Origin of the sequence: Herbidospora yilanensis, from assembly GCF_001570565.1 — a bacterium.
Classification (GTDB): Bacteria; Actinomycetota; Actinomycetes; order Streptosporangiales; family Streptosporangiaceae; genus Herbidospora; species Herbidospora yilanensis.
The window spans coordinates 1-55871 of sequence record NZ_BBXE01000017.1 but is presented as its reverse complement, the minus strand read 5'-3'; the positions used below and the strand labels follow the sequence as shown (position 1 = coordinate 55871).

The window sequence follows — 55871 nt, the reverse complement described above, 5'->3', positions numbered from 1 at the left end:
GGCGGCTCGTCGGCCACCATCGGCGGGCGGCCGAGGAACTCCCACACCGGCCGGACCCTTCGCGGATCCGGGGCCAGCGGGACCGGCACGAGCCCGGCCGCGACCAGCCCCCAGAAGAGGGGCAGGAAGTCCTCGCTCCGGTCGGCGACCAGCGGGACGGGGGTGCCCGGCGCGATCCCCTCTCGCAGCAGCGCGCCGGCGGCGCGCAGCGCCTGGTCGCGTAACTCGGCGTGGGTGACGACCCGCTCGCTCCCGTCGCCGCGCACGTGCACGACGACCTGGCCGGGCGCGTCCTCGGCCGCCCCCAGCAGCACATCAAGCAGCATCGTTCGCCCCCGGCTCTCCGCATTTTCCGGACATGATGACAGAGAACCCGTGAATTGCGTGAGACGCAAATAGTGCGTGACACGCAAGTTCTTGCTAGGTTCGGCGGCATGCAGACGAGAGGCGTCAACTACGACACCGGCTTCGCCGACGTCCACGCCCGCGCCGCCGGGCACACCACCCACGAGCCCTTCGACCCCGCCGAGGTCGCCCGCGACATGCGGGTCATCCGCGACGAGCTGCACTGCACGGCCGTCCGGATCAGCGGGCAGTACCCCGACCGGCTGAAGACCGCCGCCACCGCCGCCGCCCGCGCCGGGCTGGAGGTCTGGTTGTCCCCGTTCACCTGCGACATCACGGCCGCCGAGCTGCTCGACGTCATCGCCGGCTGCGCCGACCACGCCGAGAGGCTGCGGCGGGACGGCGCCGAGGTGGTCATGGTCACCGGATCGGAGGTGAGCATGATGACCACCGGCTTCCTGCCCGGGGAGACGCTGCGCGAGCGGCTGCCCCGGCTGGGCGAGGGCGTCGCGGACGTGGCCGGAAAGGTGAACACGTTCCTCGCCGAGGCGGTGAAGCTGGTGCGCGAACGGTTCGGCGGGCGCGTGACCTACTCGTCGTTGCCGTTCGAGCGGGTCGACTGGACGATCTTCGACATCGTCGCCACCGACGCCGGATACCGGTCGGCCGCCACCGCCGCGACCTACCGCGAGTCGGTCCGCGCGCTGGTCGAGCAGGGCCGGGCGCTCGGCAAGCCCGTCTCGGTCAACGAGTTCGGCTGCGTGACCTTCCGGGGCGCGGCCGACGCGGGGGAGCGCGGCGACGCGATCGTGGAGTGGAGCGACCACGGCCCGCCCGCGCGGCTGACCCGGGAGGTCGTGCGCGACGAGGAGGAGCAGGCCCGCTACCTGCGCGAGGTGCTGGAGGTGCTCGACGGCGAGGGGGTCGACGCGGCGTTCTGGTACACCTTCGCGCGGTGGGACCTGCCGGGTGAGTTCGACGTCGCGAGCCCCGGCGTGGTGAAGGTGCCCGGCCACGGCCTGCGATGGGAGCCGAAGGCGTCCTTCCACGCCCTCGCCGACGTCTACGGACGCACATCCCCGGGCGTCGCGTGAGCTGAATATGCTGCCCTCATGAGCGACCTGCGGGCCCGCAACAGGCAGGCCACCCGCGAGGCGATCACCACCGCCGCGCTGCGCCTGGCCGTCGAACAGGGCCCCGGCGGCCTGGCGCTCGTCCGGGTCAACGACATCGCCTCGGCGGCGGGGGTGTCGCCCCGGACGTACAACAACTACTTCTCCAGCAGGGAAGAGGCCATCTGCGGCGGGCAGGCCGACCAGTCGCGGCGCGCGGGCGACGCGCTCCGCGCCCGGCCCGCCGGCGAGCCGCTCGACGTGGCGGTGACCGAGGCGATGGTCGGCCTGTTCACCGACCCCGAGCCCGACCGGGCCGGGCTGCGCATGATCATGCTGACCCCCGAGCTGGAGGGCGAGGCGCTGCGCGCCTTCGCGGTGGGGGAGGCGTCGCTGGCCGAGGCGATCGCGGAACGCGGCGGGGAGACCGGCCTCTGCCCCGAGGTCACGGCGGCGGCGGTGGTCGCCGCGATCAGGGTGGCGGGCAGACACTGGCTGACCCCGGCCGCGAACCAGCCGTTCGCCGACGTCATCCGGCGGGCGCTGGGCTGCCTCTTCTCACCTGGCCGAACCTCTCGGTGAGGTAGATCGTTTACGTCCCCGCAACGGAGGTTAATGCCGGGACAATAGTTGAAAGTTTAACTCGTGCTGTTTCGTGAGCTTTGTGTGGCTTGCGGGACATAAATGCACGAGAGGAATGCCATGAGGCTTTCTAGGGCCACCGCGATCCTGGCGGTGGTGACGGGGCTGCTCGCCCTGCCCCTCCCCGCGGCCGCGGACACCTGGTCGGTCGTCGAGGTCGACGGCGGATACAAGATCACGTTGACGCTCGACGAACCCCTTCCCGTACGGAACGCCGTCCCCGAACTCGCGGTCGACGGAGAGCCGCTCGGGTACGCCACCGAGAGCGCCGACGGCCACACCCTGACCCTGCTCACCGACGATCCGCGCGCCGCCGGGGCGCAGAGCGTCGAGGTCGCCTGGAACGGCGTCGTCGAGTCGGCGGCGCAGGTCAGGTCGCGGGCGGTCTACACCCCGCCGGCCGACCCCCAGCCGTCGACGATCGCCACCGACCCGGGTGTGCCGGGACCGTTCCCGGTCACCGAGACCGACTACGACCTGGGCTCGCAGGCCATCGCCCTGGAAGGGCTCGGCGGGCGGCTCGGCGAACTGAAGGCCAGGGTCTACGCGCCGTCGGGTGCCACCGGGCGGCGTCCGCTGGTGCTGTTCCTGCACGGCCGGCACTCCGCCTGCTACGACGCGGCGACGCGGCGGACCAGCAACACCGCCTGGCCGTGCCCCGCGCCGCAGATCCCGATCGACAGCTACACCGGCTACAAGGGCCCGGCCGACGCGCTGGCCAGCCACGGCTACATCGTGGTGTCGGTCAGCGCCAACGCGGTCAACGCCTTCGACGCCAACTTCTCCGAGGACCGGGGCGCGCTGGCGCGCGGCGAGGTCGTCATGCGGCACCTCGACCTGATCAACGAGGCCGAGAAGGGCAAGGGCGACCCCCGCCTGGTCTCCCTGTTCGCGGGCCGGGTCGACCTGGACAACGTCGGCCTGATGGGGCACTCGCGCGGCGGCGAGGGCGTGGCCAAGGCCGTGCTGATGAACGCCGGGCGGGCCAAGCCCTACGGCATCCGCGCCGTGCTGCCGCTCGCGCCGACCGACTTCGCGCGGGCCTCGCTGCCCGGCATCCCGACGCTGACGATCCTGCCGTACTGCGACGGCGACGTGTCGAACCAGCAGGGCCAGCACTTCTACGACGACTCCCTGTACGCCGTCCCCGGCGACACCGCCTTCCGCTCGGTCCAGATGGTCATGGGCACCGACCACAACTTCTTCAACACCGAGTGGACGCCCGGCGTCGCCACCGCCCCCGCCTCCGACGACTGGTCGAACAACAACGACCCCGTCTGCGGCAACCGGGCGCCCTCCCGCCTGTCGGCGAGCGAGCAGTACGCCGTCGGCACCGCCCTGATGGCCGGGTTCTTCCGGCTCGTCCAGGGCCAGGAGACGGCGCTGCTGCCGCTGTTCGACGGCAGCAACAAGACCGTCGCCTCGGCCGGCCGCGCCGTCGTCTACTCCGTCGCCCAGGCCCCGGCCTCCAGCCGGATCGACGTCGACACCTTCTCCGGCTCGACCATCTCCACGGTCTCCGGAGGCGCGACCGGCGTCGTCTGCGCCAGCATGCTCGACCGTTCCCCGCAGAGCGGGCTGCCGTCGTGCGCGACCCGGCTCACCACCTCGCAGGCGCCGTCGTGGACCCCGGCGACGTACCTGCCGAACGCCACGGCGACCTCGCTCATGCGGTTCGCCTGGACCGACACCACCGGGAAGCTGACCGTCACGCTGCCCGAGCGGAACATCTCGAAGGCCGAGTACCTGACCTTCCGGGTCGCCCGCGACGAGACGATCCCGGCCGCCCAGCCGCTCGACCTCACCCTCACGCTGGTCGACGGCCGCGACCGCAGTGTCAGCGTGCCGGTCTCCTCGCTGAGCACCGCCCTCGACGCGCTGCCCGGCCTCGCGTCGCCGCTGCCGAAGACCTGGTTGCGGGCGGTCCGCCTGCCGCTGTCCGGGCTCAGCGGCATCGACAAGAAGGACATCAAGGAGGTGTCGCTGACCGGCGCCTCGCCGGCCGGCGGCGTCTACCTGGCCGACCTGTCGTTCACCCGCTACCGCGTAGGCGAGGAGACCATCGCCGCGCTGCCGCAGGTCTCGGTGGGCGACGTGACCGTGGTCGAGGGGGACGGGGCGAGCACGGCGGTGATCCCGCTGACCCTGTCGCGGGTCTCCGACCGGCCGGTGACCGTGTCGGTGCAGGCCCTCCAGAGCGGCACCAGCCCGGTGATCACGTCGCTGGCGGCGTCGGTCACCCTCCCGGCCGGGTCGACCGGCGCGACGTTCACGGTGCCCGTCACCGGCAACGCCGTCAAGGCGACGGCCGCGCAGTCGTACCAGGTCGTGGCCGGCGTCTCGGCCGGCGCGACCATCGGCGACGGCTTCGCCCGCTTGGTCGTCACCGACGACGACTGATCTCCGCCTACGGGAGCCGGTCCGCGGTGGCGGACCGGCTCCTTCGTTCTCTCACGCGGCCCTCCTCCGCAGGCCCGGCTCGACGAGGGCCGGGGGCAGGTAGGCCGACTCGTCGCGGGCGCCGACGTCGGTGCCGGGCGGCACGATCTCGTCGACGCGGTCGAGGATCTCCCCGGAGAGGACCACGTCGAGACCGGCCAGCAGGTCGTCGAGCTGCTCCATCGTGCGCGGCCCCATGATGGCGCTGGACACGTCCGGGTGGGCGGTGGCGAAGGCCATCGCGAGGTGCGTCAGCGGCAGCCCCGCCTCCTCGGCGAGCGGGACGAGCCGCTCGACGGCGTCGAGCCGCCGCTCGTCGCCGAAGCTGCGGAACCGGCTCGCCCGCCGCAGATCGGTCGCCCGGCCCTTCCTGATCCGGCCGGTCAGCATGCCCTTCGCGAGCGGGCTCCACACCAGCGTGCCCATGCCGTGGCGGCGGGCGACCGGCAGCACCTCCGACTCGATGCCCCGGTTCAGGATCGAGTACGTCGGCTGCTCGGTGCGGAACCGCTCCAGGCCGCGCCGCTCGGCCGTCCACTGCGCCTCGACGATGTCGGAGGCGGGCATCGCCGACGACCCGACCGCCCGCACCTTCCCGCTCCTGACCAGGTCGGTCAGCGCCGACAGGGTCTCCTCGACGTCGGTGCCGGGGTCGGGCCGGTGGATCTGGTAGAGGTCGATGTGGTCGGTCCCCAGACGGCGGAGCGAGTCCTCCACGGCGGTCATGATCCAGCGGCGCGAGGCGCCCCGGTGGTTGGGGTCGTCGCTCATCGGGAGACCGAGTTTGGTCGCCAGGACGACCTCCTCCCGGCGCCCCTTGAGCGCCTTGCCGACGATCTCCTCCGACTCGCCGCGCGAGTACACGTCGGCGGTGTCGACGAGGTTGATGCCCGCGTCGAGCGCCTTGTGGATGATGCGGATCGCGTCGTCGTGGTCGGGGTTGCCGATGGCCCCGAACATCATCGTGCCGAGGGCGTAGGGGCTGACCATGATCCCGGTGCGCCCGAGCGTGCGGTAGTGCATGCGGTCTCTCCTGACAGGAGGTAGATTAAGCGGAACGCGTTTCCGGAACTATATGGAAAGCCTTTCCGCTTATGCAAACGAACGGAGCGCCGCGACGGCTGCGCGCCGACGCGCAGCGCAACGTCGACGCCCTGCTGGAGGCGGCGAAGACCGTCTTCGGCACGTCCGGGGTCGACGCCCCCGCCAAGGAGATCGCCGACCTGGCCTCCGTGGGCGTCGGCACCCTCTACCGCCACTTCCCGCAGCGATCAGACCTGGTCAAAGCGGTGTTCCAGCGCGAGGTCGACGCCTGCGCCGACGCCGGCCCGGCGCTGAGCGCCGAATACGGGCCGGGGGAGGCCCTCGAACGGTGGGTGCTGCGCTACACCGGGTTCATCGCCACCAAGAGGGGCCTGGCCGCCGCCCTCCACTCGGGCGACCCGGCCTTTGACGCCCTGCCCGGCTACTTCATGGGCCGCCTGCGCCCCACCCTCGGAGCCCTGCTCGACGCCGCCGCGGCCGACGGCGAGATCCGCGCCGACGTGAGCCCCCAGGACCTGCTCTACGCCGTCGCCACCCTGTGCGTCCCGTCGGCCGAGACCGGCGCCGACTACAGCGGGCGCATGGTCGCCCTGCTCATCGACGGGCTGCGCTACCGCGCCCGGAACCGGTGAGCCGGGCGAGCAGCTCGGTGAGGCGGGCCAGATCGTCGTCGGGCCAGTCTTCGGTGCGGGCGCGGAACTCCCGCCCGCGCTCCTCCAGCGTCGCCGCCACCCGCTCGCGTCCCGTCTGGGTGAGCCCGACGATGACGCTGCGCCGGTCGCCGGGCGCGGGCGTGCTCTCCAGCAGCCCGAGTGACCGCATCCTCCCGATAAGGGTGCTGGTGGAGCTGCGGTCCATGCCGACGGCCTCGGCGACGGCGCTGGGCGTGGCGGGACCGAACGCGTAGAGCCAGCGCGCGATGTGGAACGCGGCCGGTTGCAGCCCGGGGTGGAAGTGGGCGGCGCTGCGCTCGCTCAGGGCCCGGCCGGCGCTTAGCAGGGCGTTGAGCTGCTCACCCAGCGCGAGTTCGAGGTCGCGTCTCCCGTCAGGAGTGGTTTGCACATGCAAACTATATCCTCCTAGAGTGATGGGCATATGCAAACTACTGTCGTCATCACCGGCGCGACCCGCGGCCTGGGCCGCCTGGCCGCGCTCGACCTGGCCCGGAAGGGCGCCCGGGTCGTCGCCGTCGCCCGCGACCCCGAGAAGGCCGAACGGCTCCGCGCCGAGGCCGATGTGGAAGTCCTCTTCGCCGACCTCGGCCGCCTCGGCGACGTCCGCCGCCTCGCCCGCGAGATCACCGACCGCCACGAGCACGTCGACGTGCTCGTCAACAACGCCGGGCTGCACGCCTTCACGCCCCGCGCCACCCCCGACGGCCTCCCGGAGATGGTCGCCGTCAACTACCTCGCCCCGTGGCTGCTCACCCGCGAACTCCTCCCGGCGCTGCGCCGGGCCCCGGCCGCGCGGGTCGTCACCGTCGTCTCCGAGGCCGCCCGCCGCCACGGCACGCTCCGCCTGCCCGAGGACCTGACGGAGACGGTCCCGTTCACCGCGCGCGGATCCTCGGCGCACTACGGCCGGAGCAAGCTGCTCGGCATCATGTTCACCCTTGAACTCGCCCGCCGCCTGGCCGGCACGGGCGTCACGGCCAACTGCCTCAACCCCGGCTTCAACACCACGGGCCTGGGCCGCGAACTGCGCTTCGCGGCTCTCTTGGAGAAGCTCCTCACCCGCCTGTCGATCGGCGACCCCGCGCGGGGCGCGGCCCTCATCGTCGCGCTCGCCGCCGACCCGGACTTCGCGGGTCGTACGGGCGGCTACTACTCCGTCCCCGGAGCGCGCCCGATCCGCCCCGTGCCCCCGGCCGACGACCCCGAGCTCCGGGCGCGGCTGTGGCGGGAGACCGAACGGCTGCTCGACGGCTGAGGCCGCCGCCCGGCGGTGGGAACGCCGGGCGGAGGCTGTCACGAGCATCCGGCACCCGCGTATAGGTCCGGTATAGGGCCAGGTCTCAGAGCCAGCCGCGCGAGCGGGCCGTGGTGACCGCCTCGGCGCGGTTGCGCGCCCCGGTCTTGCCGATGGCCGACGACAGGTAGTTCCGCACCGTCCCCTCGGTCAGGAACAGCGACCGGGCGATGTCGGCGACGCTCGCCCCGCCGTCGGCGGCGCGCAGGACGTCGCACTCCCGCACGGTCAGCGGGCTCGCCCCCACCGTCAGCGCCGTCACCGCGAGCTTCGCGTCGACCACACGCTCGCCCGCCATCACCCGCCGGACGGCGGCGGCGAGTTCGGCCGCGGGCGCGTCCTTCACCACGAAACCGGCCACCCCGGCGTCGAGCGCGCGGCGCAGGTAGCCCGGACGGCCGAACGTCGTGACGATCACGACCCGCACGCCGGTGAGCCGCTCGGCCACCTCCAGCCCCGACAGGCCCGGCATCTCGATGTCGAGCAGCACCACGTCGGGCCGGTGGGCGGCCACCGCGGCGGGCACCTCGTCGCCCCGGGCCACCTCGGCGACCACCTCGAGGTCGGGTTCGAGCCCGAGCAGCGCGGCCAGGCCGCCCCGCACGAGGTCCTGGTCGTCGGCGATCAGCACGCGGATCACGGCACCTCCACACGCAACCGGTAGCCGCCCTCGGACCGGGCGCCGGCCTCCAGGGTGCCACCGGCCGCCTCGACCCGTTCGGCCAGGCCCAGCAGCCCGGTGCCGGGCGCGGCCCCCGCGCCCGCCCGGCCGTCGTCGCGGATCTCCAGGGACCGGGCGCCGAGGGTGATCCAGCAGCGGGTGGCCCCGCTGTGCCGCAACACGTTCGTCACCGCCTCGCGGACGACCCACGCGAGCAGCGACTCCGAACCGGGCGGGACCGGACCCACGCCCGAGACGGTCAGCCGGATCCCGGCCAGGTCGAGCGCCGCGCGCGCGTTGCCCAGCTCCTCCGCCAGCGACACCGCGCGGTAGCCGGCGACCGCGTCGCGCACGTCGTCGAGGGCCTGGCGGGCGGTGCGCTCCACCCCGCCCATCTCCTCGGCGGCCCGCGCCGGGTCGGTCCCGGCCAGCCGGGCGGCGAGCTGGCTGCGGATGGTGATCGAGGTCAGCGTGTGGCCGAGGATGTCGTGCAGGTCGCGGGCGAACCGCAGCCGCTCGTTCTCCACCACGAGCCGCTCGCTCTCGGCCCTGGCCCGGCTGAGCTGCATGATCAGCTCACGCATGTGCACCAGCGCCCGCACCGCCCCCGCCTCCAGCGCCATGACCAGCGGCACCCACCACACGAACCCCTCTCCGCAGGCGATCAGCACCGCGACGTTCACCACCATGGTCACGACCAGCCCGGCCGCGAAGAACAACGGGCGCAGCGTGCCCAGCACGGAGATCACGAGCACGTACGAGGTGTACGCCCACGGCGCCCCCAGCAGCGGATAGAGAGCCGCCGCCGAGCCCAGCAGCAGCACGACGCTCCGCGGGTCGGGCCCGCCGACGCCCATGACCCGCCACATGATCCGCCCCCAGGAGAGGGCGAACACGCAGGCGAGGATCACGATCAGGGCGATCTCGGCGGGCCCGCGCGTCCCGAACGCGACCCACAGCGGCCAGACCAGCACGAGCAGCCAGACCTGGGAGGCCAGCCGCGCGGTGGTCTGCGCCCTGCGGCTCACCTCCACGCGGCGCTCCGGTATCGCCACACGCCGAGCAGCACGAACAGCGCCGTCCACGCCGCGAGCACCAGCACCGACGTCCCGGTCGGGGCCAGCCCGTCGAGCGCCCGCCACCCCAGCGAGCCCGCCTGGTAGGCCGGGCTGTACTCCGCCGGCACCCGAAGCCCGCCGGGCATCCGCGACACCGGCAGCCAGAGCCCGCCGAGCACCGACAGCAGGAAGTAGACGACCATCATGGCGATGTTGGCCGACTGGCCCTTCAGCGAATAGCCGAACGCCACCCCGAGCGCCGCGAACGGCACCACCCCGGCCCAGATCAGCAACGGCAGCGCCAGCCACGTGGCGGCCGGCAGCCGGACCCCGCCCAGCAGCGCCCCGGCCGCCAGCACGATCACCACGCTCGGCAGCACCGCCAGCATCCCGCCGGCCAGCTTGCTCACGATGTATCCGTGGGCGGGCAGCGGCGTGACGGCGAGCTGCCGCAACCACCCGCTCGACCGCTCCATGGCGATGGCCCCGCCGATGAACAGCGCGCCCCCCATCGCGCCGTACGTGGCCATCGACACCATCGACACCGGCCCCGACGCCAGGTCGAGCACCTTCGTCCACAGCAGGTAGAGCAGCACCGGGAACCCGGCCAGGAAGACCAGGTTGACCGGGTTGGACAGGGCGCGCCGCACCTCGAAGCGCAGGAAGGACCGCATCACGCCCCCTTCCCGGTCAGGCTGACGAACGCGCTCTCCAGGTCGACCCCCGACGTGCGCACGTTCCGCACGTCGCCGAACCCGGCGAACAGCGCGCGGAGGGTCGCGTCGGAGTCGCCGGTCCGCAGGGTGGCCGTGGCGCCCTCGACCACGACGTCGTGCACGCCCGGCAGAGACCGCAGCCGGGGCTCGTCCATCGTATCGAGGGTGAGCCGCACCTCCGTGCCCCCGACCAGCGCCTTTATCTCCTCCACCGGCCCGTCGGCGACGACCCGGCCGCCCGCCAGCAGCACCACCCGGTCGGCGTGGTCGTCGGCCTCGGCCAGGTAGTGGGTGGCGAACACGACGGTGCGGTCCCTGACCTGCCGCCACAACGCCCGCCGGGCGTCGACGTCGAGCCCGACCGTGGGCTCGTCGAGGATCAGCAGCGCCGGGTCGCCCGCCAGCGCGAGCGCGAACCGCACGAGCTGCCGCTGCCCGCCCGACAGCCCCAGCACGCGGCGTCCGGCCAGGGCCTCCAGTTCCGGGTCGGCCAGGACCGACGGCGTCGGATACATCCCGGCCACGGCGCCGACCAGGTCGCCGACCCGGACGTCGTCCGGCAACCCGGCGTCCTGCAGCAGCACCCCCACGCGCCCGGCCGCCAGCGCCTCGCGGGGCGGCCGCCCGAGCAGCCGGGCGGCGCCCGAGTCGGGGGAGAGCAGCCCGAGCGCGATCGACAGCAGCGTGGTCTTCCCGGCCCCGTTGGGCCCGAGCAGCGCGACCTTCTCACCCTCGCGGACGCGCAGGCTCACGCCGTCGAGCGCGGTGATCTCCCCGTAGTTCTTCTTCAGTTCGGTGAGTTCCAGCATGGGGCCAGCCTCGCCGGGAGGGGGCGGCGGGTTGTAGTGCCGCCGATCAGCCCTCCTCAAATGACGAATGTCATATGCGGGGCATCGCGGTCTTACCCGCCACCACCGTGCTGGTCAGGGTGCCGACCTCGGAGATCGTGATGGTGACCTCGTCGCCCGCGCGGAGCGTGAACGGCAACTCCGGCACCAGGCAGGTGCCGGTCGCCAGGATCACCCCGTCGGGGAAGACGTCCTCGCGGAACAGGTAGCCGACCAGGTCGTCGAGCCTGCGGTGGAGCTGGGCCGTGCTGGCCCGCCCGTGCCAGGCCGTCTCGCCGTCGCGGGTGATCGTCAGTTCGATGCCCAGCGTGTACGGGTCGGGCACCTCCCACGACGGCCTGATCGCCGGGCCGGCGGCGCAGCCGCCCAGGTAGATCTTGGCCTGGGGGAGGTAGAGCGGGTTCTCGCCCTCGATCGTGCGCGAGCTCATGTCGTTGACCACGGTGTATCCGGCGATCTCGCCGTGCCGGTTGACCACCAGGCCCAGTTCCGGCTCCGGCACGTCGATCTCGGAGTCGGCCCGGACCGACACGTGCCCGCCGTGGCCGGTCGCCCGCCAGGCCGCCGACTTGAAGAACAACTCGGGGCGGTCGGCGTCGTAGACGAGGTCGTAGACGTCGGCCGCCTTCTCGCTCTCGACCATGCGGGCCGCCCTGGAGCGCTCGTAGGTCACCCCGGCCGCCCACACCTCCATGCGGTCGTCGAGCGGCGGGAGCAGGCGTACCGAGGACCGGTCGTGGCGGGGACCGGCGGCGGCGGCGCACCGGTCGCGCAGTTCCGCCACGGTCAGCCGGAGCAGTTCGCCGATCGACCCGGCGACCTCGGTGATGCCGGCGCCGTCGTCGAGACCGATGGTGGCCTGGCCGGTGACCGGACCGACAAACCGCACGATGTGCACTATCTGCTCCTTTTGGGGTGGTTCTCCGGGGCTATCCTCCCAAAGACGTCCCGTCGGCGACGTGCAGGAGCGCGTCCGCGTCCTCGAAGGTGTCGGTTTCCAGGGGGAAGTAGCCCATCTGGGGAGTCGTGTCGGTGCGGGGGACACCCGGCGGCATCGAAGTGGTCAGGCCCCATGTCGGGAACCGGCGCCCCAGGTCGCCCTCGAAGGTGCCCGTGGCGGGTTCGCCCAGACCGAGGGCGGTGCTGCGGCCCAGGCTCGCGGCGATGAAGGCGTACCGGTCTCCCCACAACGACGCCACGATCTCTCCGGCGCAGTGCCAGGTCAGCGCCTTGTCGCCCAGTCGCCAGGCGCTCGCGGTCTTCTTCAGGTGGAGGTTGTGCGAGAAGACGAGGGTCCGGCCCCGGCGGGCCTCCAGGTCGCGGATGTCGAAGAGGTTCCCGGCCATGATGGCGTCGCGGGTGGCGAGCAGCAGCCGGATCCGCGCGCCCTGGTCGAGGGGGACCGCCGCCTGCCGGTGGTAGCGGAGCAGGCCGATCCCCGCCGTCAGATGGGTCTTGGCCCGCGACCAGGCCGCGCGCGGGCTCTCCGGCGCTCTCTCGTACAGCCGGGCGAGCATCTCGTCGGCGATGACACGCGCCCTGTCGGCCTCCGGGGTCGCGCCCGGCGACCGGACCGGATCCATGATCGCGTCGGTGTGGCTCCAGCGTTCGTCGTCGCCCAGCAACCCGGCCAGGTCGAGGTCGAGGCCCAGGTGGTCGCGGGCGTGCTCCAGGTAGGCGCGCGGGCTGGGGGCCGAGGTGTTCTCGGTGGGGGCGTCGAAGCCGTGGAGGGTCAGCCGCTCCTCCGGGGGCCGCGCGGCGTTGTGGTCGCGCATCCAGGCGACCAGGGCCCGGTTGGGCTCGAACTCCCCCCAGCCGTGCGAGAAGCCGTCGCGCATGACGGCGTCCAGGGAGCCGGGGCCGCCCTGGACGTAGTCGCCGACGGCCAGCGCCGCGACGCGGTCGATCTCCAGGGCGATCGAGCGGAAGCCGAGGCCGGTCAGCCGGTCGAACAGGTCGTTGCGCAACCACCCGAAGGCGGGCTCGCCGTGGGTGGGCTCGCCGAGCCCCAGGAGTTCACATGACGGAGGGACGAAGTCTCGAATGTCCTGACTCATGTGCTGCAAGCGTAACATTGAAGCCTCCGTTGAGACTTTTGCCGCTTTTTCCGGTGACCAAGCGGCTAAAGTCTCAAAACGGTGATGACCCTTGCGACCGACCGACCTCGCCCGTGAGCACGGCATCTCGACCCAGGCCGTCCGCAACTACGAACAGGCCGGCTGCCTCCCGCCCGCCGGGCGCACCCCCAGCGGCTACCGCGTCTACACCGAGGTCCACGCGGCGGCGCTGCGGGCCTTCCTGGCGCTCGTCCCGGCGTACGGGCACGCGACCGCCGTCCAGATCATGAACGCCGTCCACGACGACCGGCTCGACGACGCGCTGGCCCTCGTCGACGCGGGCCACGCCCAGTCGCTCCGCGACCGGGAGACCCTCGACGCGGTCCGCGGCGCCGTCCACCACCTGACGACCGGGCCCGCCGCCCCGGCGGTGAAGAGCATCGGCGCGCTCGCGCGCCGGCTCCGGATCACCCCGGCCACGCTGCGGAAATGGGAGCGGGCCGGGATCCTGGACCCCGGCCGCGACCCGGCCACCGGCCACCGCCTCTTCCGCGCCGAGGACGTCCGCGACGCCGAGCTCGCCCACCTGCTGCGGCGCGGCGGCTACCCGCCGGCGCACATCGCCGCGGTGGTCCGGCAGGTCCGCACGGCGGGCGGCGCCGGCTCGCTCGCCCGTGCCCTGGACGACTGGCGGCGCCGCCTCACCACCCGGGGGCTGGCCACGCTGCGCGCGGCGGCGCTGCTCGGCGACTACCTGGCCCGCGCGGACTCAGCGGTGGGTGCGCAGGATCCGGCGTTCGACCAGCCCCAGCACCACGTCGCACGACTTGCCGAGGGCGGCGAGCAGCAGGATGGCCAGTAGCAGGATGTCGGTCCGCCCGGTGTTCTGGCTGTCGGTGAGCAGGAAGCCCAGGCCCATCGACGACGCGATCAGCTCGGCGGCGACCAGGAACAACCACCCCTGCGCCAGCCCGAGCCGCAGCCCCGAGAAGATCGCCGGCGCGACGCTGGGCAGCATGATGCGGCCCAGCAGCCCCCCGCCGCGCAGCCCGTAGGCACGCCCGACCTCCACGAGGTGCGGATCGGCGTGCGCGAGGGCGGCCGAGATGGTCGTGTAGACGGGGAAGAAACTGCCGATCGCGACCAGCGTGATCTTCGGCCCCTCGCCGATGCCGAGCCACAACACCAGCAGCGGCACCCACGCCAGCGACGGCACCGCCCGCAGCGCCGCGATGCTCGGCGCGACGACCGCCCGCACGGCGGGGGACAGGCCGACGACCGCGCCGAGGAGGAACCCGAGCCCGGCCCCGGCGGCGAATCCGATGAGCACCCGCTGCACGCTGATGGCGATGTGCGTCCAGAGAGACCCGTCCCCGGCCAGCTCGCCCAGCGCCTCCAGCACCGACAGCGGCGGCGGGAGCTGCGCGGTCGAATAGGCCCCGGACGAGGCCGCGGCCTGCCATGCCGCCAGCACCACGACCGGCAGCGACAACGCGGCGGCGGCCGACGTCCACCGCCGCCTCGACCCGGCCGCCCGCCCGTCCTTCGCGCCGGTCCCGGCGACCGTCTCCACGTCGCCGGTCACCGTCACGGCTGGGCCGCCTGTTCGGCGAACTTCGGCTCGAAGAGGCTGCCGAGGGCGGTCGTCGCGTCCTGCTCGGCCTTGACCTGCTTCTCCTCGACGAGGGTCGGCAGGATGCGCTCCAGCACCGCGCGCTGGTCGGCGCCCGGCACCGGGCTGACGGTCAGGTTCGTGCGCTCGGTCAGCACCAGCCTGGCGACCTCGGGCGACACCTTCGACTCCTTCGACAGCAGCTCGACGGCCGCGTCGGGGTTCTTCTGGATCCAGTCACGGGCCTTCTCGTAGGCGTTGACGGTCGCCTGCACGAGATCGGGGTGCTCGGTGATGAACGCCTCGCGGGCGTTGAGGAAGCCGTAGGAGTTGAAGCCCGCGTTGCGGTAGATGACCTTGGACCCCGCGTCGATCTGGCTCTGCGCCATCAGCGGGTCGAGCCCCGCCCACGCGTCGACGTCGCCGCGCTCCAGCGCGGTCTTGCCGTCGGCGTGCTGGAGGTTGACCACCTCGACGTCGGTCGCCGCCAGGCCGGCCTCGTGCAGCGACTGGAGCAGGAAGAAGTAGGGGTCGGTGCCCTTGGTGGCGGCCACGCGCTTGCCCTTGAGCCCCGCCACGTCGGTGATCGGCGAGTCCTTCGCCACCACGACGGCCGCCCACTCGGGCTGGCTGAAGATGCCGACGGCCTTGATGGGCGTCCCGTTCGACCGGGCCTGGAACGCGGCGGCCCCCGCAGTGGAGCCGAGGTCGATCACGTTGCCGCGCAGGTTCTCGTTGGCCTTGTTGGAGCCCGCCGACAACGTCCAGGTGACCTTGACGTTCTTGGCGGCCAGCTCGGTCTCCAGCCACTTCTGGTCGCGGATGACCAGGCTGGACGGGTTGTAGTAGGCGTAGTCGAGCCGCAGTTCGGTCTGCTGCCCGCCCGTGTTCTCCGCGGCGGGCCGCCCCGTCGCGTCCTCCCCGCTGACGCAGGCGGTGGCGAGCGTCGCGGCCAGGGCGAGGGTCAGCGTGATCCGGAGTCTGCTCATCGTGCGTGGGTCTCTCTTTCCAGGGGGGTACGTCGCGGCACGCCGAGGCCTGCCAGCAGTTCGGACCTCAGCGCGGCCAGTTCCGGCTGATGATGGTCCCGGGGCCGATCACCCGGCACGTCCAGGACGACGCTCACTCCGGTGGGAGCGCCGCCCAGGAGCACGACCCGGTCGGCCAGCTTCAACGCCTCGTCGACGTCGTGGGTGACGAGGACGACGGTGGTGCCCGATCGCCGCTGCACGTCCTCGACGAGGTCCTGCATCCGCAGCCGCGTCAGCGCGTCGAGCGCCGCGAAGGGCTCGTCGAGCAGCAGCACCCCGGGCCGCCGCGCGAGGGCGCGGGCCAGCGCCGTGCGCTGCGCCATGCCGCCCGACACCTGCCGGGGCCGGTGGTCGGCGAACCCGCGCAGCTCCACCTCGGCGAGCCACTGGCGGCTCTCGGCGTCACGCCGGTTCCGCGGCAGGTCGCGGGGCAGGCCGAGGGCGACGTTGCCCGCCAGGGTGCGCCAGGGAAGGAGCCGGGGCTCCTGGAACACGACGGCGCACCGCGGGTCGATCCCGGTGACGTCCCGCCCGTCGACCCGCACCGTCCCCGAGGTGGCGAGGTCGAGCCCGCCGACCATGCGGAGCAGCGTGGACTTGCCGCATCCGGACGCCCCGAGCAGGGCGACGACCTCACCGGGAGCGATGTCCAGGTCGATGTCGCGCAGCACGACATGGTCGCCGAAAGCCCGGCCGACGCCGCGCAGCGAGACACCCGCGGGTGCGGTAGTGATCGTCACGAAACGGACTATATCCTACCAAACCGATAGACATAACGGGGTACCGGCCGCAATCATGCGAACCGTGAAGGCGGACCTGACCTCGGACGACCCGCGCGTCCGCGCGAACGCCCTGCGCCGGCTCGCCCGGCGCGGCACACCCGCGACCGCCGCGGCTCTGCTCGACGACCCCGGCGAGTTCGATGATCGGGACGAATGTAGCGACCCCCCGGAATCGGCCCGCACACCGGTCCGCCTCATCGCGGTCGGGGCCCTGGCCGCCCTCGCCGCGCCCGGGGCCTACGGGGAGGTGTTCGACCGCGCCCTGGCCGACGAGGACCTCCGGGTGCGCGCCGCCGCGACACTGGGCGCGTCGGGGGAGGCGCTGCGGGCCCGGCTTTCCGTGGAGGGGGACCGGGGCGTGCGCTACCAGATCGCGGTCGCGCCGCGTCCGGCCGACGTGGCGATCGCGGTCCTGGAGGAACTCGGCACGGGCGACGACGTCGCGGCCCTGGCGGCGAGTGTCGTTCTCGACACAGGGTCGCAAGAATGATGTCGAGCGGCTCAAGCCGTGCTCGTCAGATCCTCGGCACGAGCGTGGTGCAGTGGGTGGCCCGGCTTCGCAGCGACGTCGACGAGATCGACGGCAACATCCAGGGCTCCTTCGGATACCCGTTCTTCCCCGCCAACGTGGTTCCCCGGAAGCTCCGCAAGGAACGACGGCTGGACCACTTTCGAGAACCTCGCCTGCACTCTGCCAGCCAGTACACCAGTACCGCGCTGGTGCGGCCCACCTAGGTGTAGTGACCACCAACGTTGTTGACGGTGGGGATTGATCTATAGCGAAGACTTCCGATGTGGTGGAGCTGTCTAGGAACCGCCCGCCGGAGGTCTTCGTGCCTCACCACAACGCTCGCCTGACCATCTACGGCCGCCAACTGCTCATCGACCGGGTCCAATCCGGGCGGCCCGTTGTGCACGTGGCTGCCCGGGATGGGCATCTCCCGCGCCACCGCCCACAAGTGGGTGCGCCGCTGGCGGGAAGAAGGCCCGGCCGGCCTTCACGACCGCTCCAGCCGTCCCCTCACCACGCCGCGTCGAACCCCGGCGGTGCTGGAAACACGGGTGTGCCGGCTGTGTGCCGCCCGCAAACTGGGTCCCGCCAGCCTGGGGCCGATCGTGGGTCTGCCGCCCTCAACGGCCCACCGCATCCTGACCCGCTACGGCCTGAACCGCCTTGTCGTCGGGTGGCAGTCTGAGTAGCTCCACCTAAGAGGAGTACGTCGTGAAACGCACCTGGGTGACGTCCCTTGGCGGCCCGTTGATCTTGATCCCTGAATCCGCTTGTGATCTCTGGGCCGGGGCCCCGATGAACTTCCCGGATGAAGAGGGGGACTACGGCCGGGCCTGTGCCGTTGACGACTACATCGGCCTGATCGACGTCGGGACCGCACAGGCGCTCGTCCTAGGCGATGTCCCAGCCCGCACTACCTTTCTTCCACAGCACGGTCTGCTGCTGCGCGAGGTCGCCAGCGATGACGAGGACAAAGCCATCGAAGCGGTTCCCGGCCTGCTCTCCACCGTCAACTGGGAATCCTGGCTGAACTGGAGGATCACCGAGCCCTTGATTCTCTTCGACTCCGTCTACGACTATCCGCACGTTCTGCGGAGCCGTCAGGAGCAGTTGCGCCTGGACCTCCCACCAGGCGACTACACAGCCGAAGCCGCCTACATGGAGATTCCGATGGCCTACCTCATCCTCATCAGGTTCTCTCCAACCACCCGGCTCTCCCTGGCCTAGCAAGCAGTGCCCGAGCTGCCAGGCATGTCAGGGTGTCTCACCCGGCAACAAGATCGCGTGTGGCAACATGTTGGCCGCGCGAGAACAGGCTGACGCCGACTTTGTTTCATAGGCCACCGCCTGTGAAATGACGACACCACCTGAACAGAGGCTGAGCATGACGCCTCGCAGACCTCTTTCCTCGCTCGAGTGGCTGCTGATCGGTGCGGGGTTGAGATCTGCGGTAAAGCCGTTTGGTCGGGCCGGTGCGGGATTGTGGTGATTAGGCAACTAGCCAGCCCGCCACCCCGTGGGTCGAAGTTGAGGAGTGCCATGGCGGAATGACCTCGGCCAGGCCCTTCAGCTTCAGCAGGAGAGCAGATGACGGAATCTGGTGACAGCCGCCCGCCTCTGACACCCCGGATGCGGCGGGGGCTGGAGATCGCAGCCCGGGACGATGAGATCGGCAGTCTGCTGGCCGACTTCAACCGGGAACGGTCTCGTGTATTCCGTGAAACGGGTGTGCGGCAAAGCGGCAAGGAGTCCAAGGTCAGCCCCGAAGAGCGCGCTATCATCCGTGAGCGGCGCGAGCTGGCCGCTGAACGGCAGTTCCTGCTGGATCAGATCGCCGCGGAATGGGCTGTGCTCAAGCCCAAGCAGGCGAGATTCGATCAGGCGCGAGCCGAGGCGAAGGCCGCCAGGCGCCCTAAGCCGCCCGTGAGCAAGGCCGAACAGCGCGTCCGTGACCGGATGGCCGCGCTTCAACGCGATCGCGCCTATGTGGATGGCACCGCATACCGCGACCGGCAGCAGGCCCGGCTCGATGAGGCTGTCTGGCTGACCACCCACGACCCGGAGACCTTCAACTCCGACGACTGGTAGACGGCCTCCTCAGAAAGCCGGATGGTCAGCGGCGAAGGCGCGTGGAGCTGCCGAGAGTTCGCGCGCCGGGCAGGACCACTGTGGCTTATCGGTTCAGTCGGCGGACGGTTTCGTCGCCCCGAAGTGGCTTGTCGTCCGGATGCCACTTCCGGATGCTCACCCTCAGCCTCCCAGGCCCTTCGCCAGCGTCGTGATCCGGCCAGGGCGAGCACCAGCACGATGCCGCGCGCCCGTCCTCCCCGCACCCACGGCCTGATGAAGCGCCGCGGTCGCCAGATTGACCGATGCCGCCGCCAAAGGGGGGCTGAGAGCTCCTAACAGAATGAGCTGCGGTGTGTTGTTGATCTCTCGCTGAAGCGGCGGCGGGAGGACAGGCATGGCGCGGCTGAAGCCGTGGTAGATCAGCGACGAGTCGGCCCATTTCGGGCGACGTGACGACATACCGTCATCATCGCGCTATGGCCGACGCGTGGCCCATCAGCCCAAGCGACGTGCGGAAGGCGAAACGAAGCCGGGCACGTGCGCATCCATGCGATGAGCGGGTGCGGCACGGAGTCACAGATGACCGCCCGATGCCGCGAGGTCGGCGATCGGCCCACAGCCGTCATGAGTCTCGCGCAGGCGAGATGGGTCTGTCGTCGGCCGGCGCACCGCTCACGCCGGAGGCGCGACGCGCCTTGGACGCGGCAGATCCGCACGGGTCAGAATGTGCCGATGACGATCTCCGCTGACGAGTCCGGTCCGGTCCGGATCGTGACGGCCGTTCTTCGCGACGGCGATCGGGAGTTGTTGTGTCATCGAAGCGCCGGACGCCGTTGGTATCCCGACGTGTGGGACCTGCCGGGCGGTCATGTCGAGGAGGGGGAGGATGCGAAGGAGAGCCTGGTCCGCGAGCTTCGGGAGGAGCTGGGAATCACGGTGCCGGAGCCGTGCGGCCCGCCGATGCACGAGATCCGGACCGCGACGTTCCACATGTGGATCTGGCTGGTCGACAGGTGGACCGGAACACCCGTCAACGCCGCGCCGGACGAGCACGACGCCGTGACGTGGTTCGAGACGTCCGACCTTGACAGCCTGCGTCTCGCCCACGAGTCGTATCTCTCCATGCTCACCGCCGTGCTCGTCACGTGACGTCGCTCCCGAAGCCGGGGGGTGCGCGCTCGGGCGGAGATGATGACCCGGTGGTCTCCAAGCGGTGTGCAAGCCGGCGCTGGCATGCTGATCCCGAATTCTCGGGAAGGATCATGGTTTGTTCGGGATTGTTCGGCCCTGCAAGCACAACCTGTGCGGCGGCCTGTTCGCGGAGTGGATGGCCCACCTGTGCGGCCTCTGCGTGGCCCTCCGTGACGAGCACGGCCACGCCGCGCGCCTCGTCACCAACTACGACGGCCTGCTCGTCTCGGTGCTCACCGAGGCCCAGTCGAAGGAGACCAGGCACCGCCGCGCCGCCCCCTGCGCCCTGCGCGGGTTCAAGGGCGCCGACATCAGCGAGGCGGAGGGCGTGCGCCTGGCCGCCGCGGTGTCGCTCATCCTGGCGTCGGGCAAGCTCAAGGACCACATCGAAGACGGCGACGGGCCGTTCGGGAGCCGCTTCGTGGCCGCGGGCGGCGGCAGGCTGGCCGAGCGGTGGTCGCGGGCGGGGACGGCCACGGCGGGGGCGCTGGCGTTCGACCCGGGGCCGCTGCTGACGGCCGTGCGGGAACAGGCGCGGGTGGAACGGCTCCCGGACAGGTCCCTGCTCCAGCTCACCGCCCCGACGGAGGACGCCGTCGCGGCGGCCTTCGGGCACACGGCGGTGCTCGCCGGGAAGCCGGGCAACCAGGAGACGCTGGAGGAGGCCGGTCGCTACTTCGGGCGGCTCGCCCATCTGCTCGACGCCGTCGAGGACCTCGAACGGGACCGCGCGCAGGGCGCCTACAACCCGCTCGTCGCGTCCGGCACCGACCTCGCCACCGCCCGGCGGCACTGTGACGACGCGGTCGGCGGGCTGAGGCTGGCGCTGGCCGATCTCGACCTCGAACGCCGCGGCCTGGCCAGGGCGCTGCTCGTCAGGGAGACCGGACGCGCCGTCGAGCGCACCTTCGCCGAGGCGGAGGCACCGAAGAAGGACCGCCGGCTCAAGCCCGACCCCGGCGGCCTCGTGTCGCTGGTGTGCTCGGCCGCCGCGTGCTGCACCTGCGGGTTGTACCGCCCCCCGTGGGACGAGGAGCGGTACAAGTCATGCACCGAACGCTGCGACTGCGGCGGGTGCGACGCCTGTTCCGGCTGCGGGAACTGTTGTGACTGCTGTGAGTGCTGCGACTGTTCCTGCGACTGCTAACACTTCGGGGCGACGGCGTCGATCTTCGCCCCGAAGTCGTCGTCGTAGGCCTTGCGGAAGTCGCCGCCGCGGACGGCGCGGGTCTCCTTCTTCGACGGCACCTCGATCCAGTTGATGAAGCACCCGCCGGACGTGGCCCGTAAGGAGCCCACGTTGTCGTGCAGCACCGGGGGCATGTCCACGTAGCCGTCGCCCGGGTTCCAGCACCACGACGAGCCCTTGTAGTCGCGTCCGCTGAACATGCAGATGTCGCCGGGCGTCGCCTGGGCGGCGGGCGCCGCGACGGTCAGGGAGGCGAAGGCGATCAGGCCGGCGAGGGTGGCGAAACGAATCATGGTGTCGAAGATAACCCCGTGTGATCGGGTGTATCCGGTAGGCGACGTACAGGAAAGGGAAAAGCCCGGCCGGGGTGGCACCCGGCCGGGCTTCTCACAGGGGTCAGCCGACGACCGAGCGGAGCGGGATGCCCGCCACGTTCAGCTCGTTGACCAGGTCACGCAGGAAGGGGTGCTCGTGGATGTCGAGGCCCTCCGGGTTCGGGATCGTCAGGTAGGACGACCCGGCCGCGCTGGCGACCGTCGCGGTGTCGGTGTACTTCGCGACCACGGCCTGGGTGCGGGCGAGGTCGGCGTCGGCCACCTGGATCTGGAACGGACGCCACTCGCCGCCGATCAGCGGGGTCTCCTCCGCCGAGGCGGCGGGGGCGGCGGTCCGGGCGAGCGCCCGCTTCTGCGCGGCGGGGGCGGCGGCGCCCTTCGGCATCAGCAGGGCGTTGGCGACCAGGTGGATGCCGTTCTCGTTGTACGCCCGGAACAGCGGGTTGTACGCGAACAGCACCGCGTGCCCGGCCCCGGTCGGCTCGTTGGTCAGCGCGGCCGAGCCCTTGAGGGCGTCGGCGCCGTTGGTGGTGCCGTTGACCCACCAGGTGCCGTCGGCCGGGTAGGTCAGCACGTTGGTGCCGGTGGTCGACGGGTTGAGGATCGGGTCGCCGTTGTTGAACTGGAAGTCCTCGGCCGGGCGGCCCAGGGCGACCGGGTCCGACGTCGCGGTGTCGACGCGGAAGTGCGAGCCGATGACCTGGTAGCCGGTCGGCTTGGCCTTCTCGGTGGTGCTGGTCAGGCCGGCCGCGCGGGCGACGCGGGTGCCCTGGTTGCGCAGGCCGATGTACGTGCCGCCGTTCGAGACCCACGCCTTGAGGTTGGCCTGGCCCTGGGCGGTCAGACCGCCGGTGGCGTTGCTGCCGTCGGGCATCAGCAGGACGCCGCGCTCGGTGAAGGCGGCGGTGTTGTTGTTGATGTCGGCGGTGGTGACCGGCTTGAGGGTCAGGCCCCACTTGGCGCCCAGGACGAAGCGGGCCTCGCCGTAGGAGCCGGAGGTGGTGGAGACACCCGTGCCGTTGTAGAGGCCGACGTCGGGGATGGTCAGCAGCGTGCCGGAAGGAGCGTCGCCGCCGCCGGCGACGGTCACGCCGAGGGAGGTGGCGAGCTCGTCGAGTTCGGCGCGGCCGATCTCGCCGGGCGAGAAGGAGACGACGCCGGTGGTGAGGTCGCGCCGCAGCGCGACGCCCTGGCCGAGGAGCTTGAAGGTCAGCTCCGAGGCGGCGGCGGAGTCGAGCGGGTAGGAGAACGAGCCCTTCTTGGACGCGCCCTGCGCGACGCCGCCCTCCATCTTGCGGACGAGCTGGGCCTGCGGCGACACGACGTCACCGGAGTACACCGTGTCCACGCCCGCCAGGAGCGGGTTGCTCCAGGACGAGACGTCGTAGAAGTACGGGAACGGCACGTACGGGTCCTCGCCGAGCGTCGCCTGGATCCAGTGCTTCTGCGGCTGGGCCATCGGGATGTAGTACGAGCCCTCGGGGATCACCTTGTCGCTCTCGGACCGGCCGCCGAAGATCTTGGCGTTGGGCACCGTGAGCGGCTTGGTGAGGCGGTAGACCTCGACGTCCATCTGACGCAGGCGCTCGACCAGCTTGCGCACGTCGCCGATCTGCCGGTCGGGCAGCAGGAAGTACGAGCGGATCTTGACGTCCGGCACCGGGAACCGGACGGTGTTGGTCGGCTGCACGACCTCGTTGGGCTCCAGGACGCCCTGCTGGCCCTCGGCCAGCGCGGTCTTCCAGATGTCCCAGTAGCTGCCGAGGATCTCGTGCTTGTTGGCGGCGGCCCAGCCGGTGGTGGCCCACTGGGTGTTGAACTGCTGCTGCACGCGGTCGGGGACGGCCGAGGAGGAGCCCTTCTCGAACGTCATGCCCGCGGCGCCGAACCCGGTGGCCGGGACGGTGTCGCCGTAGCCCATGTAGAACATGTCGTACGTGGCGTAGTTGAAGTAGCACTCGACGGTCACCGAGCCGCCGCAGGCGCCGTTGAAGCCGAAGCCGGCCTTGTTGGCCTCGCCGATGCGGTTGATCCAGTCGACCGGCTGGTCGGCGATCTCGTGGTGGATCGGGTCGGCGTTCGGCGGGAAGAAGTACTGCCGCCCGCCCATCTCGTGGGCGTCGATGAAGACCTGCGGCGGATACTTCCGCAGCAGCTCCAGCTTGGCGTCGGTCTCCTTCTGGGTGCGCGCGAACCAGTCACGGTTGAGGTCGAAGCCGAACTCGTTCTGCCGGCGGCTGGCGTCGCGGCCGTCCGGGTTCTGGGTCGGCACGATGATCGTGATCAGGTTGTCGTTGCGCGTCTTGACGTCGCACGACAGGCCCGAGGCGAGCTCGTAGAGGGTCTGCAGCGAGGCGTCGGCGCCGCTCTTCTCGCCGCCGTGCACGTTGCCGGCGACGTAGACGATCGCGGGGGCGTCCTGCGCGATCTTGGCGGCCTTGGCGTCGGTCAGGGTGCGCGGGTCCCGCAGCGACACGATGTCGTCCGCGATCTTCTTCAGCCGCGCGTCGGTGACGTTGGCCGCGTTCGACACGATCGCGTAGGGCATCTCGGTGCCCAGCACGCTGTTGGTCATGACGCCCAGGCGCACGCGGTCGGAGGCGGCGCCCACGGCGTGGGTGTAGTCGATGAGCTCCTGGGTGGTCAGGATCCGGGTCTGGCCCGTGCCCAGCGGGAAGCCGAAGAACTGCTGAGGGCTCGGGACCGACGCGATGTGGGCGCCGGGGTCGCTGGCGCAGTCGGCCGCCGCCGACTGCGCCGAGGCGGTCGGCGTCAGGGTGAGGCCGGCCGCCACCAGGGCCGCGGCGCCCAGTGCCGCGACGTAGGGGGTTTTTCTGCGCATTGTCGCGCGGAACCGCATGTCGCCTCCAGGGCGGAGGGGACGGGGGTGCTCGGGAGAGGAGCCCGTCCGAGGGAGTACGAAAGCCACTGCGGACGGTAATGGAACGGTAAAAAAGGGACAAGAGACAGGAAAACTCAACAAAACACTGTCAAAACCTGTGGTATCTGACATATTACCAGGTCACACGGGTCACGCCGGTCCCGGATGTCCCTTTATAACGCCTGATAACGAGTGGGCGTCGGCTTCGCAACCCGGGAACTGCTTCTTCCCGTTACGGCTCCGCCTGGCCGGCCATACGGGTGTGGAGTTCACCGAGCAGCTTCTCCAGCCGCGCCGCCCGCCCCTGCGGGCTGCGCGCCTTGAGCAGCGGCAGGACCAGCAGGTAGCGCGCGGTCCGGTCGAGTCCCTCGAAGACCGCCCGGGTCCGGGCGTCGAGCGCCGCCTCCAGGTCGGCCGGGACCGTGAACTCGCTCTGGGCCGCGTAGGCGGCCTGCCAGCGGCCGTCGGCGCGGGCCAGTTCCACCTCCGCCAGCCCCGGCGGCCGCATCCGCCCGGCCTCGATCAGGGCCTCGGCCAGGCGGACGTTGACCCGCGACCACGCGCCGCCCCGCCGCCGCCGGGAGAACCGCTGCAGGTAGCTGTGCTCGTCGTGGCCCCTGCGATGACTGTCGATCCAGCCGTAGCAGAGCGCCACGTCGAGCGCCTGGCCGATCGTGACCGAGGTCAGCGGCGCGCCCTTCTTGGCGATGCGCAGCCACACGCCCTCACCGGCGTGGTTGGCCGAGAGCCAGGCCTCCCACGCCGCGGCGTCGGGGAAGTGCATCATCGGCCGAGCACCTCCAGGTAGTGCCGGTTGTGCATGATCCCGAGCACGTTCCCGAAGGGGTCGACGACCGAGGCCGTCACGAACCCCTCCCCGTGCTTGGTCAGCGGCAGGTGGGGCGTGGCGCCCAGCTTGATCAGCCGTTCGAGCGACCCCTCCAGGTCGTCGACGTGCCAGTGCATGATCGCCCCGCCGGGCGTGGCCGGGGCGTCCTCGGGGGCGTGCCGGGAGTCGATGATGCCCAGTTCCGCCAGGTAGTCGCCGATCCGGAACTCCACATACCCCGGCACCTCGAAGTAGGGCTCGATTCCGAGCACGTCGGTGTACCACTCCTTGGCGGCCGTCAGATCCTGGGCCCAGAACGTGATGGTGGCCGGTCCTCGCAGCATGGGCTGCTCCCTTCGTCTCCCTCCGAACACTAGGTCCGATCGCGGAACGTGCGGTTCCGCGATTGACTGGGACCATGCTGGAAACCTCCGTCAGGCTGCTCCGCCTGTTGTCCCTGCTCCAGTCGCGCCCCGACTGGGGCGGCCCCGAGCTCGCCGCCCGGCTCGGCGTGACCGGCCGGACCGTCCGCAACGACGTGGAGCGCCTGCGCATCCTCGGCTACGAGATCCGGTCCACCCCCGGCGTCGCGGGCGGCTACCGGCTCGGCGCGGGCGCGGCCCTGCCGCCGCTGCTGCTCGACGACGAGGAGGCGGTGGCGGTCGCCGTCAGCCTGCACGCCGCCGCCGGAGGCACCGTCACCGGCATCGAGGAGACCTCGCTGCGGGCGCTGACGAAACTGCAGCGGATGTTGCCCTCCCGGCTGCGGCACCGCATCGACGCCGTCGGCATGGCGACCGTGTCGGTCGCCCGGCGCGGCCCGACCGTCGACGCCGCCACCCTCACCCACATCGCCGCCGCCGTCCGCGACCGCGAACGCCTGCGCTTCGACTACCGGCTCCGCGACGGCACCCCCGGCGTGCGCGACGTCGAACCGCACCGGCTCGTCTACACCGGCCGCCGCTGGTACCTGCTCGCCTGGGACGTCGACCGCGCCGACTGGCGCACCTTCCGCGTGGACCGGGTGCGGCCCCGCGTGCCGAACGGGCCGCGCTTCGTCCCCCGCGAACCTCCGGAGGACGCGGCGACCCAGGTCATGCGCGGGGTCGGCTCGGCGGCCTACCGCTACCCGGCCCGGGTGCGGCTGCACGCCCCGATGGAGCGGCTGACCGAACTGCTCACCCCGGCGGCCGGGGTGCTCGCGGACGACGGCGTGCTGGAGACGGGCGCCGACTCACTGGGCGACCTGGCGGCCTTCCTCGGCAGCCTGGGCGTCGACTTCACCGTGCTCGACCCGCCCGAGCTCAAGGAGTACCTCCACCGCCTGGCGGGGCGGTATGCCCGAGCCTGAGGACACCCGGCACCCGAATCCGCGACGTCCAGACGGGAGCCGACAGCCGTGACCGGGTCGGCCCATCCCGACGGCGTCGGGCTCGACCCGGGCCCGCGTCAGCAGGCGCAGTTGCCGGCCCTGCACGTTCATCGGCCCGTTCGTCACCGACGCCGCGCGGCGCGACCCCGCGCTCATCCCCGTGGCGCTGGCCGTCTTCGGCCTCGGCATGGCGGCCGGCAACCATCTGGGCGGCCGGGCCGCCGACCGGTGGGAGCACCGCGGCCTGACCTGGGGCTACGCCGGGGTGCTGTTGCTCCTGGCGCCGATCACCCTGGCGGGACGATGAAGGCAGCTTCGACCGCAAGGCGGCGGGGCGTGCTCGTCCCGCGTCAGGCCCGCGACAGCGGCAGCCGCACCGGCGGGGGCAGCGGCGCGGCGACCGGGTCGGCCATGAACGACTGAAGCATCAGGGCCGCGAAGCGGCGCGAGGCGGCGACCCGCGTCTCGGGCGACTCGGCGCGGATGCCCTCGTTGGCCATCAGCGCCAGGCTGAGGTCCTCGATGACGAAGTCGCGGCGCAGCGGGCCCGCCTTCTTCGCCCGCCCGACGAGGTCGAGCAGCATCCGCAGCGTGCGGTCGCGGTCGGCGGCGAAGACGGCCTCGGGGAGCCGTGAGGTGAACACGCGGGCGAAGCCCCGGTCGAGGGCGTGCAGCTCCATGAGCCGCTCGACGACCAGGCGGAAACCCTGCCACGGATCGGGGGCCGCCAGCCCCTCGGCCACGATCGCCGAGCACGTCTCCATCTGCTCGGCGAACGCCTCGGACAACAACGCGTCCTTGGTCGCGAAGTGGCGGTAGAGGGTCGCGGCGCCGACCTCGGCGCGGCGGGCGATCTCCCTGATCGGCACGTCGAGGCCCTCGGTGGCGAACGCGAGGCGGGCCACCGCGAGGATGCGTTCGCGGTTGTCGCGGGCGTCGGAACGCAGTCGCGTTCCCACTTGTGCCGTCACCGCTCTCACTTTAGTCAACCGGACGGGGTGTTCCGTTACGGTCCCCGGACATGAGAGCAGTCCAGTTCACCGCATACGGCCCGCCCGCCGTCGTCCACGTCGCCGAGGTCCCGGAACCGCACGCCGGGCCGGGGGAGATCCGCGTCGCCGTGCGCGCGTCGGGGGTGGCGCCCGGCGAGGTCTCCATCCGCTCCGGCCGGCTGCGTGACCTGGTGCCCGTCGCGCTCCCGTTCCGCACCGGCTTCGACGCCGCGGGCGTGGTCGACGAGGTCGGCGACGGCGTCACCGGAGTGCGTATGGGCGACGAGGTGTTCGGCGCGGCCGATCCCGCCCGGCGCGGAGCCAACGCCGAGTACGCGGTGCTGACCGCGTGGGCGGCCAAGCCGGCCGCGTGGACGTGGGAGGAGGCGGGCGGCGCGGCGGGCGCGGCCGAGACCGCCGCCCGGGTCCTCGACCGGCTCGCCGTCGTCCCCGGCCAGACCGTGCTCGTCCAGGGCGCGGCCGGGGGGACGGGCTCGGTCGCCGTGCAGTTCGCGGTCGCGCGCGGAGCCACGGTCATCGGCACCGCGAGCGAACGCAACCACGACTTCCTGCGCTCCCTGGGGGTGCTGCCGGCGACGTACGGGCCGGGGCTGGTGGACCGGGTCCGCGCGCTGGCGCCCGGCGGGGTCGACGCCGTCCTCGACTGCGCCGGAGGCGCGCTGCCCGACCTGGTCGCCGTCGCGGGCGACCCGGCGCGCGTGGTGACGATCGCCGACTTCGCCGCGCGGGCCCACGGGGTGCACCTGTCCCACGGAGCACCCGCCGCGGAGGCGGGCGCGGGCGACCCGCCGGCCTGGCACGGGCTCGCCGACGCGGTCGCCCTCGCGGGGGAGGGCCGGCTGCGGGTGCCGGTGGCGGCGGCGTTCCCGATGGACGAGGTCGTGGCCGCGCACGAACTCGTCGAGACCCGGCACGCGCGCGGGAAGGTCGTGCTGGTGCCCTGACGGAAAGTTTCGGTCCTCGGGAGCGGTCGTTCCGAAACCCCGGATCGGCGAATAGCCGCAGATGAAAGCCACTCACCTCGGCTGATCGGCGGTCCGGTGAAGGTGAAAGTTTCGAAACTATTGACCCTTACGTTCGTTACATCTACGTTTGCTGCGATCGAGTACGGCAACCGGAGGGACGGGGTCAGATGAGAGCCGCGCTGCTGGAACGGGTCGGGGCGCCCCTCGTCGTACGCGACCTCGACCTCGCGCCACCCGGGCCGGAAGAAGTGCTGGTCAGGGTCGAGGCGGCCGGCGTCTGCCACAGCGACCGGCACTACCTCGCCGGCGACCTGACGTGCCCGCTGCCGGTCGTCCCCGGGCACGAGGGCAGCGGCGTGATCGAGGCCGTCGGCCCCGGCGTGACCCGGTTCCGGCCCGGCGACCGCGTCTGCCTCATGTGGCGGCCCCGGTGCGGCCAGTGCCGCAACTGCCTCGTGGGCCGCCCCGCCCTGTGCGAGGCCGCCGGCGTCATGGCCGGGTCGGGCGGCCTCCTCGACGGCACCACCCGGCTCGGCGCCGACGGGGAGAAGGTCCACCACCTGCTCGGCGTCTCCTGCTTCGCCGAATACTGCGTGGTGTCCGAGCGCGCGGTCGTCCCGGTCCCCGACGGGGTGCCCCCGGAGATCGCCGCCATCGCCGGATGCGCCGTCATCACCGGCGTCGGCGCGGTGCTCAACGCCATCGGCGAGTGCGCCGGCGACGGCGTCGTCATCTTCGGCGCCGGCGGGGTCGGCCTGTCGGCCGTCCTCGGCGCCGTGCTCGCGGGCGCCAACCCCATCGTCGTCGTGGACGTCGTCGCCGACCGCCTGGAGACCGCCGAGCGACTGGGCGCCACCCACGTCGTCGACGCCTCCGCCGCCGACGTCGCCGACGCCCTGCACGACATCCGCCCCGGCGGCGCCGAATGGGCCATCGAGGCCATCGGCCGCCCCGGCACCCTGGAGACCGCCTTCGAGGTGCTCCGCCCCGGCGGCACCCTGGTCGCCGTCGGCCTCGGCAAGGTCGGCCAGACCTTCGACGTGCCGGTCAACCTGCTGGTGCAGCGCGAGAAGCGGGTCGTCGGCAGCCTCTACGGCTCCGCCAACCCCCTCGTCGACCTGCCGAAGATCTTCGAGCTCTACCTCGCCGGACGCCTGCCCCTCGACCTCCTGATCGGCAGGCGCTACCGGCTCGACCAGATCAACGAGGCGTTCGCCGACCTCACCGGCGGCGCCGTCGGCCGTGGAGTGATCGTGCCATGAGCGAGTACGCCGTCTACCCCAGCCTGCGCGGCAAGGTCGCCCTCGTCACCGGCGGCTCCACCGGCCTCGGCGCCGAGTTCGTCGCCCAGCTCGCCGCCCAGGGGGCCAGGGTCGCCTTCCTCGACGTCGACGACGAGGGCGCCCGGAAACTGACCGGCCAGGCCCTCTACGTCCACGCCGACGTCACCGACATCGACGCCCTGCGCGGCGCGATCGTCATGGTCGAACAGGCCCTCGGCCCCGTCTCGATCCTCGTCAACAACGCCGCCGACGACACCCGCACCGGCATCGAGACCCTCGAACCCGCCGAATGGGACCAGGGCATCGCGGTCAACCTCCGCCACCAGTTCTTCGCCGCCCAGGCCGTACTGGCCGGGATGCGCACGCTCGGCGGCGGCTCGATCGTCAACCTCGGTTCGGTCAGCCCGCACGTCGGCCTCCTCGGCCTGCCCGCCTACGTCTCCTCGAAGTCGGCCGTCGAGGGCCTGACCAGGATGATGGCCCGCGAACTCGGCCCCGACCACATCCGCGTCAACTGCGTCGTCCCCGGCTGGGTCTTCACCGAACGGCAACTCACCCATTGGGTCACCCCCGAGGTCCGCGAGAAACTCGCGGAGGTGCAGTGCCTGCCCGACAACCTCGCGCCGTCGGACGTGGCGCGGCTGGTGTTGTGGTTGGCCGCCGACGACAGCGCCATGTGCACCGGACAGAACTGGATCGTCGACGCCGGATGGATGATGTGAACGAGAACGCGAACGTGACGCGACGCAGTCAGCACTGGTTCGGGGCCGAAGGACGCTCCGGCATGGTCTACCGCTCCTGGATGCGCAACCAGGGGTTCGGGCCGGAGGTCTTCGACGGCCGGCCCGTCATCGGCATCGCCAGCACGTGGTCGGAGCTGGCCCCCTGCAACGCCCACCTCGACCGGGTCGCCGACGCGGTCAAGCGCGGCGTCTGGATGGCGGGCGGCTTCCCGCTCGTGTTCCCGGTGATGTCCACCGGCGAGACGCTGCTGCGGCCGACCGCGATGCTCTACCGCAACATGCTCGCCATGCAGGCCGAGGAGCTGATCAGGGCCAATCCGCTCGACGGCGTCGTGCTGCTGTCGGGGTGTGACAAGACCACGCCGGGCCTGCTCATGGGCGCGGCCAGCGTCGACCTGCCGGCCGTCATGGTCACGGGCGGGCCGATGCTGAACGGGAAGTTCCGCGGGCAGGACGTCGGGTCGGGCACCCACGTGTGGAAGTTCGAGGCCGAGATCAAGGCCGGCCGCATGTCGGCCGAGGACGGCTACGTCGCCGAGGGCTGCATGGCCCGGTCGAACGGCCACTGCATGACGATGGGCACCGCCTCGACGATGGCGTGCCTGGCCGAGGCGCTCGGCATGCAGCTTCCCGGGTCGGCCACCTGGCCCGCCGTCGACTCCCGCCGCTACGAGGTCGCGCAGGAGGCGGGCAGGCGGATCGTGGCGATGGTCGAGGAGGACCTGAGGCCGAGCCAGATCATGACCCGCGCGGCGTTCGAGAACGCGATCCGGGCCAACGCCGCGATCGGCGGCTCGACCAACGCGATCGTCCACCTGACGGCGCTGGCCGGGCGGCTCGGCGTCGACCTGCCCCTCGACGACTTCGACGCGCTGGCCCGCGACGTGCCGACGATCGTCGACCTGATGCCCTCGGGGCGGTTCCTCATGGAGGACTTCTGCTACGCGGGCGGCCTGCCGGTCGTGCTGAACCAGCTCGACGGGGCCGGCCTGCTGAACCCCGGCGCCCTCACGGTGACCGGCCGCACGCTCAGGGAGAACGTGCGGACGGCGGTCAACTGGAACACCGAGGTCATCCGCCCGATGGCCGAGCCGCTCCAGCCCGCGGGCACCGGCACCGCGATCCTGCGCGGCAACCTCGCCCCGGACGGCGCGGTCATCAAGCAGTCGGCGGCCTCGCCCGCGCTGATGACGCACACCGGCCGGGCGCTGGTGTTCGACTCGCCGGAGGCCTACCACGCGGTCTGCGACGACGACGACCTCGACGTGACCGCCGACGACGTCCTGATCATCCGGGGGGCCGGCCCGAAGGGCTACCCGGGCATGCCCGAGGTGGCCAACGTGCCGCTCCCGGCCAAGCTGCTGCGCGCCGGGGTGACCGACATGGTGCGGATCAGCGACGGCCGGATGAGCGGCACCGGCTTCGGCACGGTCGTCCTGCACGTCTCGCCCGAGGCGGCCGTGGGCGGGCCGCTGGCACTTGTCCGGACGGGCGACCGTGTGGAGCTCGACGTGCCGAACCGCAGCCTGACGCTGCTCGTGACGGACGAGGAGCTGGAGAAGCGCCGCGCCGACTGGTCGCCGCGCCTCAGCGAGGACGTCGGCGGGTACCGGTGGCTCTACCGGGAGCACGTGCTCGGGGCCGACGGCGGCGCCGACTTCGGCTTCCTGCGAGGTGGCCGCGGCAGCGACGTGCCGCGCGACTCGCACTGACCTGGGTACGATCGGTCGGTGTCCGACTCGTTAGATTCTCGCGTCACCGTCGCCGACATCGCCGCCGAGGCGGGGGTCTCGCGCGCGACGGTCTCGAAAGTGCTCAACGGCCGTTCGGACGTGGCGCCCGCCACCCGGTCGCAGATCGAGGCCCTCCTCGCCACCCGCGGATACGTCCCCACCAAGCGCACCAAACGCCCGCTGCACCTGCCCCTGCCCCGGGCCGCCGCCCGGCGGGGCGGGCTGCTGGAGCTGGTGGTGAGCGACGTGAACTCGCCGTGGGCGGCCGAGGTGATCCGCGGCGCCGAGCAGGAGGCACGACCGGCCCGGGTCGGCGTCGTGGTGTCGGTGTTCGACGGCGCGCCGGGGCACGGGCAGCAGTGGCTGGAGGACATCGCCGACCGGGCGCCGGGCGGCATCATCCTGGCCCTGTCGGAGCTGACGTCGGCCGACCTGGCGCGCATCGCCAAACTGGGGCTGCCCGCCGTGCTGGTCGACCCGGTGGGCGACGCCGACGGCACGATCCCGTCGATCGGGGCGGGCAACTGGGGCGGCGGCATGGCCGCGGCGAAGCATCTGGTCGAGCTCGGCCACCGCCGCATCGGCATGATCACCGGGCCGATGCGGTTGTTGTGCAGCCAGGCCCGGCTGGCCGGGTGCCGGGCGGCGCTTGAGCGGGCCGGGCTCACGCTCGACGACGACCTCGTCCAGCACGGCGACTTCCACTACCACAGCGGGTTCTCGCTGACCCAGGCCCTGCTCGACCGGCCCGAACCGCCGACGGCGATCTTCGCGGGCAACGACGAGCAGGCCCTCGGCGTCTACGCCGCGATCCAGGAGCGCGGCCTGCGGGTGCCCGCCGACGTGAGCGTCGTCGGGTTCGACGACGTGCCGATGGCGCAGTGGATGGCCCCGCCGCTGACGACGGTCCGGCAGCCGATAGCGAAGATGGCGGCGCTGGCCGTCCGGTCGCTGCTCGGCCACCAGGACGGGGCCGAGATGACCGAGGGCCGGGTCGAGTTGTCGACCAAGCTGGTGGTCCGGGCCAGCACCGCCCCCTACTCGCCGGGGTAGCGCAGCCCGGCCTGGGCGCGCACCTCGTCCATCGTGCCCATGATCCGGCACGACTCCCCAAGGGTGAGGATCGGGCTCTCCAGCAGGCCTTCGCGCACGCAGCGGGCGACCTCCTCGGCCTGGAAGCGCAGCCCGTTGCCGGGCACGTCGAAGGTGTACCGTTCGGCCGCGCCGCCGCGGGTGGTGAGGGTGAACGACGTGGGGCGGTACCACCAGGGGTCGATGTCGATGCGCGCGTCCACGCCCGCGATCGAGGCCCGGTTGGGCAGGAAGGCCTCCATGCTGCTGGTCGCGACCCCCTGCCGGCCGCCCTCGTACCGGGTGACGACGGCGGTCTGGCCGTCGACGCCGGTGTCGCCGAACTGCGTCGACGCGGTCACCGACACCGGCGTGCCGAAGACCATCGACAGGAACGAGACCGGGTAGACGCCCAGGTCGAGCAGTGCGCCGCCGCCGAGGGCGGGGTCGAACATGCGGTGGACCGGGTCGTGGCGGAACCACACCCCGTGCTCGGCCACGGCCAGGCGCACGTCGCCGAGCCGCCCTTCGGCCAGCAGCTCGCGGATGCGGACCATGTGGGGCAGGAAGCGTGTCCACATGGCCTCCATCAGGAACACGCCCCGGGCGCGGGCCGCCGCGACGAGTTCCTCGGCCTCGCGCCGGTTGATGGTGAAGGGCTTCTCGACCAGGACGGCCTTGCCCGCCTCGATCGCGGCCAGGGCGCCGGCGTGGTGGGCGGGGTGGGGCGTGGCGACGTACACGGCGTCGACGTCGTCGGCCGCCAGCATCGCGGCCACGTCGCCGTGGGCGCGGGGCGCGCCCACCTGGGCGGCGAAGGCCTCGGCGCGGGCCGTGGTGCGCGAGCCGACCGCGACCAGCTCACCGGACTCCGACCGGCGCAGGTCGTCGGCGAACTGCCTGGCGATGCCTCCGGTGCCGATGACGGCCCAGCGCAGGGGAGGGGAAGTGGTCATGACTACTCCTGGGAGAGAGAAGGGGGCGGCCCGGCCGGCCGGCCGCCCCCGGGTCCGTCAGACGACGGATGCTTCCATGACGCGGTCGAATCCGACGAAACGTCGCGGGCCGGTCATCGTGACGGCGAGCACGGCGCGGATGTCGGCACTGGACGCGCCCACCCGCACCTCCACGTCGCCGGGGTCGACCTGCCGCCGCCACGACGCCCCGGTGTAGGAGGTCTGGTCGGCGTGCAGGGTGAGGGTGAGCTCGCGGCTCTCGCCGGGGGCCAGGTCGACGCGCCGCGCGGCGATGAGCGCCTGCGCCGGCCGGGCGACCTCGGCGACCGGGTCGTGCAGGTAGACCTGGACGACCTCGGAGGACTCCCGCCCGGTCTCGTTCCGCAGCGTCACGGTGACGTCGAACGTGCCGTCGGTGGTCCACGCGCCGGAGCCGGTGACCTCGCCCCACGTCACGGGCGCGTAGGACAGGCCGTGGCCGAAGGCGAACAGCGCGGTCGGGTCGACGTCGCTGACCTCGCTCCGCTGGGCGAGGGGCGCGCCGAGGTAGGTGGCCGGCTGGTTGCCGCCGTCGCGCGGGAAGCTGACCGGCAGCCGCCCGGCCGGGTTCGCCCGGCCCGACAACACGTCGGCCAGCGCCGCCGCGCCCTCCTCGCCGGGGAAGAACCCGCACACCACGGCGGCCAGCCGGTCGATCTGCCGGCCCAGCTCGTAGGGGCGGCCGACCAGCAGCACCAGCACGACCGGCTTGCCGGTGGCCAGCAGCGCCTCCAGCAGCTCCTCCTGACGGCCGGGCAGCGCCAGGCCGGGGGCGTCGCAGCCCTCGCCGGAGGTGCCGCGCCCGAACAGCCCGGCCTGGTCGCCCAGCACGGCCACGATCACGTCGGCCCCGGCGGTGGCCGCGACCGCCGCCGCGATGCCCTCGTCGTCGCCGCCGGTCACCGGCACGCCCTGCGCGTAGGTCACGTCGTACCCGGTCCTGAGCGCGTCGAGCAGGGTGGGGATCTCGACGCCCATGCCCGTCTCCGGGTGGTGCACGCCGACGTGCATCGGGAAGGAGTAGCAGCCCATCATGGCCTGGGCGGTGTCGGCGCGCGGCCCGACCACGGCCAGCCGCACGCCGGGGGCGAGCGGCAGCGCGGCGTCCCGGTTGTGCAGCAGCACGATCGAGCGCCGGGCCAGCCGGCCGGCCAGCTCCCGGACCTCGGGCCCGTCGAGCACGGGGTCGGCCTCGTGCAGGATGGGCGGCTCGGGGTTCCAGTCCTCGTCGAGCAGGCCGAGCTCGGCCTTCTGGACCAGCACCCGGCGCAGCGCGCGGTCGATCAGCGCGAGGTCGACCTCGCCCCGCTCCACCGCCTCGACCAGCGCCGGCCCGAAGGTGTTCACCGTGGGCAGCTCGACGTCGATCCCGGCGGTCAGCGCCAGCCGGGCCGCGTCGGTGGGCGACTCGGCCACGTGGTGCAGGGTCTGCAGGAACGCCACCGAGAAGTAGTCGGCCACGACCGTGCCGGTGAAGCCGTAGGCGTCGCGCAGCAGGTCGGTCAGCAGGGCCGCGTCGGCGGCGACGGGGATGCCGTCGATGTCGGCGTAGGAGTTCATCACCGACCCCGCGCCCGCGCGCAGGGCCATCTCGAACGGCGGCAGCAGCACGTCGGCGACCTCCCGGCGGCCCGCCGACACCGGGGCGAGGTTCCGGCCGCCCTTGGACGCCGAATAGCCCACGAAGTGCTTCAGCGTGGCGACGACGCCCTGCGACTGCACGCCCCTGACGTAGGCGCTCCCGATCAGGCCCACCAGGTGCGGGTCCTCCCCGATGGTCTCCTCGACCCGGCCCCAGCGCAGGTCGCGGGCGACGTCCAGGACCGGGGCGAGCCCCTGCTGGACGCCGAGGCGGCGCATGGTCGCGCCGATCTGGGCGCCCATCTGCTCGACCAGCTCGGGGTCGAAGGTGGCGCCCCAGCACAGCGGGTTGGGGTAGACGCCCGCCTGCCAGGCGGCCACGCCGGTGAGGATCTCCTCGTGGACGAGTGCCGGCACGCCCCACCGCCCGGCCGTCATGAGGGAGCGCTGCGCCGCCGCGAGGGTCGCCGCGCCCTTGACCGGGTCGACCGGCGTGGTGCCGAACGGCCGGGTGAGCTGGCCGATGCCGTCCTTGACCAGGTCGTCCCACGGGACCGGCAGCGCGGTGAACTCGTGCTGGTGGGGGGCCATCTCACCGTCGGTGTTGTCGATGCCGACCCACACGCCGTAGAGCTGGGCGATCTTCTCCGGCAGGCTCATCCGCGCCATCAGCGCCTCGGCCCGCTCCTCGGGAGACCGTCCCGCGTCCTTCCAGGGGGCGGCGGGGCTGGTCACGATGGTCATGTGTCTCTCCGGTTGATACAGCGGTTCATGCCGGCCATCCGCCCGAGGGGGGAGTGAGCCGGTCGAGTTCGTCCCACAACCCGGCGGGGATCGGGGTGGTCGCGAGGTCCAGCGTCGCGGCGACGCGCCCGGGTTCGGAGACGCCGACGATGGTGGAGGTCACGCGGGGGTCGCGCAGCGAGAACTGGAGCGCCGCCGCCGCCAGGGGCACGCCGTGGGCGGCGCACGCCCCGGCCATCGCCCTGACCGCCGCGCGGACCGGCTCGGCGGTCTCCCGGTAGGCGTAGCGGGGCTGGACGTCGGGGCCCTTGACGAGCATGCCGCCGCCGTAGGGGGCGCCGTTGACGAAGGCGACGCCCTTGGCGGCTGCGTCGTCCATGAGCGGGGCGGCGGAGCGGTCTACCAGCGTCCAGCGGTTGTGGTTGATCACGGCGTCGAACACGTCGGTGCCGACGAACCGCCGCATCAGGTCCACCGGGCCGCCCGCGACGCCGAGGTGGCCGACCACGCCCTCCTCGCGCAGCGCGACCAGCGCCTCGACGGCGCCGCCGGGGGCCATCGCCTCCTCGAAGGTGATGTGGTACTCGGGGTCGTGCAGGTACATGACCGGTATGTGGGCGACGCCGAGGCGCTCCAGGCTCTCCTCGACCGAGCGGCGCACCCGCTCGCCGGAGAAGTCGCCGGTGCCGGGGTCGGCGTCGGCCTTGGTGGCCAGCACGAACCCCTCCGGCAGGCCGCGGCGGCGGATCACCGCGCCGATGCGGCGTTCGGCGCTGCCGGCGCCGTAGTTGTTGGAGGTGTCCAGGAAGTTGACCGGGCCGTCGAACACGTCCTCCACGGTCGCCTCGGCGCGGGCGTCGTCGACGGCGTAGCCGTACAGGTCGGGCATGCTCGCCAGCGGGCTGGTGCCGACGCAGATGGGCGTCACGCGCAGGCCGGTCCGGCCGAAGGGCCGTTGGTCCATCTCAGATCACGAACCTGTTCGCGGGTCGGCCGCGGTGGCCGGGCTCGGCCCGGAAGATCGCACCGGCGGCGGGCTGGTCGCGGAGCTGGGCGGGGGAGAGCTCCTCGGTGGAGGTGGAGATGTAGAGCCGGTCGAGGTCCGGGCCGCCGAACGCGCACGAGGTGACCTGCGTGACCGGCAGTTCGATGACCACGTCGGGCTCGCCCTCCCGGTAGCGGACCACCCGGCCGCCGCCCCAGAAGGCCACCCACACCCCGCCCTCGGCGTCGACGGTCAGGCCGTCGGGCATGCCGGGCTGGTCGGAGGTGTCGGCGTAGGTCCGGCGGCCGGTCATGTCGGCGTCGAAGACGTCGATCCGGCGGGTCGGGGTGTCGACGTAGTAGCAGCGGGTGCCGTCGGGTGACCAGTCGATGCCGTTGCTGCACGTCACGCCGGTCAGCACGGTGTGCAGCGAACGGTCGGCGTCGAGCCGGTAGAGGGCCGCCGCGCCGGTCGTGAAGGCGTAGGCCATGCTCCCGGCCAGGTAGCGCCCGGCCGGGTCGACGTTGCCGTCGTTCATCCGGATCTCCGGCCGGCCCGCCAGCGGCGCGGCGAGCCGTTCGGTGATGACGCCGCCCGAGGTCAGGGCCATGCCGTCGCCGTCGGCGATCAGCAGGGTGCCGGGGTCGGTGGTCATGTGCACGGCCGTGACCGGCGCGGGCAGGTCGACCCAGCGGACGTCGCCCTCGGGCCCGGCGTCGAAGACCCGGCCACGGGGGATGTCCACGAACCGCAGGCGGCCCGCGACGTCGTCCCAGGTCACACCCTCCAGATGGACGCCGCCGACGTCCAGCCAGACGTCGGCCATCAAAGGGCCGGCGGGGTGATCGCGGCGACGGCCGCGTGGTGCGCCGCCACCAGACGGCCGAGCACCTCGTCGGTGGCCGCGTCGGGGCGGGCCTGGTCCGGGTGCGCCTCCCGCCAGGCGTGCAGGCGGCGGGCGCCCTCCGACCACGTCGTGGTCGGGTTGAACGCCGGGACGAACCGCCTGATCTTGCCGTTGTCGAAGACGGCGGTGTGCGCGAGGTCGCCGAGGATCAGGTCGGACCAGAACCAGTCGGGCGCCACCTTCGGCAGGAACTCCGACGGCAGGTGCACCAGCCGGGGCTCGACCCCGGCCGTGCGGGCGATGATGCCGTAGATCTCGTCCCAGGTCAGCGACTCGTCGGAGGTGATGTGGAAGTCCTCGCCGATCGCCTGCCAGTTGCCGATCAGACCGGCCAGGCCGACGGCCAGGTCCCGGGCGTGGGTGAGCGTCCACAGGCTGGTGCCGTCGCCGGGCACGAGCAGTTCGTCGCCGCGCGCGATGCGGTCCCAGGCGGTCCAGTCGCCGGGCAGCGGCGGGTTGGCGTCGTCGTAGGTGTGCGACGGGCGGACGATCGTGACCGGGAACGCGCGCTCCTCGTAGGCGCGGTGCAGCACGTCCTCGGCGGCGATCTTGTCGCGGGCGTAGGCCAGGTAGGGGTTGCGCCGGGTGGTCGACTCGGTGACCGGCCACTGCCGCACCGGCTTGTGGTAGATCGAGGCGGAGCTGATGTGCACGTACTGGCCGACCCGGCCGTCCAGCAGGCCGGCCATGGCCGCGGCGTCGCCGGCGCCGAAGCTGAGGAAGTTGACGACGCTGTCGAAGTCCGTCTCCTCGAACGCCCGCTTCAGCGACTCGGGGTCCCGCACGTCGCCCGTGATGGGGGTGACGCCGTCGGGGAGGGGGCGCTTGGCGGTCTGGCCGCGGTTCAGGACGTACACGTCCTGGCCCTGGCGGACCGACTCGGCCACGCACGACGAGCTGATCGTGCCGGTGCCGCCGATGTAGAGAACCTTCACTGTGAACTCCTAGTTGCGGGACTTGCCGGCGTACCAGTCCTCGAAGCCGTTCTCGACGACGCTGATCAGCAGGTCGTCGTTGCGGATGCCGAGGCCGGCCAGGTTCTTCGCGATCAGGTCGAAGGTCGTCCACTTGGTGGTCACGTCGTACATGTGGACCATCTGGATCTGGATGCTGATCAGGTCGCGGCGGTCGACGCCGTTGTACCCGGGGTCGGCGACCAGTTCGCCGGGGGCGTGCGTGCGGAAGATCTGGAACCTGTCGGTCGGGTCCATCCCGAGCCCGTCCACCAGAGCCTGGTGGACGCCTTCGCTGATCTGCGGGCCGAGCCGTTCGGCGAGGGAACGGTCGAGGTCGATCTGCACGAGAGGCACCGGGGACTCCTTCAAAGAAAGTTTCGGCAATTATCCGAAACTCCGAGCATTCGGAGACACCGTAGGGCCGACTTTTCCGGACGTCAAGCCTGTTTCGAGGAAGTTTCGGACGGCGCCGCGGTGCTGTCCCTGATCACCAAGCTGGTCGAGAGCTCCAGCCGCAGCGGCTCCTCGGCCGGGTGTTCGGCCTCCAGCACGTTGCGCACGGCCAGCATCGCCATCTGCGCCAGCGGCTGCCGGACGGTGGTCAGTTTGGGGGTCGTCCACTCGCAGACCTCGGTGTCGTCGAAGCCGACCACGCTGAGATCGTCGGGCACTCGCAGGCCCCGGGCGTGCACCTCCTCGTAGACGCCGGCGGCCTGCTGGTCGGAGGCGGCGAACACGGCGGTCGGAGGTTCGGGCAGGTCGAGCAGGTCGGCCGCGCCGCGACGGCCGCTCTCGGGGTAGAAGTCGCCCGGCCGGATCAGGCGCTCGTCGACCGGCAGCCCGGCCCGGCGGAGCGCGGCGCGGTAGCCGTCGAGGCGCTCCATGCCGCACGGCACCCCGTCGGGCCCGGTGATCATGCCGATCCGCTCGTGGCCCAGGCCGATGAGGTGCTCGGTGGCCGCGAAACCGCCGGCCCAGTTGGTCGCCCCGATGGTGGGGATGTCCTTGTCGAAGCCCCCGACCTGGTCGACGACCACGAACGGGGCGTCGATCGTGCGCAGCCGGGCCGCCGCCAGGTGCTGGACGCCCGATCCGACCAGGACCACGCCGTCGGTCGGCCGGGAGGCGATCGCCGCCAGCCACTCGCGCGGATTGGCCTGCCGGTCGTGGGTGACGGTGAGCACCAGCCGGGCCCCCAGCCGGTAGGCCTCCTGCTCGGCACCGCGCAGCAGTTCGCTCGCCCAGGCGGTGTCGAGCTCGGTGATCACGAAGTCGACCAGACCCACTTTGCGCGGCTCTGACCTGGCCCTTCGCTGGTAGCCTGTGGCCTCCAGCGCATCCTGCACGCGCCGCCGGGTCTCCGGGCCCACGGCGTCACGGCCGTTGAGCACCTTGCTCACGGTCGGCACGGATACGCCCGCCGCCGAGGCGACCATGGCGATGGTCACTCGGTCGGCGCGCCTGGTTGCGACCCGCTTCGGCACGACACCTCATCATGCGTAGATTCGATCTGTCGAAACTTTCTATCACCGTAGCACCGGCCGGGCCGGTGCCGTGCAGAGCGCATTTGAACTGGGAGAACGTGGATCTACTCCCGGTGTGGTTGCTCGAAACGGTGATGACGACGGGCTTTGCAAGATCCGGAGTTTCGAAACTCCACGGAAACAATTTAGCCGAAATTCTTGACACTGCCGAGAGCTCGGTGTTTCTCTCTTTCGAGACCGCTAACGAAACTTTCGGAGTTTTCGGAAGCCTTGCCTGATCCGGCTCTCGACAGTTCTCACGGGGCGCGGAACGGCGTCAGTACCACGGTGCGTGCCTATCACGCGCAAGGAGAGACACATGCTGGGATCTTCGCGAATCTGGAAGCGTCGTCCCCTCGGCTTCGCCGCCGCGCTCATGAGCGGCGCGCTGGTGCTCGCCGGGTGCGCCGGCGGCGGGGCGCCGGCGCAGAACGGCGCCCAGAACGCGGATCAGGGATCCGCCGACTCCGGTGAGATCACCTGGTGGGGCTGGACCCCCGACGCGGCGCCCGCCGAGGCATACATCAAGGCCTTCAACAAGGTCTACCCGAACATCAAGGTCACCTTCAAGAAGCTCACCATCGACGGCTACGACGCGGCCATCCGGCCCGCGCTCGCCTCCTCGGTCGGCCCCGACGTCTTCGACGTCGCCCCGGGCGCGGCCAACGGCTCCGTCGACATCTACGGCGTCAACGCCGTCGACCTGAAGCCCGCCGTCGAGAAGGCGCTGGGCGCCGACTGGGAGTCGAAGCTCGCCCCGATCGGGGTCTCCAGCCTGAAGAACGGCGACAAGCTCGCCGCCCTGTCGGTCGGCTCGGTGTTCTCCGGCACGGTCTGGATCAACAAGGACCTGTTCGACAAGTACCACCTGCTGCCCCCGACCACCTACGACGAGTGGAAGAAGGTCTGCGCGACCTTCAAGGCCAACGACGTCGGCTGTTTCGTGCAGGGCGCCGCCCAGACCGCGTTCAACGAGGACACCCTCCAGGCGATCTCCAACAACGTCCAGCCGGGCGTGTGGGAGAAGGCGCTCAAGAAGGAGGTGCCCTGGACCGACCCGACGATCGTCAAGGCGCTGACCCTGTGGAAGGGCCTGTTCGACGACGGGATCATGCAGGAGGGCGCGCTCGGCACCCAGCAGTACCCCGACGCCAACAACGGCTTCATGTCCGGCAAGTACGCCATGGTCATGATGGGGAGCTGGTACATGCAGTACTCCACCGTCGAGGGCATGACGGCCGCCATCTCCGGCGCCGGCGTCGCCGACCCCAAGCCGTTCACCCAGCTTCCCATCGCCTTCCCCGACATCGCGGGCACCGGCAACGTCGGCTCCCTCTACGGCGACGCCGACTTCGGCCTGGCCGTCAACCAGAAGTCGAAGAACATCGCCGCCGCCACGACCTTCGCGACCTGGCTCGGCACCTCCGCCGAGGGCCAGCAGGCGGTGGCCGACATCCTCAACGACATCCCCGCCCTGGTCACCGCCCAGCCCGACTGGGACGCCGTCAAGCTGGTCGACCCCGAGGCGCAGAAGCCCGCGCTGGAGAAGCTGATCTCCGACGCCGGCAGGTCGGACGAGCCGCGCCTGGCCACGGTGGTCGCCGACCTGCAGACCGCGATCGGCGTCGCGTCCACCACGGTGGCGGCCGGCGAGGCCACCCCCGAGGAGGCCGCGGCCACGCTGCAGGACACCGCTTCGAAGATCAAGTAACCCCCGAGGACGGAACCCTTGACCTCCACGACCACATCGAAGACCGGGGCACGCCGTCCTTCCGGATCCTCCGCCCCGGGACCCCGTTCCCGGGGCGGGGCGATCCGCCCCTCCGGCCTTCCGTGGATCCTGCCCGCGTTCGTCTTCGTGGTCGGCATCCTCTACTACTGCATCGGCGAGACGGGCTACCTGTCGACCCTCGACTGGGACGGCACCAGCCCCACCCCGACGCCGGTGGGCCTGCAGAACTACCGCGACATCCTGGTCGACCCGATCTTCTGGCAGGCCATCTGGCACACCGTGATCTTCTTCGTGGTGACCTTCACCGCGCAGACCGCGATCGGCTTCGTGTTCGCGGCGCTGCTGCACTCGAAGGTGCGGCTCGGCACCCTCTACAAGGTGATCGTGTTCACACCGGTGGTCATCGCGCCGGCGACCATGGCGCCGGTGTTCCGGCAGATGTTCGCCGCCGACGGCCAGCTCAACTGGTTCCTCGACCACGCCGGCCTGGGCTTCCTCTCTCAGCCCTGGCTGGCCCAGTCGGGCACGGCCATGCCGGTGATCATGTTCATCACCGTCTGGAACTTCACCGGCCTGACCTTCGTGCTCTACTACGCCGCGATGGGCCAGATCGACCCCGAGGTGCTGGAGGCCGCGCGCACCGACGGGGCCAGCAACATCCGCACCCTGGTCAGCATCGTGTGGCCCGGCGTGCGCGGCACCACCGTGGCGCTCGCCATGCTCAGCGTGATCGGCGCCCTGAAGACCTTCGACATCCCCTACCTGGTGACGATCGGCGGCCCCAACTACGCCACCGAGTTCCTCGGCACCTACATCTACCGGATCAGCATCCCCAGCGCCCACGTCGGCTACGGGGCCGCGCTGTCGATCATGCTCCTCGTACTGGCCCTGCTCGGCGCCATCGCCGTCGCCGCCCGCTCCAACCGGAAGGACGGTGAGAGCGGTGTTTGAGGCCCGCCGCCCGCCGGCCAGGCTGCTGCTGCAGATCCTGGTCACCGCGATGGTCATCCCCTACCTGTTCCCCCTGGTCGTGATGGTGCAGGGCTCGCTGGCGGGGGAGGGCTGGGGCAACTACCGCGCGGTCTTCGAGGTCGGCACGATCGGCACCTTCTTCAAGAGCAGCGTCGTCATCTCGGTCTCGACGATCGCCATCGTGTACGTCCTGACGATGCTGGCCGCGTTCGGGTTCTCCAAGCTGCGCGTGCGCCGCAAGGAGGTCTACTTCTGGATGATCCTGGCCGCGCTCACGCTGCCCGAGGTCGTCCTGCTCACCCCGCTGTTCGCGACGACGCTGGCCCTCGGCGTCTACGACACCTACTGGGCGGTCGTGCTGCCGCTGGCCGCGCTGCAGATCCCCTTCACCGTGCTGATCGCCCGCCGGTTCGTCGACGGCGTGCCCGACGCGCTGTTCGACGCCGCCCGCATCGACGGCGCGAGCACGTTCACCTCCTTCCGCTACATCGTCATCCCCATGACGCGGCCGATCGCCGCGGCGATCGTGGTGCTGACCCTGATCGGCTCGTGGAACGCCTACCTGCTGCCGCTGGTCCTCATCCAGGACCCGGCCCAGCAGACCGTGACGCTGCTGCCGCAGTTCTTCGTCAGCCAGTTCAGCAACGACCAGACCAAGGTGCTGGCCAGCGCGGTCATCACCGCGATCCCCGAGATCGTCGCCTACCTCTGCCTCCAGGGCCTGTTCGAACGCGGCCTCTCGGCCGGTGCCATCAAGTAAAGGAACCCCTCACATGACCTTCCTCCGGGTCGAAGGACGCCAGTTCGTCGACGAGTCGGGCGCCCCCGTCCGCCTGCGCGGCGTCGCGGTCGGCGGCTGGCTGAACATGGAGAACTTCATCACCGGCTACTCGGCCAACGAGGCGCTGATGCGCAGCCTGGTGCGCGAGGTCCTCGGCGACGAGAAGTACGAACTGTTCTTCGACCGCCTGCTGACCGCCTTCTTCAACGAGGACGACGCCAGGCTGCTGGCCGAGATGGGCATGAACTGCGTGCGCCTCCCCGTCAACTACCGCCACTTCGAGGACGACGAACGCCCCTTCGAGTTCAAGACCGAGGGCTTCCGGCACCTCGACCGCGCGGTGGAGGCGTGCGCGCAGCACGGCATCTACACCGTCATCGACCTGCACGCCCTGCCCGGCTCGCAGAACCACCACTGGCACTCCGACAACATCACCCACCGCCCCCTGTTCTGGGACCACCCCCACTTCCAGGACCGCGTGGTGACGATGTGGGAGCACATCGCCGAGCACTACAAGGACAACCCCTGGGTGGCCGGCTACAACCCGATCAACGAGCCCGCCGACGAGTCGCGCAAGGTGGTCGGCCCGTTCTACACCCGCCTGGTCGAGGCCATCCGCGCGATCGACGACCGGCACATCCTCTTCCTGGACGGCAACACCTACTCCACCGAGTTCGACGTCTTCGACGAGCCGTGGGAGAACACGGTGTACGTCGCCCACGACTACGCCGCCCCCGGCCTTGGCGGCGGCGGCCCCTATCCGGGTGAGACCGCCGGGAAACACTGGGACAAGGCCGCCCTGGAGGCCAAGTACGCCGAGCGCACCGAATACTGCACCCGCACCGGCACCCCCGTGTGGGTCGGCGAGTTCGGCCCCATCTACACCGGCTCCGAGCCCCGCGACGCCGAGCTCCGCCGGCTGCTGGCCGACCAGCTCGACATCTTCAGGCGCGACGGCGCCGGGTGGTCGATCTGGATGTACAAGGACCTGGGCCGCCAGGGCCTGGTCATGGTGCGTCCCGACTCCCCGTACCTGAAGCGGTTCGGCGACTTCGTCGCCAAGAAGGTGCGCCTGGGCGCCGACCAGTGGGGCAGCGACGGCACGGGCGTCGCCGAGGTGACCGGCCCGTTCTACCGGATGATCGCCGAGGAGTTCCCCGGCTTCGACCCCTACCCGTGGGGGCAGTACGACTGGGTCCGCACCCTGCTGCTCAACCTGACGGTGGCCCAGCCGCTCGCCCACGAGTACGCGGAGCTCTTCCGCGGCCTCACCGACGACGAGCTGATCGCCCTGGCCGACTCGTTCGCGCTGGCCAACTGCGACGTCCGCACCACCCTGCGCGACCAGCTCATGGCCGGTTAGAGGTACTTCCGGGTCCACTCCTCGAAACTGGTCAGCGGGATGCCGAGCGCCCGCGCGTACTCCGGTCGCGCGGGCTGCCCGACGGCCCCGGTCCGCTCGTGCGAGACGCCCGCCCACACGGGCATCCCCTTGGCGAGCGCCTCCTCCTCGGTCAGGTCGGGCGCGGCCAGCTCGGCGCCGAACGCCTTGGAGAGGATCGCGGCGATCTCCGTCATCGACAGGAGGTCGCTCGCCAGCTCCAGCTCGATCCCGTGGAACCGCCCGGGGTCGAGCACGGCCGCGGCGGCGGCCCGCCCGATGTCGTCGACCGCGACGAGTGACAACCTGGTCTCCGGCTTCAGCACCGTGACCAGGCCGCCCTCGACGCCCCGGGGCAGCAGGTAGGCCGCCGACGGCAGGAAGTTCTCCATGAACCAGCCCGGGTTGATCAGCGTCCAGTGGGTGAACCCGGCCTCGCGGACCCGGTCCTGGATGGCCGACTTGGTGGTGTAGTAGGGCTGCAGCGGCGCCCACCGCTCCCTGGTGATCTTCTGCGCGGCCCCCGACACGGCCGTGTGCACGAACTGCGGCACCCCGGCGGCCAGCGCGGCCTCGATCAGGTTCTCCGCCTGGGCGCGTTCGCCGTCGAAGTCGATGACGTCGTCCTTCATCGGCGGCATCTGCACCGAGAACACCGCCCTGACCCCCTGCGCGGCCGCGACCAGCGAGTCACGGTCGTAGAGGTCACCCTTCACGAGTTCGGCCCCGAGAGCCTCGACCGCCCTCGCCTTCGCCGTCGACGGATCCCTGACCAGCGCCCTGACGGGCACGCCCGCCTCGATCAGGGCGCGGGCGGCGGCGCCCCCCTGCTGTCCGGTGGCGCCGGTGACCAGAACGTGGGACATGACTCTCCTCTCAAAAAACGGCGGACCCCGCCGTTTCTGTTCCGGTACGATACGGAGACCCCCGCCGTTTAGCAATCCCCGAGGTGAGGCCTGATGCGCGCCGACGCCCAGCGCAACTACGCGCGCCTGCTCGCCGTCGCCGAGGAGGAGATCGCCCTCAACGGCGCCGACGCGTCACTGGAACAGATCGCCCGCGTCGCGGGCGTCGGCTCGGGCACGGTCCGCCGCCACTTCCCCAACCGGCACGCCCTGCTGGCCGCCGTCTTCCGTGACCGCGTCGAAAACCTCTGCGCGCACGCCCGCGAGCGCGTCGGCCGCCCCGACACCCGCGCGGCGCTGCTGGAGTGGCTGAGCGCGGTGACCACCTCGGCCGCGACGATCCGGGGGCTGGCCATGGCCCTCAACCGCGACAAGGCGGCCGACGCCGAACACGGACACTGCGCCACGACCCAGCTCGCGGAGGCGGGCGAACCCCTGGTCCGTCAGGCGGCGGAGGTGCTGGCCCCGGGCGTCACCATCACCGACCTGATCGCCCTGATCACCGGCATCGCCCTGGCCACCGAAGACCACCCCGACCCGGCGGCCGAGGCCAACCGCCTCCTCGGCCTGGCCGTGACGGGCCTCAGCCCCCTCGACGGCCGGATCAGGAGGCCCGAACCCGCCTCGGGAGCGTCCTGAGGGCGGACAGCAGGCGGTCGACGTGTTCCTCGGTGCTGCCGATGCCGATCGAGGCGCGGACCGCGCCGCCGAGTTCGTCGCAGCCGCCGTGGCCCACGCCGAGCAGGTGCCGCACGAACGGGTGGGCGCAGAACTTGCCGTCGCGCACGCCGATCCCGTGGTCGGCCGACAACCGTTCGGCCACCTCGCGGGCGGTGAGGCCGTCGACGACGAACGACACGATCCCGACCCGGGGATGGTCGGCGGGCCACAACGCCAGCTCGTGGACGCCGTCGATGGCGGCCAGCCCGGTCCGCAGCCGGGTGAGCAGGCGCTCCTCCTCCTCGATCAGGCCGGTCCAGCCGGTCTGGCTCAGGTGGTCGCAGGCGGCGGCCAGGGCGATGGCGCCCAGCACGTTGGGGGTGCCGGCCTCGTGCCGGGCCTCCACGTCGGGCTGCCACTCGGCCTGCTCGCCGACCGACACGACGGCGCCGCCGCCCTTCAGGTAGGGCTCGGCCCGCTCCAGCCAGTCGCGGCGGCCGATCAGCACGCCCGCGCCGAAGGGGGCGTAGAGCTTGTGGCCCGAGAAGGCGACGTAGTCGAGGTCGAGGGCGGCGACGTTCAGCGGGCGGTGGGGGGCGAGCTGGGCGGCGTCGACGGCGATGCGGGCGCCGTGCCGGTGGGCGATGTGCGCGAGGCCCGCGATCGGCCACAGTTCCCCGGTGACGTTGGAGGCCGCGGTCACCACCAGCAGCGCGGGACCGTCGATCGCGGCGAGCGCCTCGTCGGCGGCGCGGAGGGCCTCGCCGGGCAGGGCGGGCGGGGCGAGGCGCACGGGCGCGGACCAGGGGAGGAGGGTGGCGTGGTGCTCGGTGTCGAAGACCACAACCGTGGTGCCCTCGGGCAGGCCGCGGGCCAGCAGGTTCATCGCGTCGGTGGTGTTGCGGGTGAAGACCAGCGCGTCGTCGGGCCGGGCGCGGGCGAACGCCTTGATCGTGTGGCGGGCCTGCTCGTAGCGGGTGGTGGTGAGCCGCGAGGCGTATCCGGCGCCGCGGTGGACACTGGAGTAGGCGGGCAGCGCTTCGGCGACGGCCTGGCTGACCGCCTGGAGACAGGGGGCGCTGGCGGCGTAGTCGAGATTGGCGTAGGGCACCAGCGCGCCGTCGCGAACGGGCACGTCAAGGGAGAACACGGGGGACACAAGGCCTCCAGGAGAGCCACGCGCTTGCCCGCCGCACCCCGCGACGGACCAGGTCTTCACCCGGGGCACCCCGCCGCGGACGCGAGGGTTGCCGGCCAGCGAGCCGGGGCTGTGCGCTGGCACTCATGACCTTCGCCGGAACTATAACCCGGCGGCCCGGCCGGGACGCAAGCCCGGTCCGAGATCTACTTTGTAAAGGCGCCGGACCAGTGCAGCGACAGGTCGGTGGCCTTGCGCTCGGCCCGGATCTCCATCCACTCGCCGAGGATGGTGGCGTGGTCGGTGACGATCAGCTCGCCCCGGTCGTCATAGGTGACACGTTCGCTGACGAACACCGGGTCGCCCGCCGGGCGCCGCAGCCGGGCCGCCACGGGGGCGGTGAGCAGGGCCGGCCTGACCCGTTCGGTCGCCCGGTGCACCCGCGCCCCGGCGTCGGCGAGGGCGGTGTAGAGCGGGGTCTCGGTGAAATCGGTCCCCCTGATCGCCGAGGCGTGCGGCTCGACGATCCACGAGATCTGGTGGACGGCGGGCCGGCCCATCAGGTGGCGCACCCGGGCGAGCCGGAGGGCCCGCAGACCGGCCGGCGCGTCGCCGAGGAGCCGGGTGAGCGCGCGCGGGGCCGGCCGCAGCGCGGCCGAGAGCACCTCGGTCCGCAGGGGGAGGCCCTGTCTGCGCAGGTCGTCGCCGAGGCTGCGCAGGGTGTCGAGGGGGTATTCGGCGCTGGGCCGCGTCACGTAGGTGCCGCGGCCGGCCCGCTGGTCGATCAGGCCTTCGCCGCTGAGCACCTGCAGCGCCTGCCGGAGCGTCATCATCGTCACGCCGTAGGAGGCGCTGAGCTCACGCTGCGCGGGCAGGGCCTCACCCGCGCGGTAGTGGCCCGACCTGATCTTGGCGATCAGGTCGTCGGCGATGGCGCGGTAGCGGGGCGTACTGCTCATCGGGCTCCCTGTGGTCGAGCGCGCGGCGGATGCTCGCCACATACTCTCCCAGCTCGCGCGGCCCTGTGCCGTCCAGCAGCCGGCGCATCAGCGCCGAGGCGACCACGACGCCGTCGGCGTGCCCCGCGAGCTCGGCGGCCCGTGCCGGGTCGGACACGCCGAAGCCGAACAGGACCGGCCGGTCGGTGAGCCCCTTGAGGTCACGGCCGAGCCGCGCCACCGCCGGGGACGTCCCGCCGCCCTCGCCGGTCGTCCCCATGCGGGTCACCGCGTAGACGAACCCGCGGCTGCGCCCGGCGATCTCGCGCAGCCGGGCCGGGGAGGAGGAGGGCGCGGCCATCAGCGCCAGGTCCAGCCCTTCGGCCGCCGCCGCGCCGGCCAGCTCGCCGACCTCCTCCAGCGGCGAGTCGGGCACGATCAGCCCGCGCAGCCCGCTCGCCCGCAGCGCCGCGCAGAACGCGGCGCCGCTCCGCTGGAAGACCAGGTTGCTGTACGTCATCGCGAACAGCGGCACCGCCACGTCGAGCGCGGCGAGCTCCGCGAGGATGCCCGCGACCGTGGCCCCGCCCGCGATGGCCCGGTCGGAGGCCTCCTGGATGGTGACGCCGTCGAGCATCGGATCGGAGAACGGGAAGCCCACCTCGACGGCGTCGGCGCCGGCGTCGACGTAGGCGCGGACGACGTCCGTCCACCCGGGGCGGATCCCGCCGGTGACGTAGGGCACGAGCAGGGAACGGCCCGCGTCACGGCGGGCGATCAGGAACTCTTCGAGGGTCACGGCAGCTCCTTGATGGCGGCGATGTCCTTGTCCCCCCGGCCGGAGAGCGTCAGCATCACGGTCGAGCCGGGCGCGACCGCGCCGGTTTCGGCGGCCCGGATCACCCAGGCCAGGGCGTGGGAGGACTCCAGCGCGGCCAGGATCCCCTCGGTGCGGGCCAGGCGCACGAGCGCCCGGACGACCTCGTCGTCGGTGACGGTCGCGTAGCGGGCGCGGCCCCCGTCGCGGAGGTGGGCGTGCTCGGGCCCGATGCCCGGGTAGTCGAGCCCGGCCGCGATCGAGTGGGCCTCCCTGACCTGGCCGTGCTCGTCCTGGAGGACGAGCGAGCGGTAGCCGTGCAGCACCCCGGCGCGGCCGGAGGTGGCCGCCGCGCCGCCCTCGGCCTCGACCCCGACGAGCCGCGCGGTGGTGCCGACGAACCCGGCGAAGGTGCCGGCGGCGTTGGATCCGCCGCCGACGCAGGCGACCACGTAGTCGGGCACCCCGGCGGGCAGTTCGGCGCCGCACTGGACGCGGGCCTCCTCGCCGATGACCCGCTGGAACTCGCGCACCATCCACGGGTAGGGATGCGGCCCCATCACCGAGCCGACGCAGTAGTAGGAGTCGTCGACGGACGCGACCCAGTGCCGCATCGCCTCGTTGCAGGCGTCCTTGAGGGTCCGGCTCCCGGTGGTGACCGGCACGACCTCGGCGCCGAGCACGTTCATCCGCCGGACGTTGAGCTCCTGCCGTTCGATGTCGCGCTCGCCCATGAACACGGTCGCCTCCAGACCGAGGAGCGCCGCGGCGGTGGCCGTGGCGACGCCGTGCTGGCCCGCGCCGGTCTCGGCCAGCAGCCGCCGCCTGCCCATCCGCTCGGCGAGCAGCGCCTGGCCGACCACGTTGTTGATCTTGTGGGAGCCGGTGTGGGCGAGGTCCTCCCGCTTGAGCAGCAGCGTGATCCCGAGCTCCCGCGACAACCGCCGGGCCGGGGTGAGCGGGGTGGGGCGTCCGGCGTAGACGGTGAGCGTGGTGGTGAGCCGGTCGCGGAAGCCGGGGTCGGCCCAGGCGTCCCGGAAGGCGGCCTCGATCTCGTGGCAGGCGGGGATCAGGGACTCCGGCACGTACCGCCCGCCGTAGTCGCCGAACCGTCCGGTGGTTCCCGGGTCGCTCATCAGGGCGTGTTCGCTCATGTACGTCGTCCTCCGTACTGTTCTAGAACAGGAGACTGTTCTAGAACAGTACAACAAGGGCGCCGTCAGTCCAGCTCTGGGCGCGCCGGAGGCCGCGGGACCTCCGGGTGAGGGCGTCGACCTCCGCCCTCACCCGGCGCGGTCGCCGGCCCGTTCGAGGACGACGACCGGGAGGAGCCGGGTGGTCCGGGCCTGGTAGTCGCCGTAGCCGGGGGAGACCTTCACGACCTGCTCGAACAGCTCGTCACGGTGGGCTCCCCCGGCGGGGGTCGCCAGGGCTGGGAAGGTCTCGGCGCCGAGCTCCACCCGTACCGAGGGATGGGCCAGCAGGTTGTGGTACCAGCCGGGGTGCCGCGGGGCCCCCAGGTTGGAGCCGACGACCAGCAGCGAGCCGCCGTGGCGGACATAGCCCAGGGGAGTGGTGGTCTCCTTTCCCGACTTCGCGCCGGTGGTCGTGAGCAGGAGCAGGTCGCCGCCCGCGAAGGGGCCGCCGACCCGGCCCGCGTTGGCGCGGAACTCGGCGATGACGGATCGGTCGAATGGCGTGGGCATGTGGATGCGTGTCTCCGGAGATCAGGGGTGACCGACTGCGGTGAAAAAGGGGGAAGCGGCGGTCGCCGAAGGCGTGCCGGCTGAGAGGCGGGGCGCGCAAGACCCTTCGCGTGAAGGATGTTCGCCCGATCACCGGCCGGCCCACTGCTCTTTGGCCGGAGTCACGCGACATCGGGCCTCATTAGACGCGCCCGGCGTTCGCCCGTCAACCTCCAGGAAATCTACTTTGTAAAGGCGCTCGGCTGCGACAACACGAAGCGTGCCCCCGGTCGATTTTCGGTGGGGGTTCGGTGCAGGCGGTTGTCCCGGGCGGCGGGGCCGGTCGACGATGAACCCATGGTGTGGATGCGACGGCGGCTGAGGAGCGTGCTCGACCGGCTCTACGTGCGCAGGCTCGCGGGGCGGCTTCCCCGGGAGCTGATGCCGCGGCATATCGGGATCATGGTCGACGGCAATCGCCGCTGGGCGCGGTCGGCGGGTCTCCCTGATCCGGCCGACGGCCATCGGGCCGGTGGGGCGAAGATCCCGACGTTCCTGCGCTGGTGCGACGCGTACGGGATCGAGCAGGTGACGATCTACCTGCTGTCCGACGACAACCTGGGCCGTGGGGAGGACGAGGTCGCGGCCCTGCTGGGCATCATCGAGGGCGTCGTCGAGGAGCTGGCCGCGCCGGGTCGCCGGTGGGAGGTCACGCCGATCGGGAGCCTGGATCTGCTGCCGGACGCGACGGCTCGGGCGATCAAGGACGCGGCGGCCCGGACGGTGGGGCGGCGGGGCGGGGTGAGGGTGAACGTCGCGATCGGGTACGGGGGTCAGCGGGAGATCGCCGACGCGGTCCGGTCGGCGATCGGGGAGCGGCTGGCGGCGGGTGTCCCGTTGGAGGAGATCCTGGAGGGGTTCGACGCGGAGTCGATCTCGCGGCATGTGTACACGGCGGCGCAGGCGCCGCTCGACATGATCGTCAGGACCAGCGGCGAGCAGCGCCTGTCGGGTTTCATGTTGTGGCAGTCGGCGTACGCGGAGATGCACTTCTGCGAGTGCTACTGGCCGGATTTCCGGGAGATCGATTTTCTGCGGGCGCTTCGTTCGTATGCGGGCCGGGGTCGCCGTTTCGGCCGGTGACCGGTCATCCGTGGCTGGTGGTGAGCGTGTCGATGGTGGCGCTGGTCTGGGTGACGCCGTTGAGGACGCAGCCGGCGCCGAGTTCGACGAGGTTGCTGGTGGTGCGGCCGGTGAGGTGGGCGGTGCCGCCTTCGATGGTGTAGGAGGTGAGGTCGCCGCGGTGGGTCGCCTGGTTGATCGTGCTCGTGGTGCCGTCGTTCCAGGTGATGGTGAGGCGGGTGTAGCCGGGGCCGATCGGGCCGGGGCACTGGGTGGTGAGGCCGCCTTCGACGTGGATGGATCCGCCGGTGATGGCGGGGTGCCGGGTGGAGGAGCAGACGCCGAGGTCGCCGTTCCCGGTCATCCAGGTGGTGGTCTTCTTGAAGGTGAGCCCGGGGGTGTAGTTCAGGCTGATGCTGCCGCCGTGGCAGGTGATGTCGCCGGTGTCGGCCGAGGCCGGCTGGAGGGGCGCGAGGGTGAGCGCGAGGGCGGCGGCGCACAGGAGCGGACGCATTGGGTCTTCCCTTCTGTCGAAGGGCTCCATGATGTTCACGGGCGGGTGCCCCCTGGCGGTGTCGACGTGCCAGGGGGCAGTGGGGTTTGCCGGAATTTGACCTGGTCAGCGAGCGAGGAGTTCGCGGAGCCGGCGGGTGATCTCGGCGGGGGCCTCCTCGGCCATGAAGTGGCCCGCGGTGGTGGTGTGGTGGCGGAGGTCGGGGGCCCAGGCGCGCCAGAGGGCGGCGGCGTCGTAGCCGAGGGCGGCGCCCCAGTCCTGCTGGATGACGGTGACGGGCATGGTGAGCCGGGTGCCGTTGGCGCGGTCGGTGGTGTCGTGGTCGAGGTCGACGCCGGCGGAGGCGCGGTAGTCGGCGACGATCGAGGGGATGGCCTGGCGGGCGGCGGTCAGGTAGGTGTCGCGGACGTCGTGGAGGGCGGCGGGGTCGCCGGTCCAGGCGTCGAGGAAGTGGCCGAAGAAGGTGTCGGGGTCGGCGGCGATGAGGGTTTCCGGCAGGCCGGGCGGCTGGGCCATGAGGTAGAGGTGCCAGGCGACGGCGGCGGGGGCGCCGTGCAGGACGTTCCACATGTCGAGGGTGGGCAGGACGTCGAGGCAGGCCAGGTGGGTGATGGTGGCCGGGTGGTCGAGGGCGGCGCGGAAGGCGACGAGGGCGCCGCGGTCGTGGCCGGCCAGGGCGAACCTGTCGTGGCCGAGGGCGTGGGCGAGGGCGATGATGTCGGCGGCCATCTCGCGTTTGGAGTATCCGGTGGCGGGTTTGTCGCTGTCGCCGTATCCGCGCAGGTCGGGGCAGATGACGGTGTGGGTGGTGGCGAGGTCGGGGGCGACGTGCCGCCACATGAGGCGGGTCTGCGGGAAGCCGTGGAGGAGGACGACGGCGGGTCCGTCGCCGCCGACGGCGGCGGTGAGGGTGACGTCGTCGGCGACGGGGACGCGGTGCTGGGTGAAGTCGGTCATCACGGGGTTGAGGTTGCCGGGTGCCGATGAGCATCCGATGAGCGGTTAGCGTGGCGGTGTGTCCGTTGTGGTGGGGGTCCTCGGGCCGGTGGAGGCGTGGGACGCGGTGGGGGCGGCGATCGTGTTGCGGGGGCCGCGTCATCGTGAGGTGCTGGCGCGGCTGGTCGCGGCCGGGGGCCGGGTGGTGCCGGTCGAGGTGCTGGCGGCCGATCTGTGGGACGACCCGCCGGAGGGCGCGGTGGCGGCGATCCGGACGTTCGTGGCGGCGTTGCGGCGGGCGTTGGAGCCGGGCCGCCCGCCGCGGACGCCGGCGAGGGTGATCGTGACGGCGGGGCCGGGTTACGCGTTGCGGGCCGAGGCGGACGTGTGGCGGTTCGAGGAGGCGGCGCGGGTGGCCGGGCCGCCGGCGGCGGTGCTGGCGGGGCTCGACGCGGGGCTGGCGTTGTGGCGGGGGCCGGCGTACGCGGGGATGGCGTGGGCCGAGGGGGAGCGGGCGCGGCTGGCGGAGGTGCGGTTGCGGGTGGTGGAGCGGCGGGCGCAGGCGTTGCTGGATCTGGGGCGGGCGGCCGAGGCGGTGCCGGATCTGGACGCGCAGGCGCGGGCCCATCCGTGGCGGGAGGAGATGTGGCGGCTGCTGGCGCTGGCGCTCTATCGGGCGGGGCGGCAGGCCGACGCGCTGGCGGTGCTGCGGGGGGCGCGGGCGGAGCTGGCGGGGCGGCTGGGGCTCGATCCGGGGCCGGGGTTGCGGGATCTGGAGGCGGCGATTCTGCGGCAGGACGACGGGCTGGCGTTCGGTGACGCGGCGGCGCGGGTGTGGGCGAGCGCGGCGGCGGCGCATGATCGGGTGGCGCCGGGGGCGGGGCCGAGGCTGGAGGCGGCGGTCGGGTTGATGCGGGGGCTGGCGGTGACCGGCGGCGAGGGGCTGGTGGCGGCGCGGGAGCATCGTGCGGCGGCGGTGGAGGCGGCCGAGGAGGTGGGTGACGCCGAGCTGGTGGCGCGGGTGATCGGCGCTTACGACGTGCCGGCGGTCTGGACGCGGTCCGACGATCCGGTGCAGGCGGGGCGGGTGGTCGGGGC

Annotated in this window: 58 protein-coding genes, 1 pseudogene and 1 riboswitch (1 of these 60 running past the window's edge); of the genes and pseudogenes, 27 read left to right on the top strand and 32 right to left on the bottom strand. The window is 72.1% G+C overall.

Features of this window, described 5'->3' with window-relative positions; genetic code table 11:
* Positions 1-326: the start of a hybrid non-ribosomal peptide synthetase/type I polyketide synthase gene (locus tag AW273_RS10000; protein WP_062347510.1), read on the bottom strand. 10279 nt of this gene lie to the left of the window's left edge; the window shows 326 of its 10605 coding nt (coding positions 1-326); it begins with the start codon at positions 324-326; its stop codon lies off the left edge, out of view.
* Positions 327-434: 108 nt separating this feature from the next.
* Here AW273_RS10000 and AW273_RS09995 point away from each other — a divergent pair, with 108 nt between their 5' ends.
* The 3 genes from AW273_RS09995 to AW273_RS09985 all read left to right on the top strand — a co-directional run bounded on the left by AW273_RS09995 (position 435) and on the right by AW273_RS09985 (position 4499).
* On the top strand, positions 435-1439 hold the full coding sequence (locus AW273_RS09995) for a glycoside hydrolase family 113 protein (protein ID WP_062347508.1): 1005 nt from the start codon (positions 435-437) through the stop codon (positions 1437-1439).
* Positions 1440-1457: 18 nt separating this feature from the next.
* Entirely contained in the window at positions 1458-2039 is a 582-nt protein-coding gene (locus AW273_RS09990) for a TetR/AcrR family transcriptional regulator (protein WP_062347506.1), read from the top strand.
* A gap of 120 nt (positions 2040-2159) precedes the next feature.
* Positions 2160-4499 (top strand): alpha/beta hydrolase, encoded by a 2340-nt coding sequence (locus AW273_RS09985; RefSeq protein ID WP_157555674.1) that lies wholly within the window; start codon positions 2160-2162, stop codon positions 4497-4499.
* Positions 4500-4550: 51 nt separating this feature from the next.
* On the opposite strand, the gene AW273_RS09980 is transcribed toward AW273_RS09985, so the two are convergent.
* Positions 4551-5561, bottom strand: coding sequence for an aldo/keto reductase (locus AW273_RS09980; protein WP_062347502.1), 1011 nt, complete (start codon positions 5559-5561; stop codon positions 4551-4553).
* Positions 5562-5632: 71 nt separating this feature from the next.
* Between AW273_RS09980 and AW273_RS09975 the strand changes: the two genes are divergently transcribed.
* A complete protein-coding gene (locus tag AW273_RS09975; RefSeq protein ID WP_062347500.1) occupies positions 5633-6214 on the top strand; it encodes a TetR/AcrR family transcriptional regulator in 582 nt (193 codons plus the stop codon).
* Here the strand turns inward: AW273_RS09975 and AW273_RS09970 are convergent.
* On the bottom strand, positions 6177-6644 hold the full coding sequence (locus tag AW273_RS09970) for a MarR family winged helix-turn-helix transcriptional regulator (RefSeq protein WP_198168092.1): 468 nt from the start codon (positions 6642-6644) through the stop codon (positions 6177-6179). The genes AW273_RS09975 and AW273_RS09970 overlap by 38 nt on opposite strands.
* A 33-nt stretch (positions 6645-6677) precedes the next feature.
* Between AW273_RS09970 and AW273_RS09965 the strand changes: the two genes are divergently transcribed.
* A complete protein-coding gene (locus AW273_RS09965) occupies positions 6678-7511 on the top strand; it encodes an SDR family NAD(P)-dependent oxidoreductase (protein WP_062347496.1) in 834 nt (277 codons plus the stop codon).
* 85 nt (positions 7512-7596) lie between these two features.
* On the opposite strand, the gene AW273_RS09960 is transcribed toward AW273_RS09965, so the two are convergent.
* The 6 genes from AW273_RS09960 to AW273_RS09935 all read right to left on the bottom strand — a co-directional run bounded on the left by AW273_RS09960 (position 7597) and on the right by AW273_RS09935 (position 12890).
* Positions 7597-8190, bottom strand: a complete 594-nt coding sequence (locus AW273_RS09960; protein WP_062347494.1) for a response regulator transcription factor — start codon at positions 8188-8190, stop codon at positions 7597-7599.
* Positions 8187-9245 (bottom strand): sensor histidine kinase, encoded by a 1059-nt coding sequence (locus AW273_RS09955; protein ID WP_083949652.1) that lies wholly within the window; start codon positions 9243-9245, stop codon positions 8187-8189. Before AW273_RS09955 ends, AW273_RS09960 begins: the two co-directional genes overlap by 4 nt.
* Complete coding sequence (locus AW273_RS09950) at positions 9236-9943, bottom strand: ABC transporter permease (protein WP_063909909.1); 708 nt, start codon at positions 9941-9943, stop codon at positions 9236-9238. Before AW273_RS09950 ends, AW273_RS09955 begins: the two co-directional genes overlap by 10 nt.
* On the bottom strand, positions 9943-10794 hold the full coding sequence (locus AW273_RS09945) for an ABC transporter ATP-binding protein (protein ID WP_062347490.1): 852 nt from the start codon (positions 10792-10794) through the stop codon (positions 9943-9945). Before AW273_RS09945 ends, AW273_RS09950 begins: the two co-directional genes overlap by 1 nt.
* Before the next feature lie 70 nt (positions 10795-10864).
* Entirely contained in the window at positions 10865-11722 is an 858-nt protein-coding gene (locus AW273_RS09940) for a fumarylacetoacetate hydrolase family protein (protein ID WP_232327252.1), read from the bottom strand.
* Positions 11723-11762: 40 nt separating this feature from the next.
* Positions 11763-12890, bottom strand: coding sequence for an erythromycin esterase family protein (locus tag AW273_RS09935; RefSeq protein ID WP_062347488.1), 1128 nt, complete (start codon positions 12888-12890; stop codon positions 11763-11765).
* 91 nt (positions 12891-12981) lie between these two features.
* Here AW273_RS09935 and AW273_RS36135 point away from each other — a divergent pair, with 91 nt between their 5' ends.
* Positions 12982-13752: a MerR family transcriptional regulator gene (locus tag AW273_RS36135; protein ID WP_083949651.1), complete on the top strand. Its 771-nt coding sequence runs from the start codon at positions 12982-12984 to the stop codon at positions 13750-13752.
* Here AW273_RS36135 and AW273_RS09925 read toward each other — a convergent pair.
* From AW273_RS09925 to AW273_RS09915, 3 genes are read right to left on the bottom strand one after another with little or no spacing between them, the layout of a single operon-like run.
* Positions 13660-14481 (bottom strand): ABC transporter permease, encoded by an 822-nt coding sequence (locus AW273_RS09925; RefSeq protein ID WP_198168091.1) that lies wholly within the window; start codon positions 14479-14481, stop codon positions 13660-13662. The genes AW273_RS36135 and AW273_RS09925 overlap by 93 nt on opposite strands.
* Complete coding sequence (locus AW273_RS09920) at positions 14478-15491, bottom strand: aliphatic sulfonate ABC transporter substrate-binding protein (protein WP_062347484.1); 1014 nt, start codon at positions 15489-15491, stop codon at positions 14478-14480. Before AW273_RS09920 ends, AW273_RS09925 begins: the two co-directional genes overlap by 4 nt.
* The gene (locus AW273_RS09915) at positions 15488-16273 is read right to left on the bottom strand and encodes an ABC transporter ATP-binding protein (RefSeq protein WP_062347482.1); all 786 of its coding nucleotides are present in this window, start codon (positions 16271-16273) and stop codon (positions 15488-15490) included. The genes AW273_RS09920 and AW273_RS09915 overlap by 4 nt, the downstream gene beginning before the upstream one ends.
* 64 nt (positions 16274-16337) lie before the next feature.
* Here AW273_RS09915 and AW273_RS09910 point away from each other — a divergent pair, with 64 nt between their 5' ends.
* From AW273_RS09910 to AW273_RS09885, 7 genes and pseudogenes are all read left to right on the top strand, one after another.
* Positions 16338-16805, top strand: a complete 468-nt coding sequence (locus tag AW273_RS09910; protein ID WP_157555671.1) for a hypothetical protein — start codon at positions 16338-16340, stop codon at positions 16803-16805.
* On the top strand, positions 16802-17050 hold the full coding sequence (locus AW273_RS09905) for a hypothetical protein (RefSeq protein ID WP_157555670.1): 249 nt from the start codon (positions 16802-16804) through the stop codon (positions 17048-17050). The genes AW273_RS09910 and AW273_RS09905 overlap by 4 nt, the downstream gene beginning before the upstream one ends.
* 98 nt (positions 17051-17148) lie before the next feature.
* Positions 17149-17491, top strand: a pseudogene (locus AW273_RS36130) (helix-turn-helix domain-containing protein); the annotation flags it as partial.
* A gap of 46 nt (positions 17492-17537) precedes the next feature.
* On the top strand, positions 17538-18053 hold the full coding sequence (locus tag AW273_RS09900; RefSeq protein WP_063909903.1) for an Imm21 family immunity protein: 516 nt from the start codon (positions 17538-17540) through the stop codon (positions 18051-18053).
* Positions 18054-18413: 360 nt separating this feature from the next.
* Positions 18414-18914, top strand: a complete 501-nt coding sequence (locus AW273_RS09895) for a hypothetical protein (protein WP_157555669.1) — start codon at positions 18414-18416, stop codon at positions 18912-18914.
* 714 nt (positions 18915-19628) lie between these two features.
* Complete coding sequence (locus AW273_RS09890; RefSeq protein WP_062347472.1) at positions 19629-20045, top strand: NUDIX domain-containing protein; 417 nt, start codon at positions 19629-19631, stop codon at positions 20043-20045.
* A gap of 118 nt (positions 20046-20163) precedes the next feature.
* Positions 20164-21234, top strand: a complete 1071-nt coding sequence (locus AW273_RS09885; protein WP_062347470.1) for a DUF5685 family protein — start codon at positions 20164-20166, stop codon at positions 21232-21234.
* Here AW273_RS09885 and AW273_RS09880 read toward each other — a convergent pair.
* From AW273_RS09880 to AW273_RS09865, 4 genes are all read right to left on the bottom strand, one after another.
* Positions 21231-21569, bottom strand: coding sequence for a peptidase inhibitor family I36 protein (locus AW273_RS09880; protein WP_062347468.1), 339 nt, complete (start codon positions 21567-21569; stop codon positions 21231-21233). The genes AW273_RS09885 and AW273_RS09880 overlap by 4 nt on opposite strands.
* A gap of 103 nt (positions 21570-21672) precedes the next feature.
* Entirely contained in the window at positions 21673-24453 is a 2781-nt protein-coding gene (locus AW273_RS09875) for a M14 family zinc carboxypeptidase (RefSeq protein ID WP_062347467.1), read from the bottom strand.
* A 271-nt stretch (positions 24454-24724) separates the two neighbouring features.
* The gene (locus AW273_RS09870) at positions 24725-25279 is read right to left on the bottom strand and encodes a YdeI/OmpD-associated family protein (RefSeq protein ID WP_062347465.1); all 555 of its coding nucleotides are present in this window, start codon (positions 25277-25279) and stop codon (positions 24725-24727) included.
* Complete coding sequence (locus tag AW273_RS09865) at positions 25276-25665, bottom strand: VOC family protein (RefSeq protein WP_062347463.1); 390 nt, start codon at positions 25663-25665, stop codon at positions 25276-25278. Before AW273_RS09865 ends, AW273_RS09870 begins: the two co-directional genes overlap by 4 nt.
* A gap of 74 nt (positions 25666-25739) precedes the next feature.
* Here AW273_RS09865 and AW273_RS09860 point away from each other — a divergent pair, with 74 nt between their 5' ends.
* Complete coding sequence (locus tag AW273_RS09860) at positions 25740-26672, top strand: helix-turn-helix transcriptional regulator (RefSeq protein ID WP_062347461.1); 933 nt, start codon at positions 25740-25742, stop codon at positions 26670-26672.
* A gap of 181 nt (positions 26673-26853) precedes the next feature.
* Complete coding sequence (locus tag AW273_RS36125; RefSeq protein WP_198168090.1) at positions 26854-27000, top strand: hypothetical protein; 147 nt, start codon at positions 26854-26856, stop codon at positions 26998-27000.
* Positions 27001-27043: 43 nt separating this feature from the next.
* Here the strand turns inward: AW273_RS36125 and AW273_RS09855 are convergent, their stop codons facing one another.
* Entirely contained in the window at positions 27044-27664 is a 621-nt protein-coding gene (locus AW273_RS09855) for a TetR/AcrR family transcriptional regulator (RefSeq protein ID WP_062347459.1), read from the bottom strand.
* A gap of 50 nt (positions 27665-27714) precedes the next feature.
* Here AW273_RS09855 and AW273_RS09850 point away from each other — a divergent pair, with 50 nt between their 5' ends.
* From AW273_RS09850 to AW273_RS09830, 5 genes are all read left to right on the top strand, one after another.
* On the top strand, positions 27715-28650 hold the full coding sequence (locus AW273_RS09850) for an NADP-dependent oxidoreductase (protein WP_062347458.1): 936 nt from the start codon (positions 27715-27717) through the stop codon (positions 28648-28650).
* A gap of 188 nt (positions 28651-28838) precedes the next feature.
* Entirely contained in the window at positions 28839-29933 is a 1095-nt protein-coding gene (locus AW273_RS09845; RefSeq protein ID WP_062347456.1) for an alcohol dehydrogenase catalytic domain-containing protein, read from the top strand.
* Positions 29930-30676 carry an SDR family NAD(P)-dependent oxidoreductase gene (locus tag AW273_RS09840; RefSeq protein ID WP_062347454.1) on the top strand — a complete coding sequence of 249 codons (747 nt, stop codon included), beginning with the start codon at positions 29930-29932 and terminating at the stop codon, positions 30674-30676. The genes AW273_RS09845 and AW273_RS09840 overlap by 4 nt, the downstream gene beginning before the upstream one ends.
* Before the next feature lie 14 nt (positions 30677-30690).
* The gene (locus AW273_RS09835; RefSeq protein WP_232327251.1) at positions 30691-32409 is read left to right on the top strand and encodes an IlvD/Edd family dehydratase; all 1719 of its coding nucleotides are present in this window, start codon (positions 30691-30693) and stop codon (positions 32407-32409) included.
* Positions 32410-32427: 18 nt separating this feature from the next.
* Entirely contained in the window at positions 32428-33483 is a 1056-nt protein-coding gene (locus AW273_RS09830) for a LacI family DNA-binding transcriptional regulator (RefSeq protein ID WP_062347450.1), read from the top strand.
* On the opposite strand, the gene AW273_RS09825 is transcribed toward AW273_RS09830, so the two are convergent.
* The 7 genes from AW273_RS09825 to AW273_RS09795 form a co-directional block, all read right to left on the bottom strand.
* Positions 33468-34457: a Gfo/Idh/MocA family protein gene (locus AW273_RS09825; protein WP_062347448.1), complete on the bottom strand. Its 990-nt coding sequence runs from the start codon at positions 34455-34457 to the stop codon at positions 33468-33470. The two genes, AW273_RS09830 and AW273_RS09825, sit on opposite strands and share 16 nt — an antisense overlap.
* Positions 34458-34514: 57 nt before the next feature.
* The gene (locus AW273_RS09820) at positions 34515-36821 is read right to left on the bottom strand and encodes a glycoside hydrolase family 3 N-terminal domain-containing protein (protein WP_062347446.1); all 2307 of its coding nucleotides are present in this window, start codon (positions 36819-36821) and stop codon (positions 34515-34517) included.
* A gap of 25 nt (positions 36822-36846) precedes the next feature.
* Positions 36847-37785 carry an aldo/keto reductase gene (locus AW273_RS09815; protein WP_062347444.1) on the bottom strand — a complete coding sequence of 313 codons (939 nt, stop codon included), beginning with the start codon at positions 37783-37785 and terminating at the stop codon, positions 36847-36849.
* Position 37786: 1 nt separating this feature from the next.
* Positions 37787-38632, bottom strand: a complete 846-nt coding sequence (locus tag AW273_RS09810; RefSeq protein ID WP_062347442.1) for an SMP-30/gluconolactonase/LRE family protein — start codon at positions 38630-38632, stop codon at positions 37787-37789.
* Positions 38632-39648, bottom strand: a complete 1017-nt coding sequence (locus tag AW273_RS09805) for an NAD-dependent epimerase/dehydratase family protein (RefSeq protein ID WP_062347440.1) — start codon at positions 39646-39648, stop codon at positions 38632-38634. Before AW273_RS09805 ends, AW273_RS09810 begins: the two co-directional genes overlap by 1 nt.
* A gap of 9 nt (positions 39649-39657) precedes the next feature.
* Entirely contained in the window at positions 39658-40023 is a 366-nt protein-coding gene (locus tag AW273_RS09800; protein WP_062347438.1) for a tautomerase family protein, read from the bottom strand.
* An 83-nt stretch (positions 40024-40106) separates the two neighbouring features.
* Positions 40107-41153 (bottom strand): LacI family DNA-binding transcriptional regulator, encoded by a 1047-nt coding sequence (locus AW273_RS09795; RefSeq protein ID WP_232327250.1) that lies wholly within the window; start codon positions 41151-41153, stop codon positions 40107-40109.
* Between the two features lie 358 nt (positions 41154-41511).
* Between AW273_RS09795 and AW273_RS09790 the strand changes: the two genes are divergently transcribed.
* Genes AW273_RS09790 through AW273_RS09775 form a run of 4 tightly spaced genes read left to right on the top strand, consistent with a single transcriptional unit; the run spans position 41512 to position 46040 of the window.
* Positions 41512-42903: an ABC transporter substrate-binding protein gene (locus AW273_RS09790; protein ID WP_062347436.1), complete on the top strand. Its 1392-nt coding sequence runs from the start codon at positions 41512-41514 to the stop codon at positions 42901-42903.
* Positions 42904-42921: 18 nt separating this feature from the next.
* Positions 42922-43875, top strand: a complete 954-nt coding sequence (locus AW273_RS09785; RefSeq protein ID WP_198168089.1) for a carbohydrate ABC transporter permease — start codon at positions 42922-42924, stop codon at positions 43873-43875.
* The gene (locus AW273_RS09780; protein ID WP_198168088.1) at positions 43859-44656 is read left to right on the top strand and encodes a carbohydrate ABC transporter permease; all 798 of its coding nucleotides are present in this window, start codon (positions 43859-43861) and stop codon (positions 44654-44656) included. The genes AW273_RS09785 and AW273_RS09780 overlap by 17 nt, the downstream gene beginning before the upstream one ends.
* A 13-nt stretch (positions 44657-44669) precedes the next feature.
* Complete coding sequence (locus AW273_RS09775; protein WP_062347431.1) at positions 44670-46040, top strand: glycoside hydrolase family 5 protein; 1371 nt, start codon at positions 44670-44672, stop codon at positions 46038-46040.
* Here the strand turns inward: AW273_RS09775 and AW273_RS09770 are convergent.
* On the bottom strand, positions 46037-46924 hold the full coding sequence (locus AW273_RS09770) for an NmrA/HSCARG family protein (RefSeq protein ID WP_062347429.1): 888 nt from the start codon (positions 46922-46924) through the stop codon (positions 46037-46039). The genes AW273_RS09775 and AW273_RS09770 overlap by 4 nt on opposite strands.
* A gap of 93 nt (positions 46925-47017) precedes the next feature.
* Here AW273_RS09770 and AW273_RS09765 point away from each other — a divergent pair, with 93 nt between their 5' ends.
* A complete protein-coding gene (locus AW273_RS09765; RefSeq protein ID WP_062347428.1) occupies positions 47018-47602 on the top strand; it encodes a TetR/AcrR family transcriptional regulator in 585 nt (194 codons plus the stop codon).
* Here the strand turns inward: AW273_RS09765 and AW273_RS09760 are convergent.
* From AW273_RS09760 to AW273_RS09740, 5 genes are all read right to left on the bottom strand, one after another.
* Entirely contained in the window at positions 47568-48773 is a 1206-nt protein-coding gene (locus tag AW273_RS09760; RefSeq protein ID WP_062347956.1) for an aminotransferase class V-fold PLP-dependent enzyme, read from the bottom strand. The genes AW273_RS09765 and AW273_RS09760 overlap by 35 nt on opposite strands.
* 24 nt (positions 48774-48797) lie before the next feature.
* Positions 48798-48913, bottom strand: a riboswitch (SAM riboswitch).
* Between the two features lie 54 nt (positions 48914-48967).
* Positions 48968-49720: a GntR family transcriptional regulator gene (locus AW273_RS09755; RefSeq protein WP_062347426.1), complete on the bottom strand. Its 753-nt coding sequence runs from the start codon at positions 49718-49720 to the stop codon at positions 48968-48970.
* On the bottom strand, positions 49641-50498 hold the full coding sequence (gene trpA / locus AW273_RS09750) for a tryptophan synthase subunit alpha (RefSeq protein WP_083949648.1): 858 nt from the start codon (positions 50496-50498) through the stop codon (positions 49641-49643). The genes AW273_RS09755 and trpA overlap by 80 nt, the downstream gene beginning before the upstream one ends.
* On the bottom strand, positions 50495-51670 hold the full coding sequence (gene trpB, locus AW273_RS09745; protein WP_062347424.1) for a tryptophan synthase subunit beta: 1176 nt from the start codon (positions 51668-51670) through the stop codon (positions 50495-50497). Before trpB ends, trpA begins: the two co-directional genes overlap by 4 nt.
* 129 nt (positions 51671-51799) lie before the next feature.
* Positions 51800-52222 carry a nitroreductase family deazaflavin-dependent oxidoreductase gene (locus AW273_RS09740; RefSeq protein ID WP_083949647.1) on the bottom strand — a complete coding sequence of 141 codons (423 nt, stop codon included), beginning with the start codon at positions 52220-52222 and terminating at the stop codon, positions 51800-51802.
* Between the two features lie 345 nt (positions 52223-52567).
* Here AW273_RS09740 and AW273_RS09735 point away from each other — a divergent pair, with 345 nt between their 5' ends.
* Positions 52568-53344 (top strand): isoprenyl transferase, encoded by a 777-nt coding sequence (locus AW273_RS09735; RefSeq protein WP_083949670.1) that lies wholly within the window; start codon positions 52568-52570, stop codon positions 53342-53344.
* 4 nt (positions 53345-53348) lie between these two features.
* Here AW273_RS09735 and AW273_RS09730 read toward each other — a convergent pair whose 3' ends face one another.
* Both AW273_RS09730 and AW273_RS09725 read right to left on the bottom strand, forming a co-directional pair.
* Entirely contained in the window at positions 53349-53837 is a 489-nt protein-coding gene (locus AW273_RS09730; protein ID WP_062347421.1) for a hypothetical protein, read from the bottom strand.
* A 105-nt stretch (positions 53838-53942) separates the two neighbouring features.
* The gene (locus tag AW273_RS09725; RefSeq protein WP_062347419.1) at positions 53943-54794 is read right to left on the bottom strand and encodes an alpha/beta fold hydrolase; all 852 of its coding nucleotides are present in this window, start codon (positions 54792-54794) and stop codon (positions 53943-53945) included.
* Between the two features lie 58 nt (positions 54795-54852).
* On the opposite strand from AW273_RS09725, the gene AW273_RS09720 reads away from it, so the two are divergent.
* Positions 54853-55871 (top strand): AfsR/SARP family transcriptional regulator (locus tag AW273_RS09720; protein WP_198168087.1); only part of this gene is annotated, 1019 nt, incomplete at its 3' end.

Coding starts and splice junctions, on each gene's coding strand:
- AW273_RS09995 (WP_062347508.1), top strand. CDS start 435: ATGCAGACGAGAGGCGTCAACTACGACACCGGCTTCGCCGACGTCCAC.
- AW273_RS09990 (WP_062347506.1), top strand. CDS start 1,458: ATGAGCGACCTGCGGGCCCGCAACAGGCAGGCCACCCGCGAGGCGATC.
- AW273_RS09985 (WP_157555674.1), top strand. CDS start 2,160: ATGAGGCTTTCTAGGGCCACCGCGATCCTGGCGGTGGTGACGGGGCTG.
- AW273_RS09980 (WP_062347502.1), bottom strand. CDS start 5,561: ATGCACTACCGCACGCTCGGGCGCACCGGGATCATGGTCAGCCCCTAC.
- AW273_RS09975 (WP_062347500.1), top strand. CDS start 5,633: ATGCAAACGAACGGAGCGCCGCGACGGCTGCGCGCCGACGCGCAGCGC.
- AW273_RS09965 (WP_062347496.1), top strand. CDS start 6,678: ATGCAAACTACTGTCGTCATCACCGGCGCGACCCGCGGCCTGGGCCGC.
- AW273_RS09950 (WP_063909909.1), bottom strand. CDS start 9,943: ATGCGGTCCTTCCTGCGCTTCGAGGTGCGGCGCGCCCTGTCCAACCCG.
- AW273_RS09945 (WP_062347490.1), bottom strand. CDS start 10,794: ATGCTGGAACTCACCGAACTGAAGAAGAACTACGGGGAGATCACCGCG.
- AW273_RS09935 (WP_062347488.1), bottom strand. CDS start 12,890: ATGAGTCAGGACATTCGAGACTTCGTCCCTCCGTCATGTGAACTCCTG.
- AW273_RS09920 (WP_062347484.1), bottom strand. CDS start 15,491: ATGAGCAGACTCCGGATCACGCTGACCCTCGCCCTGGCCGCGACGCTC.
- AW273_RS09905 (WP_157555670.1), top strand. CDS start 16,802: ATGATGTCGAGCGGCTCAAGCCGTGCTCGTCAGATCCTCGGCACGAGC.
- AW273_RS09895 (WP_157555669.1), top strand. CDS start 18,414: ATGACGGAATCTGGTGACAGCCGCCCGCCTCTGACACCCCGGATGCGG.
- AW273_RS09890 (WP_062347472.1), top strand. CDS start 19,629: ATGACGATCTCCGCTGACGAGTCCGGTCCGGTCCGGATCGTGACGGCC.
- AW273_RS09880 (WP_062347468.1), bottom strand. CDS start 21,569: ATGATTCGTTTCGCCACCCTCGCCGGCCTGATCGCCTTCGCCTCCCTG.
- AW273_RS09875 (WP_062347467.1), bottom strand. CDS start 24,453: ATGCGCAGAAAAACCCCCTACGTCGCGGCACTGGGCGCCGCGGCCCTG.
- AW273_RS09870 (WP_062347465.1), bottom strand. CDS start 25,279: ATGATGCACTTCCCCGACGCCGCGGCGTGGGAGGCCTGGCTCTCGGCC.
- AW273_RS09865 (WP_062347463.1), bottom strand. CDS start 25,665: ATGCTGCGAGGACCGGCCACCATCACGTTCTGGGCCCAGGATCTGACG.
- AW273_RS09860 (WP_062347461.1), top strand. CDS start 25,740: ATGCTGGAAACCTCCGTCAGGCTGCTCCGCCTGTTGTCCCTGCTCCAG.
- AW273_RS09850 (WP_062347458.1), top strand. CDS start 27,715: ATGAGAGCAGTCCAGTTCACCGCATACGGCCCGCCCGCCGTCGTCCAC.
- AW273_RS09845 (WP_062347456.1), top strand. CDS start 28,839: ATGAGAGCCGCGCTGCTGGAACGGGTCGGGGCGCCCCTCGTCGTACGC.
- AW273_RS09840 (WP_062347454.1), top strand. CDS start 29,930: ATGAGCGAGTACGCCGTCTACCCCAGCCTGCGCGGCAAGGTCGCCCTC.
- AW273_RS09825 (WP_062347448.1), bottom strand. CDS start 34,457: ATGACCACTTCCCCTCCCCTGCGCTGGGCCGTCATCGGCACCGGAGGC.
- AW273_RS09820 (WP_062347446.1), bottom strand. CDS start 36,821: ATGACCATCGTGACCAGCCCCGCCGCCCCCTGGAAGGACGCGGGACGG.
- AW273_RS09815 (WP_062347444.1), bottom strand. CDS start 37,785: ATGGACCAACGGCCCTTCGGCCGGACCGGCCTGCGCGTGACGCCCATC.
- AW273_RS09810 (WP_062347442.1), bottom strand. CDS start 38,632: ATGGCCGACGTCTGGCTGGACGTCGGCGGCGTCCATCTGGAGGGTGTG.
- AW273_RS09790 (WP_062347436.1), top strand. CDS start 41,512: ATGCTGGGATCTTCGCGAATCTGGAAGCGTCGTCCCCTCGGCTTCGCC.
- AW273_RS09775 (WP_062347431.1), top strand. CDS start 44,670: ATGACCTTCCTCCGGGTCGAAGGACGCCAGTTCGTCGACGAGTCGGGC.
- AW273_RS09770 (WP_062347429.1), bottom strand. CDS start 46,924: ATGTCCCACGTTCTGGTCACCGGCGCCACCGGACAGCAGGGGGGCGCC.
- AW273_RS09765 (WP_062347428.1), top strand. CDS start 47,018: ATGCGCGCCGACGCCCAGCGCAACTACGCGCGCCTGCTCGCCGTCGCC.
- AW273_RS09755 (WP_062347426.1), bottom strand. CDS start 49,720: ATGAGCAGTACGCCCCGCTACCGCGCCATCGCCGACGACCTGATCGCC.
- trpB (WP_062347424.1), bottom strand. CDS start 51,670: ATGAGCGAACACGCCCTGATGAGCGACCCGGGAACCACCGGACGGTTC.
- AW273_RS09740 (WP_083949647.1), bottom strand. CDS start 52,222: ATGCCCACGCCATTCGACCGATCCGTCATCGCCGAGTTCCGCGCCAAC.
- AW273_RS09735 (WP_083949670.1), top strand. CDS start 52,568: ATGCGACGGCGGCTGAGGAGCGTGCTCGACCGGCTCTACGTGCGCAGG.
- AW273_RS09730 (WP_062347421.1), bottom strand. CDS start 53,837: ATGCGTCCGCTCCTGTGCGCCGCCGCCCTCGCGCTCACCCTCGCGCCC.
- AW273_RS09725 (WP_062347419.1), bottom strand. CDS start 54,794: ATGACCGACTTCACCCAGCACCGCGTCCCCGTCGCCGACGACGTCACC.